The sequence below is a fragment of the Streptomyces sp. NPDC059003 genome (assembly GCF_042740445.1).
GTDB lineage: Bacteria > Actinomycetota > Actinomycetes > Streptomycetales > Streptomycetaceae > Streptomyces.
Window position 1 is genome coordinate 1 of sequence record NZ_JBHYJH010000034.1, and the last position, 55,498, is coordinate 55,498.

The 55,498-nt window shown below is 71.3% G+C and carries 51 protein-coding genes, 4 tRNA genes and 5 pseudogenes (1 of these 60 cut by a window edge); 32 read left to right on the top strand and 28 right to left on the bottom strand.

The window, feature by feature from the left end; translation table 11 throughout:
* Positions 1-120 precede the first annotated feature (120 nt).
* A complete protein-coding gene (locus tag ACFWZ5_RS15275; RefSeq protein ID WP_384790827.1) occupies positions 121-876 on the bottom strand; it encodes a dienelactone hydrolase family protein in 756 nt (251 codons plus the stop codon).
* A 119-nt stretch (positions 877-995) separates the two neighbouring features.
* On the bottom strand, positions 996-1,820 hold the full coding sequence (locus ACFWZ5_RS15280; protein ID WP_384790831.1) for an SDR family oxidoreductase: 825 nt from the start codon (positions 1,818-1,820) through the stop codon (positions 996-998).
* A gap of 344 nt (positions 1,821-2,164) precedes the next feature.
* On the opposite strand from ACFWZ5_RS15280, the gene ACFWZ5_RS15285 reads away from it, so the two are divergent.
* The 3 genes and pseudogenes from ACFWZ5_RS15285 to ACFWZ5_RS15295 form a co-directional block, all read left to right on the top strand.
* Positions 2,165-3,601, top strand: a complete 1,437-nt coding sequence (locus ACFWZ5_RS15285; protein WP_384790834.1) for a family 2B encapsulin nanocompartment shell protein — start codon at positions 2,165-2,167, stop codon at positions 3,599-3,601.
* A gap of 81 nt (positions 3,602-3,682) precedes the next feature.
* A complete protein-coding gene (locus ACFWZ5_RS15290; protein ID WP_384790837.1) occupies positions 3,683-4,561 on the top strand; it encodes a geranyl diphosphate 2-C-methyltransferase in 879 nt (292 codons plus the stop codon).
* 168 nt (positions 4,562-4,729) lie between these two features.
* Positions 4,730-5,362, top strand: a pseudogene (locus ACFWZ5_RS15295) (sensor domain-containing protein); the annotation flags it as partial.
* Here the strand turns inward: ACFWZ5_RS15295 and ACFWZ5_RS15300 are convergent.
* Positions 5,299-6,273: a DMT family transporter gene (locus ACFWZ5_RS15300; protein WP_384790840.1), complete on the bottom strand. Its 975-nt coding sequence runs from the start codon at positions 6,271-6,273 to the stop codon at positions 5,299-5,301. The pseudogene ACFWZ5_RS15295 and the gene ACFWZ5_RS15300 sit on opposite strands and share 64 nt — an antisense overlap.
* Before the next feature lie 140 nt (positions 6,274-6,413).
* On the opposite strand from ACFWZ5_RS15300, the gene ACFWZ5_RS15305 reads away from it, so the two are divergent.
* A complete protein-coding gene (locus ACFWZ5_RS15305; protein WP_384790842.1) occupies positions 6,414-7,313 on the top strand; it encodes a LysR family transcriptional regulator in 900 nt (299 codons plus the stop codon).
* Positions 7,314-7,444: 131 nt separating this feature from the next.
* Entirely contained in the window at positions 7,445-8,026 is a 582-nt protein-coding gene (locus ACFWZ5_RS15310) for an HhH-GPD-type base excision DNA repair protein (protein WP_384790845.1), read from the top strand.
* Between the two features lie 10 nt (positions 8,027-8,036).
* On the opposite strand, the gene ACFWZ5_RS15315 is transcribed toward ACFWZ5_RS15310, so the two are convergent.
* Positions 8,037-9,575 (bottom strand): helicase HerA-like domain-containing protein, encoded by a 1,539-nt coding sequence (locus ACFWZ5_RS15315; protein ID WP_384790981.1) that lies wholly within the window; start codon positions 9,573-9,575, stop codon positions 8,037-8,039.
* Between the two features lie 195 nt (positions 9,576-9,770).
* Here ACFWZ5_RS15315 and ACFWZ5_RS15320 point away from each other — a divergent pair, with 195 nt between their 5' ends.
* Both ACFWZ5_RS15320 and ACFWZ5_RS15325 read left to right on the top strand, forming a co-directional pair.
* Positions 9,771-10,067, top strand: a complete 297-nt coding sequence (locus tag ACFWZ5_RS15320; protein ID WP_003955420.1) for a type II toxin-antitoxin system VapB family antitoxin — start codon at positions 9,771-9,773, stop codon at positions 10,065-10,067.
* A 113-nt stretch (positions 10,068-10,180) separates the two neighbouring features.
* Entirely contained in the window at positions 10,181-10,828 is a 648-nt protein-coding gene (locus ACFWZ5_RS15325; protein ID WP_384790848.1) for a LytR C-terminal domain-containing protein, read from the top strand.
* 146 nt (positions 10,829-10,974) lie between these two features.
* Here the strand turns inward: ACFWZ5_RS15325 and upp are convergent, their stop codons facing one another.
* Positions 10,975-11,610 carry a uracil phosphoribosyltransferase gene (gene upp / locus ACFWZ5_RS15330; protein ID WP_384790851.1) on the bottom strand — a complete coding sequence of 212 codons (636 nt, stop codon included), beginning with the start codon at positions 11,608-11,610 and terminating at the stop codon, positions 10,975-10,977.
* 122 nt (positions 11,611-11,732) lie between these two features.
* Between upp and ACFWZ5_RS15335 the strand changes: the two genes are divergently transcribed.
* The 9 genes from ACFWZ5_RS15335 to ACFWZ5_RS15375 all read left to right on the top strand — a co-directional run bounded on the left by ACFWZ5_RS15335 (position 11,733) and on the right by ACFWZ5_RS15375 (position 17,244).
* A complete protein-coding gene (locus ACFWZ5_RS15335; protein WP_384790854.1) occupies positions 11,733-11,936 on the top strand; it encodes a hypothetical protein in 204 nt (67 codons plus the stop codon).
* Between the two features lie 195 nt (positions 11,937-12,131).
* Complete coding sequence (locus ACFWZ5_RS15340; RefSeq protein ID WP_384790984.1) at positions 12,132-12,683, top strand: hypothetical protein; 552 nt, start codon at positions 12,132-12,134, stop codon at positions 12,681-12,683.
* Between the two features lie 54 nt (positions 12,684-12,737).
* The gene (gene tadA / locus ACFWZ5_RS15345) at positions 12,738-13,169 is read left to right on the top strand and encodes a tRNA adenosine(34) deaminase TadA (RefSeq protein WP_384790987.1); all 432 of its coding nucleotides are present in this window, start codon (positions 12,738-12,740) and stop codon (positions 13,167-13,169) included.
* Positions 13,170-13,217: 48 nt separating this feature from the next.
* A tRNA-Ser gene (locus ACFWZ5_RS15350) sits at positions 13,218-13,302 on the top strand.
* Positions 13,303-13,793: 491 nt separating this feature from the next.
* A complete protein-coding gene (locus ACFWZ5_RS15355; RefSeq protein WP_384790857.1) occupies positions 13,794-13,973 on the top strand; it encodes a hypothetical protein in 180 nt (59 codons plus the stop codon).
* Between the two features lie 8 nt (positions 13,974-13,981).
* Positions 13,982-14,275 carry a Dabb family protein gene (locus ACFWZ5_RS15360; protein WP_384790859.1) on the top strand — a complete coding sequence of 98 codons (294 nt, stop codon included), beginning with the start codon at positions 13,982-13,984 and terminating at the stop codon, positions 14,273-14,275.
* Positions 14,276-14,486: 211 nt separating this feature from the next.
* Positions 14,487-15,314, top strand: coding sequence for an RNA polymerase sigma factor SigF (locus tag ACFWZ5_RS15365; RefSeq protein WP_384790862.1), 828 nt, complete (start codon positions 14,487-14,489; stop codon positions 15,312-15,314).
* A 244-nt stretch (positions 15,315-15,558) separates the two neighbouring features.
* A complete protein-coding gene (locus tag ACFWZ5_RS15370; protein WP_384790865.1) occupies positions 15,559-16,458 on the top strand; it encodes an RNA polymerase sigma factor SigF in 900 nt (299 codons plus the stop codon).
* Between the two features lie 543 nt (positions 16,459-17,001).
* The gene (locus tag ACFWZ5_RS15375) at positions 17,002-17,244 is read left to right on the top strand and encodes a hypothetical protein (protein WP_384790868.1); all 243 of its coding nucleotides are present in this window, start codon (positions 17,002-17,004) and stop codon (positions 17,242-17,244) included.
* Positions 17,245-17,247: 3 nt separating this feature from the next.
* Here the strand turns inward: ACFWZ5_RS15375 and ACFWZ5_RS15380 are convergent, their stop codons facing one another.
* Entirely contained in the window at positions 17,248-17,448 is a 201-nt protein-coding gene (locus ACFWZ5_RS15380) for a hypothetical protein (RefSeq protein ID WP_384790871.1), read from the bottom strand.
* A 172-nt stretch (positions 17,449-17,620) separates the two neighbouring features.
* On the opposite strand from ACFWZ5_RS15380, the gene ACFWZ5_RS15385 reads away from it, so the two are divergent.
* Both ACFWZ5_RS15385 and ACFWZ5_RS15390 read left to right on the top strand, forming a co-directional pair.
* Positions 17,621-18,082, top strand: a complete 462-nt coding sequence (locus ACFWZ5_RS15385) for a MarR family winged helix-turn-helix transcriptional regulator (RefSeq protein WP_384790874.1) — start codon at positions 17,621-17,623, stop codon at positions 18,080-18,082.
* A gap of 20 nt (positions 18,083-18,102) precedes the next feature.
* Positions 18,103-19,755, top strand: a pseudogene (locus tag ACFWZ5_RS15390) (MDR family MFS transporter); the annotation flags it as partial.
* Positions 19,756-19,833: 78 nt separating this feature from the next.
* Here ACFWZ5_RS15390 and ACFWZ5_RS15395 read toward each other — a convergent pair.
* The 6 genes from ACFWZ5_RS15395 to ACFWZ5_RS15420 all read right to left on the bottom strand — a co-directional run bounded on the left by ACFWZ5_RS15395 (position 19,834) and on the right by ACFWZ5_RS15420 (position 25,838).
* Complete coding sequence (locus ACFWZ5_RS15395; protein WP_384790877.1) at positions 19,834-20,607, bottom strand: TetR/AcrR family transcriptional regulator; 774 nt, start codon at positions 20,605-20,607, stop codon at positions 19,834-19,836.
* Positions 20,608-20,778: 171 nt separating this feature from the next.
* A complete protein-coding gene (locus ACFWZ5_RS15400; RefSeq protein WP_384790880.1) occupies positions 20,779-22,314 on the bottom strand; it encodes an MFS transporter in 1,536 nt (511 codons plus the stop codon).
* A 182-nt stretch (positions 22,315-22,496) separates the two neighbouring features.
* Complete coding sequence (locus tag ACFWZ5_RS15405) at positions 22,497-23,249, bottom strand: response regulator transcription factor (RefSeq protein ID WP_384790883.1); 753 nt, start codon at positions 23,247-23,249, stop codon at positions 22,497-22,499.
* Between the two features lie 119 nt (positions 23,250-23,368).
* Positions 23,369-24,259: an amidohydrolase family protein gene (locus ACFWZ5_RS15410; protein ID WP_384790990.1), complete on the bottom strand. Its 891-nt coding sequence runs from the start codon at positions 24,257-24,259 to the stop codon at positions 23,369-23,371.
* A gap of 85 nt (positions 24,260-24,344) precedes the next feature.
* Positions 24,345-24,626, bottom strand: coding sequence for an antibiotic biosynthesis monooxygenase family protein (locus ACFWZ5_RS15415; protein ID WP_384790886.1), 282 nt, complete (start codon positions 24,624-24,626; stop codon positions 24,345-24,347).
* A gap of 300 nt (positions 24,627-24,926) precedes the next feature.
* A complete protein-coding gene (locus tag ACFWZ5_RS15420; RefSeq protein ID WP_384790888.1) occupies positions 24,927-25,838 on the bottom strand; it encodes a DUF2797 domain-containing protein in 912 nt (303 codons plus the stop codon).
* A gap of 76 nt (positions 25,839-25,914) precedes the next feature.
* Between ACFWZ5_RS15420 and ACFWZ5_RS15425 the strand changes: the two genes are divergently transcribed.
* Both ACFWZ5_RS15425 and ACFWZ5_RS15430 read left to right on the top strand, forming a co-directional pair.
* A complete protein-coding gene (locus ACFWZ5_RS15425) occupies positions 25,915-26,493 on the top strand; it encodes a TetR/AcrR family transcriptional regulator (protein ID WP_384790891.1) in 579 nt (192 codons plus the stop codon).
* Between the two features lie 191 nt (positions 26,494-26,684).
* On the top strand, positions 26,685-27,467 hold the full coding sequence (locus ACFWZ5_RS15430; protein ID WP_384790894.1) for an oxidoreductase: 783 nt from the start codon (positions 26,685-26,687) through the stop codon (positions 27,465-27,467).
* 839 nt (positions 27,468-28,306) lie between these two features.
* On the opposite strand, the gene ACFWZ5_RS15435 is transcribed toward ACFWZ5_RS15430, so the two are convergent.
* A complete protein-coding gene (locus ACFWZ5_RS15435; protein WP_384790897.1) occupies positions 28,307-28,651 on the bottom strand; it encodes a peptidase inhibitor family I36 protein in 345 nt (114 codons plus the stop codon).
* 574 nt (positions 28,652-29,225) lie between these two features.
* Between ACFWZ5_RS15435 and ACFWZ5_RS15440 the strand changes: the two genes are divergently transcribed.
* On the top strand, positions 29,226-29,495 hold the full coding sequence (locus tag ACFWZ5_RS15440) for a hypothetical protein (protein WP_384790900.1): 270 nt from the start codon (positions 29,226-29,228) through the stop codon (positions 29,493-29,495).
* A 470-nt stretch (positions 29,496-29,965) separates the two neighbouring features.
* Positions 29,966-30,498 (top strand): annotated as a pseudogene (locus tag ACFWZ5_RS15445) (NUDIX hydrolase).
* On the opposite strand, the pseudogene ACFWZ5_RS15450 reads toward ACFWZ5_RS15445, so the two are convergent.
* Positions 30,476-31,423: pseudogene (locus ACFWZ5_RS15450) on the bottom strand (hypothetical protein); the annotation flags it as partial. The pseudogenes ACFWZ5_RS15445 and ACFWZ5_RS15450 sit on opposite strands and share 23 nt — an antisense overlap.
* Between ACFWZ5_RS15450 and ACFWZ5_RS15455 the strand changes: the two are divergent.
* The 4 genes and pseudogenes from ACFWZ5_RS15455 to ACFWZ5_RS15470 all read left to right on the top strand — a co-directional run.
* Positions 31,415-31,816 (top strand): annotated as a pseudogene (locus tag ACFWZ5_RS15455) (replication initiator); the annotation flags it as partial. The pseudogenes ACFWZ5_RS15450 and ACFWZ5_RS15455 sit on opposite strands and share 9 nt — an antisense overlap.
* Positions 31,813-31,995 (top strand): helix-turn-helix domain-containing protein, encoded by a 183-nt coding sequence (locus tag ACFWZ5_RS15460; protein WP_384790903.1) that lies wholly within the window; start codon positions 31,813-31,815, stop codon positions 31,993-31,995. The pseudogene ACFWZ5_RS15455 and the gene ACFWZ5_RS15460, both read left to right, overlap by 4 nt.
* The gene (locus ACFWZ5_RS15465; RefSeq protein ID WP_384790999.1) at positions 31,995-32,300 is read left to right on the top strand and encodes a hypothetical protein; all 306 of its coding nucleotides are present in this window, start codon (positions 31,995-31,997) and stop codon (positions 32,298-32,300) included. Before ACFWZ5_RS15460 ends, ACFWZ5_RS15465 begins: the two co-directional genes overlap by 1 nt.
* On the top strand, positions 32,213-32,773 hold the full coding sequence (locus ACFWZ5_RS15470; protein WP_384790993.1) for a site-specific integrase: 561 nt from the start codon (positions 32,213-32,215) through the stop codon (positions 32,771-32,773). Before ACFWZ5_RS15465 ends, ACFWZ5_RS15470 begins: the two co-directional genes overlap by 88 nt.
* Before the next feature lie 101 nt (positions 32,774-32,874).
* Here ACFWZ5_RS15470 and ACFWZ5_RS15475 read toward each other — a convergent pair.
* Together ACFWZ5_RS15475 and ACFWZ5_RS15480 are read right to left on the bottom strand one after the other, a co-directional pair.
* Positions 32,875-32,947 (bottom strand) — tRNA-Arg (locus ACFWZ5_RS15475).
* Positions 32,948-33,157: 210 nt separating this feature from the next.
* Positions 33,158-33,248 (bottom strand) — tRNA-Ser (locus tag ACFWZ5_RS15480).
* A 213-nt stretch (positions 33,249-33,461) separates the two neighbouring features.
* Between ACFWZ5_RS15480 and ACFWZ5_RS15485 the strand changes: the two genes are divergently transcribed.
* The 3 genes from ACFWZ5_RS15485 (at position 33,462) to ACFWZ5_RS15495 (ending at position 40,120) form a co-directional block, all read left to right on the top strand.
* Positions 33,462-33,902, top strand: a complete 441-nt coding sequence (locus ACFWZ5_RS15485) for an SSI family serine proteinase inhibitor (protein WP_384790906.1) — start codon at positions 33,462-33,464, stop codon at positions 33,900-33,902.
* A 260-nt stretch (positions 33,903-34,162) separates the two neighbouring features.
* The gene (locus tag ACFWZ5_RS15490) at positions 34,163-38,893 is read left to right on the top strand and encodes a PAS domain-containing protein (protein WP_384790909.1); all 4,731 of its coding nucleotides are present in this window, start codon (positions 34,163-34,165) and stop codon (positions 38,891-38,893) included.
* Between the two features lie 93 nt (positions 38,894-38,986).
* Positions 38,987-40,120, top strand: coding sequence for a serine hydrolase domain-containing protein (locus ACFWZ5_RS15495; protein ID WP_384790912.1), 1,134 nt, complete (start codon positions 38,987-38,989; stop codon positions 40,118-40,120).
* A gap of 60 nt (positions 40,121-40,180) precedes the next feature.
* On the opposite strand, the gene ACFWZ5_RS15500 is transcribed toward ACFWZ5_RS15495, so the two are convergent.
* A complete protein-coding gene (locus tag ACFWZ5_RS15500; RefSeq protein ID WP_384790915.1) occupies positions 40,181-40,765 on the bottom strand; it encodes a TetR family transcriptional regulator in 585 nt (194 codons plus the stop codon).
* Positions 40,766-40,924: 159 nt separating this feature from the next.
* Between ACFWZ5_RS15500 and ACFWZ5_RS15505 the strand changes: the two genes are divergently transcribed.
* Complete coding sequence (locus ACFWZ5_RS15505; protein WP_384790918.1) at positions 40,925-42,184, top strand: MFS transporter; 1,260 nt, start codon at positions 40,925-40,927, stop codon at positions 42,182-42,184.
* Positions 42,185-42,229: 45 nt separating this feature from the next.
* Here ACFWZ5_RS15505 and ACFWZ5_RS15510 read toward each other — a convergent pair whose 3' ends face one another.
* The 9 genes from ACFWZ5_RS15510 to ACFWZ5_RS15550 form a co-directional block, all read right to left on the bottom strand.
* Positions 42,230-43,888, bottom strand: coding sequence for a long-chain fatty acid--CoA ligase (locus ACFWZ5_RS15510; RefSeq protein ID WP_384790921.1), 1,659 nt, complete (start codon positions 43,886-43,888; stop codon positions 42,230-42,232).
* A gap of 200 nt (positions 43,889-44,088) precedes the next feature.
* Entirely contained in the window at positions 44,089-44,652 is a 564-nt protein-coding gene (locus ACFWZ5_RS15515) for a SigE family RNA polymerase sigma factor (RefSeq protein WP_384790924.1), read from the bottom strand.
* 182 nt (positions 44,653-44,834) lie between these two features.
* Entirely contained in the window at positions 44,835-45,689 is an 855-nt protein-coding gene (locus ACFWZ5_RS15520) for a DUF1906 domain-containing protein (RefSeq protein WP_384790927.1), read from the bottom strand.
* A 52-nt stretch (positions 45,690-45,741) separates the two neighbouring features.
* Complete coding sequence (locus ACFWZ5_RS15525; RefSeq protein WP_384790929.1) at positions 45,742-46,908, bottom strand: lipid-transfer protein; 1,167 nt, start codon at positions 46,906-46,908, stop codon at positions 45,742-45,744.
* Positions 46,905-47,420: an acyl dehydratase gene (locus tag ACFWZ5_RS15530; protein WP_384790932.1), complete on the bottom strand. Its 516-nt coding sequence runs from the start codon at positions 47,418-47,420 to the stop codon at positions 46,905-46,907. The genes ACFWZ5_RS15525 and ACFWZ5_RS15530 overlap by 4 nt, the downstream gene beginning before the upstream one ends.
* Entirely contained in the window at positions 47,417-48,511 is a 1,095-nt protein-coding gene (locus ACFWZ5_RS15535; protein WP_384790935.1) for an acyl-CoA dehydrogenase family protein, read from the bottom strand. Before ACFWZ5_RS15535 ends, ACFWZ5_RS15530 begins: the two co-directional genes overlap by 4 nt.
* Position 48,512: 1 nt before the next feature.
* Positions 48,513-49,523 (bottom strand): bifunctional MaoC family dehydratase N-terminal/OB-fold nucleic acid binding domain-containing protein, encoded by a 1,011-nt coding sequence (locus tag ACFWZ5_RS15540; RefSeq protein WP_384790938.1) that lies wholly within the window; start codon positions 49,521-49,523, stop codon positions 48,513-48,515.
* Positions 49,520-50,716, bottom strand: coding sequence for an acyl-CoA dehydrogenase family protein (locus ACFWZ5_RS15545; protein WP_384790942.1), 1,197 nt, complete (start codon positions 50,714-50,716; stop codon positions 49,520-49,522). The genes ACFWZ5_RS15540 and ACFWZ5_RS15545 overlap by 4 nt, the downstream gene beginning before the upstream one ends.
* Positions 50,717-50,909: 193 nt before the next feature.
* Positions 50,910-51,221: a hypothetical protein gene (locus tag ACFWZ5_RS15550; RefSeq protein WP_030677121.1), complete on the bottom strand. Its 312-nt coding sequence runs from the start codon at positions 51,219-51,221 to the stop codon at positions 50,910-50,912.
* Between the two features lie 370 nt (positions 51,222-51,591).
* On the opposite strand from ACFWZ5_RS15550, the gene ACFWZ5_RS15555 reads away from it, so the two are divergent.
* Entirely contained in the window at positions 51,592-52,566 is a 975-nt protein-coding gene (locus ACFWZ5_RS15555; protein ID WP_384790946.1) for a bifunctional DNA primase/polymerase, read from the top strand.
* Between the two features lie 118 nt (positions 52,567-52,684).
* Here the strand turns inward: ACFWZ5_RS15555 and ACFWZ5_RS15560 are convergent.
* Together ACFWZ5_RS15560 and ACFWZ5_RS15565 are read right to left on the bottom strand one after the other, a co-directional pair.
* A tRNA-Ser gene (locus ACFWZ5_RS15560) sits at positions 52,685-52,769 on the bottom strand.
* Between the two features lie 52 nt (positions 52,770-52,821).
* The gene (locus ACFWZ5_RS15565) at positions 52,822-54,489 is read right to left on the bottom strand and encodes a S1C family serine protease (RefSeq protein ID WP_384790949.1); all 1,668 of its coding nucleotides are present in this window, start codon (positions 54,487-54,489) and stop codon (positions 52,822-52,824) included.
* Positions 54,490-54,849: 360 nt separating this feature from the next.
* On the opposite strand from ACFWZ5_RS15565, the gene ACFWZ5_RS15570 reads away from it, so the two are divergent.
* Positions 54,850-55,498, top strand: partial view of a glycerophosphodiester phosphodiesterase gene (locus ACFWZ5_RS15570; RefSeq protein WP_384790952.1) — the 5' portion only. 185 nt of this gene lie beyond the right edge of the window; 649 of the gene's 834 nt are visible here — the first part of the coding sequence; its start codon is at positions 54,850-54,852; the stop codon falls past the right edge of the window.

The window sequence follows — 55,498 nt, forward strand, 5'->3', positions numbered from 1 at the left end:
ACACCCCCCCACACGTGTTCTAATCTCGTATCCCCCCCCAGGCCCACACCGGGCACGATGTCGAAGGGCCCCACCGTTCGCGGTGGGGCCCTTCGACGTTTCCCGGTGGTTCCTGGGTGCTCAAGCGGGCTTCAGGGTGCGGGCGAAGAGGGACAGGAGGCGGTCCCAGTGGCGGTCGCGGGCCGTGGGGCTGAAGGCGGCCGTGTCGGACATGGTGAAGCCGTGGACCGTGTCCGGGTAGATCTCGGACGTGTGGCGGACGCCCGCCGCGTCGAGCGCCCGGGTCAGCTCGGCGATCGCCTCCGGCGGCATGGAGTCGTCCTGCTCGGCCAGGCCCACGTGGAGTTCCGCGGCCAGGTGCGGGACCAGGCGGTGCGGGCTGTCGGGGGCGTCGGTGACCAGCGGGCCCGGGTGGAAGGCCGCGGCCGCCGCCACCCGCTCGGGGTGCGCCGCCGCCGCGCGTACGGCGAGGACGCCGCCCATGCAGTAGCCGGTCACCCCGATCGGGCCGGAACGGACCTCGGGCTGCTCCGCCAGGAACGCCAGGTAGGCCTCGGCGTCGACGGCCGCGCGCCGCGGGGTGTGCGCCTCCAGGAGCGGCATGAAGCGGGCGAAGAACGCCTCGCGCTCCTCCGGGACCGTCAGGTCGGGCAGTTCGATGACCGGCGCCTTGCCGTGGCGGTAGAGGACGTTCGGCGCCAGGACGTAGTAGCCGTTCGCGGCGAGGCGTTCGGCCATCTCCTCGATCACGGGGCGCAGCCCGAAGGCGTCCATGTAGAGGAGGACGGCCGGGTGGTCCCCGGCGCCCTCGGGGACGGCCACGAAGGCGTCGGCCGTGCCGTCGGGGGTGGGGATGGCGACGGTCCTGGTGGGCATGGTCAAGCCTCTTCCTGCGAGTCCGAGTACGGGTTATGGGTTATGGGTTACGGGGTCATGGGTTACGGGTGCGGGTTCCGGTTCGGGTGCGGATTGCGCGTACGTACACGCGGAGCGCGCTACGCCACCGGCACCGACCCCACAAGCCCCCCGTCCACCACCAGATCCTGCCCCGTGATGTACGACGCGTCGGCCGACGCCAGGAAGGCCACGGCCGCCGCCACCTCGTCGGAGCGGCCCAGGGTGCCGAGGGGGACCTCCGCGGCGTTGGCGGCCTCGGCCTCGGGGGTCGTGTTGGCGGCGCGGTACATCTCCGTGTCGATGTAGCCGGGGCTGACGGAGTTGACGCGGATGCCGCGCGGGGCGAGGTCGGCGCCCAGGGTGCGGGCGAGGTTGTGGACGGCGGCCTTCGTCGCGGAGTAGACGGAGGCGACGGACAGGCCGCGGTGCAGGGTCCAGGAGGCGTTGAGCACGACGGCGCCGCCGTCCCTGAGCAGCGGGAGCGCCTTGTGGACGGTGAAGAAGACGCCCTTGAAGTTGACGTCGACGACGTGGTCGAAGTCCTCCTCGGTGAACTCGGCGGCGGGCTTGAAGACGCCGACGCCCGCGTTGGCGAAGACCACGTCGAGGCCGCCGCGCCAGTCCTCGACGCGCCGCGTCAGGGCGTCCAGGTCAGCCAGGGAGCCCGCGTCCGCCCGCACGGCGAGGACCCGCCCGGCCCCCGCCTCGGCCCCGGCCCCTGCCTCGGAACCGGCCCCGGCCCCGGCCCCGGAGCCCGCGAGCGACGCCGCCGCGTCCAGCCTCGCCCGGTCCCGGCCCGTGATCACCACATCCGCCCCCTCGTCGAGGAACCGCCGCGCCGCCGCGTACCCCATCCCGCTCGTGCCGCCCGTGACCAGCACCGTCTTGTCCGTGAACCGCTTCGCCCCAGTGATGTCTGTCATGGGGACGATCCTGCGGCGGCGGCCGCGGCCGTGACAGTGCCGGCTGAACCTGGGTGTGACACCACCACCCTCCGCTGCCGGAAGCCGATGCGCCCGACTTACACGATCGAGTGAAGTGTCAAACAGCCATTCTTGCGCCACCGCGAGCGGCGCGCACCCCCGCGCCACGCGCTCGACATGCCATGACGCTCCGTGGGGCGGCGGTAACGCGCCACCCCCAACTCCCGCCCGATTTGCCGTCGTTGACCCCTTCCCCCCGCGAACTGTTGGCTCGACTGCGCCTCATCTCCTCACCTCTCCTCACCTCTCCTCACCCAACCCAGCCACCCTGGAAAGGGCATGCGATGTCGACAGCAGCGGAACGAGAGCCGGAGTCCGGGCCCGGTCAGGAAGCCGGGCGGGCGCAGCTGAGCCTGGGGATCGCCGCGGCGCGCAACCTGGCGACGACCACCAAGTCCGTACCGCAGATGCAGGGGATCACCTCGCGCTGGCTGCTGCGGACGCTGCCGTGGGTGCAGGCGGGCGCCGGCACCTACCGGGTGAACCGGCGCCTGACGTACGCCGTGGGCGACGGGCGCGTCACCTTCATCCAGACCGGGGCCGAGGTCCAGGTCGTGCCGGAGGAGCTGGCCGAGCTCGGCCTGCTGCGCGGCTTCGACGAGGCGGACGCGCTGCGCGCCCTCGCGGACCGCTTCACCCAGCGCGAGTACGAGCCGGGCCAGGTCATCGTCGAGGCGGGGCAGCCCGTCGACCAGGTCGTCCTGGTCGCGCACGGGCGGGTCGAGCGGATCGGGCAGGGCAAGTACGGCGAGGAGACACAGCTCGGCGTCGTCGCGGACGGCGGCTTCTTCGGCGGGCAGGCCCTCGCCCCGACCGCCGCGGACGCGGGCACCTGGGACTTCACCGCCCGCGCCACGACGGCCACCACCGCGCTCGTCCTGCCGCGCCAGGCGTACGAGGCGGTCGCGGGCCAGCACGACGTCCTCGCCTCCCACGTGGCCCAGCGGCTCACCGAGCGCGACCTGCCGCAGACCAAGCACGGCGAGGCGAACATCGACCTCGCGTCGGGCCACGCGGGCGAACCGACGCTCCCCGGCACCTTCGTCGACTACGAACTCCAGCCCCGCGAGTACGAGTTGAGCGTCGCGCAGACCATCCTGAAGGTGCACACGCGCGTCGCCGACCTCTACAACGACCCGATGAACCAGGTCGAGCAGCAGCTGCGGCTCACCATCGAGGCGCTGCGCGAGCGCCAGGAGTACGAGATCGTCAACAACCGCGACTTCGGGCTCCTGCACAACGCCGCGCACGCCCAGCGCATCCAGTCGCACTCCGGGGCGCCCACGCCCGACGACCTCGACGAGCTGCTCAGCATGCGGCGCCAGACCCGGTACTTCTTCGCGCACCCGCGCGCCATCGCCGCGTTCGGCCGCGAGTGCAACAGGCGCGGCCTCTACTTCGGCCACGCCGACGTCGAGGGGCACCAGGTGCCCGCCTGGCGCGGGGTGCCGATCCTGCCGTGCGGGAAGATCCCGATCTCCGAGGGGCAGACCTCGTCGATCATCGCGATGCGGACGGGCGAGGAGGCGCAGGGCGTCATCGGCCTGCGGCAGATCGGGATCCCCGACGAGTACGAGCCCGGGCTCAACGTGCGGTTCATGGGGATCAGCGACCAGGCGATCATCTCCTACCTGGTCAGCGCCTACTACTCGGCGGCGATCCTCGTCCCGGACGCGGTCGGCGTCCTGGAGGACGTCTCGGTCGCGGGCACGCGCGGCTGACGCGGCCGTCCCGCCCCCGGCGACATCCGCCCGCCGCGCGGCCGCTCCATCACCGTACGTACGAACACGAGGAGTCCAGGCATGACGACCACCACGCCGTCGACCCACTCGCACGGCACCGCCGACGTGCTGCGCACCGCCTACCAGCGCTCCGTCGCCGCGTACTGGAACACCAACCAGCACGACCCGGTCAACCTCAAGCTCGGCGACGTCGACGGGCTCTACCACCACCACTACGGCATCGGCGAGTACGACCCGGCCGTCCTCGAGGCCCCGGCGGCCACCCGCGACCAGCGCATCATCGAGGAGCTGCACCGCCTGGAGACCTCGCAGGCCGACGTCCTCCTCGACCACCTGGGCCCGGTGGGCGCCGACGACCGGCTGCTCGACGCGGGCTCGGGCCGCGGCGGCACCAGCTTCATGGCGCACGAGCGGTTCGGCTGCCGCGTGGACGGCGTGACGATCTCGGAGTACCAGGTCGGGTTCGCGAGCCGCCAGGCCAAGGAGCGGGGCGTGGACGACAAGGTGTCGTTCCACTTCAGGAACATGCTCGACACCGGCCTCGACACCGGCTCGCGGCGCGCGATCTGGACCAACGAGACCACGATGTACGTCGATCTGAACGAGGCGTTCGGCGAGTTCGCGCGGCTGCTGGAGTACGGCGGCCGGTACGTGTGCATCACCGGCTGCTCGAACGACGTGACGGGCGGCCGCTCCAAGGCGGTCAGCCGGATCGACGAGCACTACACGTGCAACATCCACCCGCGCAGCGCGTACTTCAAGGCGCTCGCCGCCCACGACCTCGTGCCGATCAACGTCGTCGACCTGACCGCCGCGACGATCCCGTACTGGGAGCTGCGGGCCAAGTGCTCGGTGGCCACCGGCATCGAGGACCCCTTCCTCACCGCGTACCGGGAGGGCAGCTTCCACTATCTGCTGATCGCGGCCGACAAAGTCTGACGGGCGGCGGAGGGGGCTCGGGCGGGGCGGTGCCATCGTGAACAGGGGGTTTAGGTACACCCCCAGGACGCCGCCCCGCCCCATGCCCCCGGGCCCGCGTCCGCTGGAGAGTTGAGGACGTCAGCACGGCACGTCCCCACTCCCCAGCAGCCGAACGCGAGGCCCGCCATGACCACGACCCTCCCCTACGCCGCTTCCGCCCCCGCCGCCGTCAAGCCCGTGCGGCGCCCCGGCTTCTTCCGGGCGCCCGTCTCCGCGGCCACCTTCCGGGAGTTCGGCTACACGCTCACGAACCTGCCCGTCGCGCTCGTCGGTTTCGTCTTCGCCGTCACGCTGTTCGCGCTCGGCGCGGGCCTCGCCGTGACGCTGCTCGGCCTTCCCGTGTACGCGGCGATGCTGGCCGGGGCGCGCGGCCTCGGCGCCGTCGAGCGCGGCAGGGCACGGGCCCGGCTCGGCCTGGCGGTCGAGGACCCGGCGCCCGCGCGGACCCCGGACGAAGGCGGCACCTGGGCCCGCCTGTTCGCGCGGCTCGGGGACGCGGCGGGCTGGAAGGCCCTGGTGTTCCAGGTCGTGATGTTCCCGTGGCGCGTCACGAGCTTCGTCGCCGCGGTGACGCTGTGGGTGACCGGCTGGGTCGTGGCGCTCTTCCCCGCGTACTCCTGGGTCTTCGAGCGCTACACGGACTGGCCGGGCTACCGCGTCTACGACTTCACGTCGGGCGGCGAGCACCACCAGTACTACATCGAGTCGCAGTGGCAGGTCGCAGGCGTCTCCCTGATCGGCACCCTCCTCGTGTACCTCACGCCGCTGGTCATCCGCGCCCTGAACAGCGTGGACCGGGCGGCGGTGCGCTCGCTGCTCGGCGCCGGCCGGTAGCGGGTCAGGCCGACCCCGGCGAGCACGACGGCCATGCCGAGCACGATCCGTACGTTCAGCTCCTCCCCGAGGACCACGGCGCCGAGCGCGACCGACACCACCGGCAGCAGATAGCCGACGGTGGCGGCCGCGGTCGGCCCTTCGTCCGCGATGAGCCGGGAGTTGAGGTGGAAGGTGAGCCCGGTGCCGAAGACGCCGAGGACGACGACGGCGACGAGCCCCGTGAGGGTGGGCCCGGACGTCGTACCGCCGGCGGGCAGGCCGAGCGAAGTGAGCCCCGTGGCCATGAGGAGCTGGGCCGCGGACAGGGCGAGCGGTGAGGTGCCGCGGCCGATCAGATACCGCGCCATGTACGCGAAGGCGACCGCGTAACTGACGGCGGCGAGCAGCAGCAGCCCGGCGCCCCAGCTGGCGAGGCCCGACTCGTGCCACGGCGCGAAGATCAGCAACGTACCGGCGAAGCCGAGCCCGAGCCCGCCGAGCCGCAGCGGACCGAGCCCCCGCTCGGTGCCGAGCAGCAGGCCGAGCGCGAGGGACCACAGCGGGGTCGTGGCGTTCATGACGCCCGCGACGCCCGAGTCGACGGTCCGCTCGCCGATGCTGAAGAACAGGAACGGCAGCGCGTTGCAGAACAGTGCCGCGACGACCAGACGGCCCCAGGTGCGCCGGTCGCGCGGCAGCCGCTGGCGGCCGGCGCGGGCGAGCACGAGCAGCACGGCGGCGCCGAGCGCGCAGCGGACCACGGTGAGGTGCAGCGGCGCGAGCCCGCCTTCGAGGGCCAGCTTGATCCACAGGAAGCTCGACCCCCACAGCAGGGCGAGAACGGCGATCCGCACGCATACTCCTCAGTCCTTCGGCCCTTCTCGGTCCATGAGCCGGTGTACGTCGACGGTGCCCCGCCCCCACCCATAAGACAAGCGAAAAGATATGCACCCAGAATTAAGCTGAGCTACATTCGCGGCGTACGCTGGCCCGCATGCTCGACACACGGCGCATGCAGATCCTGCGGTCGGTCGTCGCCAGCGGTTCGGTCACCGCGGCGGCCCGGAACCTGGGGTACACCCCGTCCGCGGTCAGCCAGCAGATGGCGGCCCTGGAGAAGGAGGCGGGCGTTCCGCTGCTGGAGCGGACCGGGCGCGGCGTACGCCCGACGGACGCCGGACGGATCGTCGCCGACTGCGCCACGGCCATCGGGCGGCACGTCGCGGAGGCGGAGACGGCGCTCGCCGATCTGCGGGCGGGGCGCACGGGGCGGCTCTCGGTGCGGTACTTCGCCACGGCGGGCGCCCGCCTCGTCGCCCCGGCCCTGGCCCGCCTCCGGGCCGAACACCCGGGGGTGCACGTGGAGTTGCGGCTCGCCGACGATCCGCTGCCCGACGTGAAGGCGGGCCGCGCGGACCTGGCGCTGGTGGTCCGCCGCCACGACGCGCCGCCCGTGGACGGCATCCGCTTCGTCCACGTCCTGGACGACCGCTACCGCGCGGTGCTCCCCCGTACGCACCGCCTGGCCGCCCGCGACTGTCTGCCCCTCGCCGACCTCGCCGATGAGCCCTGGATCGGCAGCGAGTTGCCGGGCCCCTGCCTGGACGCGGTGCTCGACGCGTGCGGCGCGGCGGGCTTCACGCCGGACTTCGTGGTGGACAGCGGCGACTACGCCACGGCCCGGGGCTTCGCCGCGGCGGACATGGGCGTCACCTTGATCCCCGACCTGGGCCTGGACCCCACGGCCCCCGCCGACGTGGCCGTACGCGAGGTCACCCACCCGGAACCGATCCGCTCGATCTGGGCGGCGGTACGCACCACGTCCCCGACGGGCCCGGCCTTGGGGACCCTGCTGAAGGCGCTGAAGGTCGTTTCCAGCCCGTCCGGCGTTTGAGGACGAGGCGCGAAGCGCCGATAAAGCGGGGGTCCAGGGGGCGCAGCCCCCTGGTTCGGGAAGGGGCGGGCCTGGGGCGCCCCCGCGAGGACCGACCTGCGCGCCACCGCCACCCGCGAGATGATCCCCCCATGGACAAGGACGTCACCTTGCACCTCGCCCAGCAGGAGGAGGCCGACGCACTCCTCAGCCGCAGCCCCCTGGCCGCCCTCGTCGGCATGCTCCTGGACCAGCAGGTCCCCATGGAGTGGGCGTTCACGGGCCCGTACACCATCGCAGGGCGCATGGGCGCCGACGACCTGGACGCGCACGACATCGCCGGCTACGACCCGGACGCGTTCGCGGCGCTGCTGTCCGCCAAACCGGCCGTGCACCGGTACCCGGGGTCCATGGCCGGGCGCGTCCAGAAGCTGTGCCAGTACCTCGTCGAGCACTACGACGGCGACGCGACCGCCGTCTGGCGGGACGCCACCACCGGCAAGGAACTCCTCGCCCGCCTCACCGACCTGCCCGGCTTCGGCAAACAGAAGTCCCAGATCTTCCTGGCCCTCCTCGGCAAGCAGATGGGCGTCCGCCCCACCGGCTGGCGCGAGGCCGCGGGCCCGTACGGCGCGCCCCACACGTACCGCTCCGCGGCCGACATCACGGGCCCGGACTCCCTCCACCGCGTACGGGCCTACAAGCAGGAGCAGAAACGAGCCGCGAAGGCGTAGCCGGAGGCCGTCAGCGGCGTCTGCGGGCCGTGCCGAAGATCGAGCGCGAGATCTCCCGCCCCAGCTGCGTCCCCACGGACCGCAGCAGTGACTTCACCATCCCGCTGCCCATGACCTGCTCCACCATGGAGCCCTGCTCCCGGGAGGGCGACGGCTTCGCCGGAGCGGGCGCCGCCGCCTCGGGGGCGGACGCGGCGGCCGCGGCCAGCTTCTCGTACGCCGACTCCCGGTCGACCGCCTCCCCGTACCGCCCGTACAAGGGCGAAGCCCGCACCACCCGCTCCAGCTCCCCGGCCTCGACCGGCCCCATGAGCGACTGCGGCGCCCGCAACCGCGTCGCCGCGACCGGCGTGGGCGCCCCCTTCTCGCTGAGCACGGTGACCACGGCCTCGCCGGTGCCGATGCCGGTGAGGGTCTCCTCCAGGTCGTACGCGGAGTTGGGGAAGGTCCGCACCGTCGCCTTGAGGGCCTTCTGGTCCTCGGGGGTGAAGGCGCGCAGCGCGTGCTGGATCCGGTTGCCGAGCTGCGCGAGGACGTCGGCGGGCACGTCCTTGGGGGTCTGCGTGACGAAGAAGACGCCGACGCCCTTGGAGCGGATGAGCCGCACGGTCTGGGTGATCGACTCCAGGAAGGCCTTGGACGCGCCGCTGAACAGCAGATGGGCCTCGTCGAAGAAGAAGACGAGTTTCGGTTTGTCGAGGTCACCGACTTCCGGAAGGTCGTGGTAGAGGTCGGCGAGCAGCCACATCAGGAACGTCGAGAAAAGCGCGGGCTTGTCCTGAACACGCGGAAGCTCAAGGACGGAGACAAGCCCCTGCGCGGCGTCCCCCGAACCCCCGGCACTCCCCTCCCGCAGCAATTCGCTCGTGTCGAATTCCGGCTCCCCGAAGAATTCGCTCATGCCCTGCGCCTCGAACGCGGTGAGGGTGCGCAGGATGACCCCGGCGGTGGCGGTGGAAAGGCCGCCGATGGTCTTGAGCTCCGCCTTGCCCTGGTCGGACGTGAGGAACGTGACGACGGCCCGCAGGTCCTTCAGGTCGACGAGTTCGAGGCCCTTCTGGTCGGCGTAGTGGAAGATCAGGCCGAGCGACTGCTCCTGGGTCTGGTTCAGCTGCAGGACCTTCGAGAGCAGGATCGGGCCAAAACTGGTCACCGTGGCGCGCACGGGCACGCCGGTGCCGATGCCGCCGAGCGCGTAGAACTCGCTGGGGAAGCCGCGGGCCTCCCACTCCTGCCCGACCTCCCGGGCCCGCCCGGTCACCTTGTCGTTCGCCTGCCCCGGCGCGGAGATCCCGGACACGTCGCCCTTGATGTCGGCGAGGAAGACGGGCACGCCCTGCGCGGCCAGCTGCTCGGCGATGAGCTGGAGCGTCTTGGTCTTGCCGGTGCCGGTGGCCCCGGCGACGAGCCCGTGCCGGTTGAGCATGGCCAGCGGAATCCGTACCTGCGCCTCCGGGTGGCACCGCCCGTCCCACAGCAGCGCCCCCAGGTCGAGCGCGGGCCCCTCGAAGGCGTACCCGGCGGCGATCTCCGCGGCCTCGGGCGGCAACGCGGCACCGCCGTCGGACTCGTTCGGGCGGTTTGTGCCGTCGGGTGTGGACGGCGTCGGCTGCCTTTCGCTCACTTCGGCTCCCGCTCCCGACTGGACACTTCCCGGTTTGCCCCTGTTTCTTGCGGCATTTCCCAGGGTCGCACTGTGGCTCCATGGCTGCGCCCGGAGAGCCTTGACCGGTAGGCTTTCCGTGTGATCTTCAAGCGCATCGGAAACGGCCGGCCGTACCCCGACCACGGCCGGGAAAGCACCCGGCAGTGGGCGGACGTCGCGCCGCGCCCGGTCCGCCTCGATCAGCTCGTGACGACCAAGGGTCAGCTCGACCTGGAGACGCTGCTCGCCGAGGACTCGACGTTCTACGGCGACCTCTTCGCGCACGTCGTGAAGTGGCAGGGCGACCTGTACCTGGAGGACGGCCTGCACCGGGCGGTCCGCGCCGCGCTCCAGCAGCGCCAGGTCCTGCACGCGCGCGTGCTCGAACTGGGCTGAGGCCGGCCGCCGGCGCCGGCCCCTGAGGCCGCGTTGGCCCTTTCGGGTTGGACTGCCCGTCCGATAATGATCATCTAGTAGGCATCGCAGCCGGGTCGCACTACGCTGCGCCCATGAGCATGCTCACTCCCCCTGGCATGGGCGGCAAGTACCGCATCACGGGGGACACATACCCCCGCATGCGCCGCCCGCGCGGCCGCCGCAGGATCGTGCTCGTGGCCGTCGCGTCACTCGCCGCGGCCGGTCTGCTCGGCTGGGGCGGCTATCAGCTCTACGACGTGTTCACGGGCGGGGACAAGGCCTCCGCCGCCGCGGGCGCCAAGGACTGCGCGACGAAGAAGCCGGACGCGCAGACCGCGCCCAGGGCCAAGGCGCTGCCCGAGCCCCGGCAGATCACCGTGAACGTCTACAACGCCACGTCGCGCGTCGACCTCGCGCAGGACACCGCCGACGAGCTCAAGAAGCGCGGGTTCACCATCGGCGAGGTGGACAACGCGACGAAGGAGTACGACGGGAAGGTCAAGGGCACCGGCATACTGCTCGGCCCCAGGGCGGCCATGGACACCGCGCTGCCGGTGCTCGGTACGCAGCTCGCGGGGGCGGAGCGGCGCGCTGACGCCCGCAAGGGCGGGGCGGTCGACCTGATCATCGGTGACCGCTTCAAGTCGCTGACGAAGGCCAAGCCGGCCAAGCAGGCCCTCGCGGCCCTCAGCAGCCCCCGCCCGGCCCCCAAGACCCCGGCCGACGCCAAACCCTGCTGACCTCGGGCCGGACGCGCCTCCGGCCCGCCGCTTCGCGGCGGGAGCTACCCCGCCCGCCCCATGCGCCGCCGACGGCGAGGAGGCCCCACGAGGGGCGGTCACCCCACGTGGGACTGGAAACGGGCGGGCGGGTGGGAAAGGCCCTGTTACTCGGCCGCGCCGTACATGCGGTCGCCCGCGTCGCCGAGCCCCGGCACGATGTACCCGCTCTCGTTCAGCCGCTCGTCGACCGCCGCCGTCACCACGGTCACCGGCGTCCCCGCCAGCTCCCGCTCCATGACCTCGACGCCCTCCGGCGCGGCGAGCAGCACCACGGCGGTCACATCGTCCGCGCCGCGCTTGATGAGCTCCTGGATCGCCGCGACCAGCGTGCCGCCGGTGGCGAGCATCGGGTCGAGCACGTACACCTGACGGCCCGAGAGGTCCTCCGGCATGCGGGTCGCGTACGTGGACGCTTCCAGCGTCTCCTCGTTGCGGATCATGCCGAGGAAGCCCACCTCGGCCGTCGGGAGCAGCCGCACCATGCCGTCGAGCATGCCGAGCCCGGCGCGCAGGATCGGCACGACCAGGGGACGCGGGTACGACAGCTTCACGCCGGTCGTCTGCGTGACCGGGGTCTGGATGTCGACCTGCTCCGTGCGCACGTCCCGGGTGGCCTCGTACGCGAGCAGGGTGACCAGCTCGTCGGCCAGGCGCCGGAAGGTCGGGGAGTCGGTGCGCTTGTCGCGCAGCGTGGTGAGTTTGTGCGCCACCAGCGGGTGGTCGACGACGTGGATCCGCATTGTTCAACAGTAACCGGGCGAAGCGGCCCCCCGTTCCCCCCGCGCGCCGCCTTCCGCTCCCGCTGGCATCAACCCGGCCGCGCGAGGGAAGGTGGAGGGACGGACTGGGGTGGTGTTGGCCGATGCCCGACAGGCAAGCGCGCGAACCCGGCACGGAAGCGCCCGGGACGGAAGCGCCCAGGACGGACGCCGAGCGCCGACGGCGCCGCGCCCAGTTCCTGCACGATCTCGCCGAGGCCCGCGAACTGCGGGCCCGGGTGACACCGCGCCGCGTACGGGCGGCAAGAATGCGACAGGCGATGCGTATGCGTACGTTCCGCTGGTGAGCCGCGAAGGGGGCCGGGACGCCGGCGCGGCATGTGATTCGAAACGCGACGCGGACACAGCGGCCGGAAGACCTCTCCTGAAGCCGTTGTTTCTGCCACGATTCCGAGTGGGCGGGCCTTGGCACACACATCCCGCCCCCGACGTCCGCCGGGGGGGATCCCCAACCGGCGCCTATGAACAGTGGGAGAGTCACGGTGTACTTCGCCGCACTGCTCGCGCGCACCGAAGACGGGTGGGAAGCGAGCGACACGGAGCTCGACGATGTGGAGACCCTGTCGGATCTGACCGACCTGGCCCGTGAGGCCGCCGCCGAAGCCGGCGGGGCCGACGACGAAACAGTGCTCGTCTTCATCGAGCAGGAAGACGCGTGGTTCGGTGTCGTCCGCGTGGACGGCGAGGACGACCCGCGCATCTACGTCTCGGACGCGGCCGCCGCGGCCCGCAGCGCCTACGGCGAGATCCTGCTCACCGACGAGATGCTGGGCCGCGACCCGGACGACGGGGCGGACGACCTGGACGCCCTCGACCTCGACGGCACGGAGGACGGCGAGGCCGACGACGACAGCGAGGGGGACGGCCCGGACTCCGCGACCGACGCCGTGCCCCCGGGCCCCCTCGGGGACACCCAGATCCTGAGCGATCTGGGGGTGTCCGAGAAGGACCTGCTCACCCTGGAGAGCGGCGACGCGCTCAACGAGATCGCCGACGTCCTCGGCGCCTCGGAGGTCCTCGAAGCCGTCCGTTAAGTTCGCTGTGTGACACATCTCCCAGATCCGGTACGAGACCGCTGGCGGGCGTCGATGCGGATCGCCCTGGACGAGGCCGAACAGGCCGTCCAGGGCGGCGACGTGCCCGTCGGCGCCGTCGTGCTGTCCGCGGACGGCGAGACGGTGCTCGCCACCGGGCACAACGAGCGCGAGGCGAACGGCGACCCGACCGCGCACGCCGAGGTCCTCGCGCTGCGCAGGGCCGCCGCCAAGCTCGGCTCGTGGCGGCTTCCCGGCTGTACCCTCGTCGTCACGCTCGAACCGTGCGTGATGTGCGCGGGCGCGCTGCAGCAGGCCCGCGTGGACCGCGTCGTCTACGGCGCCCGCGACGAGAAGGCGGGCGCCGCGGGCTCCCTGTGGGACCTCGTGCGCGACCGGCGGCTCAACCACCGGCCCGAAGTGATCGAGGGCGTCCTCGCCGACGACTGCGCGCGGCTCCTCACGGACTTCTTCCGCGGCAGGTGACCGAAACGGATTTCAGAGCACGGCCCACCTTGGGCTAGGATCTCTCTCGGTAGCGTGTCCGAGCGGCCGAAGGAGCTCGCCTCGAAAGCGAGTGTGGCGCAAGTCACCGAGGGTTCAAATCCCTCCGCTACCGCTCTTGATCGAAGGGCCCCGTCCATCAGGACGGGGCCCTTCGTGCGTACGGGCGCTGATGCGCGTACGCGTACGGCTCTTCTCCGCGTACGGGAAAGGCCCCGGCGCCGCCACAGCGCCGGGGCCTTCTCCCGATGGGCCGGGGGAAGCGGCAATCGGGGGGACAAGCCGCTTCCCCCGATGAGGACCGGCGCTCCCAAGTCGGCGCCGCCGTCAGGGGGAAGTCTGACGGCGCCGACCCCGCAGTGGAGTCCAGTCCCTGGCCCGCGGATTCCTGCCAGATCCTCGCGGGCTCACCGTCCATCCTGCTCCTCACCGAAGCGCGAACAGGCAGTCCAAGGGCCTGGGAGCATGGGTCATTGGTCCTTAAAAACCAGGTGAGTTAGCGCCGCGTTAGACTCGCCCGGCACAGGCGGCACAAGGAAAACGCGCGGAATCACGGGGTGCGGGGATGAGCGGGCAGGGGACGAGCGGGCAAGGGGAGGCCACATCGTGAAAGACCCGAAGAAGATCGTTCTTTTCGTCGTTGTGGTGTTCGTCCTCTACGTGATCATCACTGATCCGGCCAAGGCCGCCGACTACGTCCAGGTAGGGTTCGAGGGAATCTCGGACGCCGCCAAGGCCATCGGCGACTTCATGACCTGGGTCGCCAACGGCGGCAAGGACGACTAGGAGCGCCTGTGATCCGCCATCTGGTCCTCTTCAAGCTGAACGACGGCGTCGAGCGGGACGACCCGCGCGTCGTCGCCGGCGTGAAGGCCTTCGAGGAGCTCGGCGGGATCGTCCCCGAGCTCACGTTCTGGGAGTGCGCCTGGAACATCTCGGAGCGGCCCATCGCGTACGACTACGCCATCAACTCCGCCGTCGCCGACCCCGCCGCCCTCCAGCGCTATCTGGACCACCCCGCCCATCAGGCCGGCGTCGCCCTGTGGCGCGAGTTCGCCACGTGGGTGGTCGCCGACTACGAGTTCTGACCCGCGGGCCGCTTCGCGTAGATCCGCAGCGGAGATCCGCAGAGGTCCTGGCAGCCCCGCACCTTGGTGGTGCGGGGCTGCTTTGTGCTGTTCACCCCGAGTTGATGTTCAACACGTAGTTATCAGGTGCTTGCACACAGTGCACATGTCTTGTGATGCTATGACCGCTTTTGACGGATGAGTTGACCGAGTCGACCGAGTCGAACAAGGGGTGGCGTTGACCGTGCCGGCCAGTTCTGCGCCTGAAGCGCCGCCCGTGAAGGCGCCCGCGAGCACCCGTGGTGCCGATACGCGGGCGCTCACGCAGGTGCTGTTCGCCCAACTCAAGGGGCTCACGCCCGGTACGCCGGAGCACACGCGGGTGCGTGGCGCGCTCATCGAGGCCAACCTGCCCCTCGTGCGGTACGCGGCCGCGCGCTTCCGCGGCCGCAGCGAGCCGATGGAGGACGTCGTCCAGGTCGGGACCATCGGCCTGATCAACGCGATCGACCGGTTCGACCCGGACCGGGGCGTGCAGTTCCCCACCTTCGCCATGCCGACCGTCGTCGGCGAGATCAAGCGGTACTTCCGCGACAACGTGCGCACGGTCCACGTACCGCGGCGCCTGCACGAACTGTGGGTGCAGGTCACCGGGGCGACGGAGGATCTGACCACGTCCTTCGGCCGGTCCCCCACCACCGCCGAGATCGCCGAGCGGCTGCGGATCACCGAGGACGAGGTCCTCGCGTGCATCGAGGCCGGGCGCTCGTACCACGCGACCTCCCTGGAGGCCGCCCAGGAGGGCGACGGGCTCCCCGGCCTCCTGGACCGGCTCGGGTACGAGGACCCCGCCCTGGACGGCGTGGAGCACCGCGATCTGGTGCGGCACCTGCTCGTGCAGCTGCCCGAGCGCGAGCAGCGGATTCTGCTCCTTCGGTACTACAGCAACCTGACCCAGTCTCAGATCAGTGCGGAATTGGGTGTTTCCCAGATGCATGTGTCGCGGTTGCTGGCCAGAAGCTTCGCGCGGCTGCGATCCGCAAACCGGATCGAGGCGTAACCGTATCGAGCGAACTGGCGTTCCGGGCGTTCCCGACGAACTCCGGTACGAAGAAGGCTCAGACCCCCTCTTTCCTGCGCGGACGTCACTCTCACTTGTCGACAAGTCACTACAGCGTGTTGCCGACATGTGACATTCTGCTGGAACCGCGTTTGCCGCAGCTCCGCCTCCGGTATTCAGGTGGAGGCTGCGTTCCTCCGACGGGAGCGGCAGCCGCGACCGTCCGCGACCTCAAGGGGGTGGCATGTCCGCAGACCAGGGCAGCTCAAAGGTGCTCACGCTCACGCTCGACGACAGCGAGGGCGGGACCGCGCCCGACGCGCTTCACGCCTCCGACAGCGGGGCCGATGTCGGTGCCGACGCCGTCGCCACGGCTCCGGAGGCCATCGACACCCGCACCCTGTCCCGCTCCCTCTTCCTGCGGCTCGCCGCGCTCGACCAGGACAGCCCCGAGCGCGTCTACGTCAGAGACACGCTGATCGAGCTGAACCTGCCGCTGGTGCGGTACGCGGCGGCGCGCTTCCGCAGCCGGAACGAGCCGATGGAGGACATCGTCCAGGTCGGGACCATCGGGCTCATCAAGGCCATTGACCGGTTCGACTGCGAACGGGGCGTGGAGTTCCCCACGTTCGCGATGCCGACCGTGGTCGGGGAGATCAAGCGGTTCTTCCGGGACACGAGTTGGTCGGTGCGGGTGCCCCGGCGGCTGCAGGAGCTGCGGCTCGCGCTCACCAAGGCGAGCGATGACCTCGCGCAGCGGTTGGACCGGTCGCCGACCGTTCCGGAGCTGGCCGCCGTCCTCGGGGTGTCCGAGGAGGACGTGGTCGACGGTCTCGCCGTGGGCAACGCGTACACGGCGTCCTCGCTGGACTCGCCCGCCCCGGAGGACGACGGGGGCGAGGGGTCGCTCGCGGACCGGCTCGGGTACGAGGACTCCGCCCTGGAGGGCGTGGAGTACCGGGAGTCCCTGAAGCCGCTGCTCGCGAAGCTGCCGCCCCGCGAGCGGCGGATCATCATGCTGCGGTTCTTCGCGAACATGACGCAGTCGCAGATCGGGGAGGAGGTCGGGATCTCCCAGATGCATGTGTCCCGGCTGCTGACCCGGACTCTGGCTCAGCTTCGGGAAGGGCTCATCGCCGACTGAGGCTCGGCCGAGCGCCTCCGGTTCGTACGCGTCCGCGGCCCGGCGGGGGTTCCTAATTGACAGGGTGTCAGCCACACTTGCGCGATGCGTCGTCGGGTGTGGTTGGCTGCGTCGGTCGTTGTTCTGGGTGCCGGTGGGTTCGCCGTCGCCTGTGGTGGTGGTACGGGCTCTGAGGGGTACGTCGCCGTCGGTGCCGCCGGCGGTGACGGGGGGCGTAAGGCCGTTGCGCCCAGCGGGGACGTGAAGTTCGTTCCGCTGGAGCGGGAAGGGCGGCGAAAGCCTGGGGGTGCCCCCGTTCCCCGTCACAGTGCCAGTAAGTCGCCTGGCGGAGAGGCCAGTTCGCGGGCACCGGAGGGTGGGACCGGCTCGCGTCCGGTCGGCGGGACGCCGTCCGCGCGGGAGAGCGTGGCGCCCTCAAGGCCCCCGGCCAGGACCACGCCCCCGGCCGCCAGCCCCAGTACGCCGGAGCGGCCCCGCCGTCCCGCTCGCCTCCGGGTGGGGGAACCCCTGCGGGAGGCGGGGGAACGGCGGTGGTGTGAGGTCGTGACCCTGGTCTTCCGCAACACCGGGGAGTTGCCCGTGCGTTCGGGGACCGTGCGGTTCGGGTCGCACGTCATCGGGGCGCTCGGGGTCGACTGGGGGACCGTGAAGTCCGCCGTCGACCTGCCCGTGCCCCTTGAGGGTGGGCGGACGGTCAAGAAGACTTGGCCGGTTTGCGTTGAATCCTGGCGTGTTCCCTGGGGGATGCACGTCGAGACGCGCGACGTGGACGTGGAGTGGAAGTAGGGGTTACTTCAGCGCGAGCCAGGCCACGGCCGCGACGATCACCACTGCCGCGACCACGCCCAGGATGAGGCCGATGCGCGGGCCCGCGGGCGCCGCCTGCTGCCGGGCCCGGCCCTGCGGGGCCTCGTCCACGAACGCACGGAACATCTGCGTGGAGCCTGCGGGGTCGTGCTGGCCCTGGGGGTTCTGGGGGTTGTGTGCCATGGAGCAGGACCCTAGCGAATCCGGGGTGCTCCCCCCAACCCCCCTCTGACCGGCAGTTTTACGGAAGTGGGCAGAGGGCTTTGCCAGGGTTTTAGCTCGTCTCGCCAGTTTTCGTTTGCCTGTGGCAACCAACGACTTTTATCGTTGCCCTAAGCAACGAAAGTGAGGTGCCGTGGCCGCGCATCGACAGTACGAGGAGCTGGCCCGTCAGCTCAGTGCCATCGGCGCCGTCAAGCGCGGACTCGCACGCAGCCTCCCCTACGACTGCCCCGCGGGCTCGGCGGCCGTGCTCACGCTGCTCGGCCGGTACGGCGAGATGCGCATGGGCCGGCTCGCGGAGCTCCTCGCCGTCGACATGTCGGTGACCAGTCGGCACGTGGCCCACGTGGCCGATCGGGGCTGGATCGAGCGCTCCCCCGACCCCGCCGACCGACGCTCGCGCATCCTGCGCCTCACCGCTGCCGGCGAACGGCAGCTGGAGGTGCTGTCCGACACCACCACGCGACTGCTCGCCGAGCGGCTGAGCCACTGGTCCGACGACGAGGTCGGACAGCTGAACGCGCTCATGGCGAAGCTCCGCGACAGCTTCGGCGACTGCCGGTCCACGGCCCCCACCACCCGTACACCCGCGTAAGAACCAGGAAAAGGAACCCCATGGCAACATCCACACCGTCCGGTGTGCGGGGCAGCCATGCCAAGCACGGAGACCACCACGACAGTGGTGGCCCCATGACGCACCGTCAGATCATGGAGGCCCTCTCCGGTCTGCTGCTCGGCATGTTCGTCGCGATCCTGTCGTCGACGATCGTCTCCAACGCCCTGCCCGAAATCATCGGCGACCTCGGCGGCGGACAGTCCGCGTACACGTGGGTCGTCACTGCCGCGCTGTTGTCGATGACGGCCAGTACGCCCCTGTGGGGCAAGCTGTCCGACCTGTTCAGCAAGAAGGCGCTCGTTCAGATCGCCCTGGTCATCTATGTCCTCGGCTCTGTCGTCGCCGGGTTCTCGCAGAGCGCCGGGATGCTCATCGCCTGCCGTGTGGTGCAGGGCGTGGGTGTCGGCGGGCTCTCCGCGCTCGCGCAGATCGTCATGGCCGCGATGATCTCGCCGCGCGAGCGCGGGCGTTACTCCGGCTACCTCGGCGCCACCTTCGCCGTCGCCACCGTCGGCGGGCCGCTGCTCGGCGGCGTCATCACCGACACCTCGTGGCTCGGCTGGCGCTGGTGCTTCTACGTGGGCGTGCCGTTCGCGGTCATCGCCCTGATCGTGCTGCAGAAGACCCTGCGCCTGCCCGTCGTGAAGCGCGAGGTGAAGGTCGACTGGGGCGGTGCCTTCTTCATCACCGCCGCCGTGTCCCTGCTGCTCATCTGGATCACCTTCGCGGGCAGCGGCAGCGGCAAGAAGTACGAGTGGCTGTCCTGGCAGACGTACACCATGGTCGGCGGGGCGGTCCTGCTCGGGCTGCTGTTCCTGTTCGTGGAGTCGCGGGCCAGCGAGCCGATCATTCCGCTGCGGCTCTTCCGGAACCCGACCATCACGCTCGCCTCGATCGCCTCGCTGTTCGTGGGCGTCGCGATGTTCACCGGCACCGTCTTCTTCAGCCAGTACTTCCAGCTGGCGCGCGGCAAGTCGCCGACGATGTCCGGCGTCATGACCATCCCGATGATCGCCGGGCTCTTCGTCTCGTCCACCGTCTCCGGGCAGCTGATCACCAAGACCGGGAAGTGGAAGGGGTGGTTGGTGAGCGGCGGTGTGCTGCTCACGGCCGGTCTCGGGCTCCTCGGGACCATGCGGTACGACACCGCCTACTGGCACATCGCGCTCTACATGGCCCTGATGGGGCTCGGCATCGGCATGATGATGCAGAACCTCGTGCTGTGCACGCAGAACCAGGTCGCCCCCGAGGACATCGGCGCCGCCAGCTCCGTGGTGACCTTCTTCCGGTCGCTGGGTGGTGCCATGGGCGTGTCCGCCCTCGGCGCCGTGATGTCCACGCGCATCACCGACTACGTCAAGGACGGGCTCGTCGACCTCGGGCCCAAGGGCGCCGCCTTCGGGCACGGCGGCACCGGGGGCGGCGGCATCCCGGACCTGGACAAGCTGCCCGCGCCGTTCCGGACCGTCATGGAGAGCGCGTACGGGCACGGGATCGCCGACGTCTTCCTCATCGCGGCGCCCATCGCCTTCCTCGCCTTCGTCATCACGCTGTTCATCAAGGAGGTGCCGCTGCGGACCTCGGGGGCGCTTGCTCAGGCGGCCGAGTCGTCCGCGGCCTCGGACAGCTCCGGCACGGCCACCACACCGAAGGCGTAGCGCAGTCGCCCGGCCCGGTGATGATCCGGGCCGGGAGCGGCGGGAGTGGTGTCAGGAGGCGGCGGGAGTGGTTCAGGAGCGGGGCAGCAGGCCCTCGATGCCCGCGGTCAGGAGGTCGAGGGCCGTCGTGAAGTCCCGCTCCCACATCTCGACGACCGTCTCCTCCTCGCGGGACTCCATCAGGTCCTTCGCGCCGCGGATCGTCTCGTTGCCGGCCAGCTCCTCCTGGACCGTGCCGAGCGCATGCTTGAAGTACTCCTCCATCGTCAGGCCCGCCGCCGCGCACCGCGCGATGAAGTGGCCCTCCATGGTCCCGTAGCCGTACACGAACTGGAACACCGCGGCGATCGCGCCGTTGCGCTGGTGCGCGGGGAGCCCGGTGTTCCGCACGGCCTGCTGGACCGCGAGGGAGTACGCGAGCCAGTTCGGGCCGATGTTCAGGAACTGGCCGATCAGCGGGGACACCCAGGGGTGGCGGACCAGGACCCCGCGGTACTCGGTGGCCAGCGCGCGCAGCTGCTCGCGCCACGCGGACGGGTCGGTCTCGGTGTCGGGGAGGCGCACCTCGGCGCACACCGCGTCCAGGGCGAGCTCCAGGAGGTCGTCCTTGGTGTCCACGTACCAGTACACGGACATCGCCGTGACCTTCAGCTCCGCGGCGAGGCGGCGCATCGAGAACTTGGCGAGGCCCTCCGCGTCCAGGAGCCGGACCGTCGCCCGGGTGATGCTCTCCCGGTCCAGGCCCGACGGCTGGTCCCCCTTGCGACCCGAGCCGCGCGGTGCCCGGCCTTCCAGCCAGACACTCGCCCGCGCCGGTTCCTTCGCGCGGTCGGCTGCCTTCACCATGGCGCACCTTCCTGGTACTGGTCCTGGTTCTGGTCCTGTCCCGGCGGGTCCGGTCGGGGCCGGGGTTCCGGTCGGGCCTGGGCGGGTCCGGTCGGGCCTGGGCGGGTCCTGTCGGGTCCCGTCGGGTCCGGGGGCGGGTGACCGGAATGGTCCGGTCACCCACCTTCGATGCTATGCGGACACCTTCTCCGCGGAGCCCGCCGCGTGCTGGTCAGAGTCTGCCCTCTCCGCTCGCCACAGCAACGCCGCCGCCAGCGCGCCGCCCGCGAACACCGCCGCGGCGCCCACCAGCTGACTGGTCTCCAGGCCCGACGAGAACGCGTCGGCGATGCGGTCCCGCTCGCCGTCGGAGCCCGCCGCCGCCATCGCCGCGGGGAAGGACGCCGCGGACACCGAGACCAGCGCCGCGAAGCGGGAGTTGAGGACCGCGCCGAGCACGGCCACGCCGAGGCCGTTGCCGAACTCCGCGAGCGTGCCGTTGACGCCCGCGCCGACGCCCGCCTTCTCCGGCGGGATCGCGCCCATGATGGCGTTCGCCATCGCGGGCATCGCGAACGAGATGCCCGCGCCCATGGCGATCAGGCCGACGAGCATGCCCGTGTAGTCGTGGCCGCCGAACACCGCGATCACGGCGAGGCCCGCCGCCATCATGCTCATGCCCGTCATGATCGTCCCGGGCGTGCCCAGCTTGGCGTACACGCGCGCGCCGACGCCCGCGAGGTTCAGGACGACCACGCTGACCGCGAGCGGCGCCGTGCGCAGACCCGCCTCGAGGGGCTCGTACCCGAGCACGAACTGCAGGTGCTGGGTGAGCAGGAACAGCGAGCCGCCCATGCCGAACGCGACCAGGATCGCGCCCGTCACCGCGCCCACGAACCGCTTGTTCCGGAAGAAGTGCATGTCCAGCATCGGGTACGGGACCCGCAGCTCCCACAGCGCGAACGCCGCGAGCACGACCACGCCGACGGTCGCGGAGACCAGGACGTGCGACGACGTCCAGCCGTGCTCGGGGCCCGAGATGATCGCGTACACGACCGAGCTCATGCCGATGGTCGAGAGCACCGCGCCGAGCAGGTCCGGGCGGTCGCCCTGGGGGTTCTTGGACTCGGGGACCATCCTGACCACGGCGACGATACCGAGCAGCGCCACCGGGATGTTGATCAGGAAGATCGAGCCCCACCAGAAGTGGTTCAGCATGAAGCCGCCGAGCAGCGGACCCGCGGCGAAGCCGAGGGAGTTGACGGTGGCCCACAGGCCGATCGCCTTGACCCGCTCGGTGTCGTCGAAGATCTGCACGACGACGGCAAGGGTGGTGGTCATCAGGAGCGCGCCGCCGACGCCCATGCCCGCGCGGGCGGCGATGAGCTGCGTCGAGCTCTGCGCGAGACCCGCGCAGAGCGAGCCGATGCCGAACAGGGCGAGGCCCGCGGTCAGCATCTTCTTGCGGCCGTAGCGGTCCGCCGAGCTGCCCGCGGTGAGCAGCAGGCCCGACTGCACGAGCGAGTACGCGTTGATCATCCACTGGATGTCCGCGGACGACGCGTCGAGTTCACGGGTGAGCGAGGGGATCGCGACGCTCAGGACGGTGTTGTCGAGCAGCACGGTGAGCTGGGCGAGGCAGATGACGCCCAGGATCAGCCAGCGCTGCGGATGGCGGTCGCCGGGTCCGGCGACCGCCTCGGGGTTCTCGGCGGTGGTCGCCGTCATAGGGGCTCCTTCTCTGGTACGTCGCTACTCGCGAGTCGCTTCTACGGTGTACGTCAGTGAGGCGACGTACACCGTAGAGGAATCGCCTTACGGCGTACAAGAGAATTCGGAGCCGTAGTTCAACGGGCTACTTCTTCGGCTGGGTCAGGCCGAGGAGGGCGGGCCGGCGGCGCCCCTCCCGCTCACGCCGCCCGCGGCGCCAGCGCCGGTTTGATCAGGTAGCCGGCGCCGCGCCGCGTGTGGATCATCGGCTCCCTCCCGGCGTCGATCTTCCTGCGCAGATACGAGATGTAGAGCTCGACGACGTTGGCCTGCCCCCCGAAGTCGTAGCTCCACACGCGGTCGAGGATCTGCGCCTTGCTGAGCACGCGCTTCGGATTGCGCATGAGATAGCGGAGCAGCTCGAACTCGGTGGCGGTGAGATGGATCGAATCCCCGCCGCGCGTCACCTCGTGGCTGTCCTCGTCGAGCGTCAGGTCCCCGACGGCGAGCACCGACTCGCTGCGCCGGCCCGCGGCCCCCGCCCGCCGGATGAGCCCGCGCAGCCGCGCGACGACCTCCTCCAGGCTGAACGGCTTCGTCACGTAGTCGTCGCCGCCCGCCGTGAGCCCCGCGATGCGGTCCTCGACGGCGTCCTTCGCCGTCAGGAAGAGCACCGGCACCTCCGGCAGCTCCCGCCGAAGCCGCCCCAGCAGGGAGAGGCCGTCCATGTCGGGCAGCTTCATGTCGAGCACGACGGCGTCGGGCCTGAAGCTCCGCACGGCCTGCACGGCCCCCGCGCCGTCACCGGCGCTGCGGATCTCCCAGCCCTCGTACCGCAGCGCCATCGAGAGCAGCTCGGTGAGCGACACCTCGTCGTCCACCACGAGCACACGGACGGGGCTCCCGTCCGCCCTGAGCAGTTCGGTACGCCCCTGGGGCGAGGTCGTGGTCATGCCCTCAGCGTGGGCGGCGGCGGTGAGAAGGGGCTTGCGGCCACCTGTGAATTCCCTGAGAAAACCCGCCGCCCCACCTGTATCTCCCCCGTGCCCTCCGTGCCCCCCGTTCCCGCTGGTCAGGCCACGCCGAACAGCCGCGCCCCGTTCCCGTGGCACACCGCCCGCAGCCACTCGTCCCCGAGGCCGAGCCGCTCCAGGGCCTGCAGCTGGTGCAGATAGCCGTAGGGGATGTTCGGGAAGTCCGTGCCGAGCAGGATGCGGTCGCCGAGGTCCGCGAGCCGCCCGAGCTCGTCCCGCGGGAACGGCGCGATGCGCTCGGTGAAGTCCGTGAACGCCATCGTCGTGTCGAGCCGCACCTCCTCGTACCGGTCCGCCAGGTCCAGGAAGTCCGCGTACTCGAACATCCCCATGTGCGCCACGACGAGCCGCAGCCGCGGGTGCCGCGCGAGCAGCCGCCTCACCGGCTCGGGCCCGGTGTGCTTCCCGGGCGCCGGGCCGGACCCGCAGTGCATGACCACCGGAATCCCCGCCTCGGCGAGCAGCCCCCACGCCGGGTCGAGCAGCACGTCGGCCGGGTCGTACGCCCCCACCTGCACATGCGCCTTGAACACCCGCGCCCCGCACTCGACCGCGTCCCGCACATAGCGCTCGACGCCCGGCTCCGGGAACAGCGTCGACGTGTGCAGACAGTCCGGTGTCCGCGCCGCGAAGTCCGCCGCCCAGCCGTTGAGCCACTCCGCCATGCCCGCCTTGTGCGGGTACAGCATCGACGTGAAGGCCCGCACCCCGAACCCCCGCAGCACGGCGATCCTTCGCTCCTCGTCGTGCCGGTACGTGATGGGCCACTCCACGCCCGTCATCGGACCGACCGCGTCGAAGTACTCCCACACCTTCACCAGGACGCGCTCCGGCATGAAGTGCGTGTGGACGTCGACGAGCCCCGGAAGCCCGAGCCGCCCCCAGAACGCGACGACCTCCGCGGTCTCCTCCTCCCCGCCGTCGCCCATGCCATCGCCGATGCCATCGCCGATGTCATCTCTTACGCCGTCCCTCGCGCCGTCCCCCATGTCATCCCGTATCCCGTCCCGCCCCTCACTCATGTCCGTAGCTCCGCTCGACCTTGCCCACGTGCACGACGTACCGCTCGAACCACTCCTCGCGCCCCCGCTTCCGCGCCTCCCGGTGCTCCGGGTCGTCCCGCCACGCCTTGATCGCCTCCAGGTCGCGGAAGTACGCGACGGTGATGCCGAGCCCGCCGGGCGTCGCCGCCGAGTCCGCCCCCAGGAACCCGGGCACGTCCGCGACCAGCTCCTCCATGCGCTCGGCCGTCTCGCCGTATCCCTGGTCCCCCTCCGTACGGAGTGCGCTGAACACGACGGAGTAGTACGGGGGTTGGAAGGGACCCACGGGCCCGACGGGTCCTGCGGATTCCACGGGCCCTGCGGGTCGGGACGCCTCGGCTGTCCGATCAGCTGTCCGATTTCTCATGGCCCCCACACTCACCGCCCCGCTGATCCCGTGTCCACAACGAGAGGGCCTCCTTGTCCAACGGGCAGACACTTTTGACCTTCCGGTCAGCTACCGGTCGCCACCGGCCCGCCGCCGGACCATCACCGGACCGCCGCCCCACCGCCGCCCCAAGACTCACCAGCCCAGGACTCACCCCCCTCCTCCTCAGAACAATCCGCCCTGCACCGCGGGTATCTCCCGCACCGGAACCGTCACCCCCGCCGCCCCCTCCCTCAGGACCTGGCCGCCCGACGTCTCCTCCCCCAACGCCTCGAGCCGCCACCCGCCGAGCAACCTGCCGTCCACCACAAGCCCCCCGCCCACATGCAGATCCGGTCCCGCGGCCCCCGCCAGCGTCCCCGCGACGACCCCGCCGTCCGTCAGCTCGCCCACCACGCCCGTCACACCTCCGGCCGCCGCTATCCCGTCGAGCCCGAACCACCCCGCGTGGTCCACGACTTCGCACGGCAGCCGCTCCAGCGACTCGGGCCACCCGGCGAGCCCGACCGCCTTCCGGTGCACGTCCGCCACCTCCCTCGCCCGCGCCTCCGCTCCGGGCAGCCGCGCCCGCAGGGCCCGCTTCTCCGCGTACGGAACGCGGTCGGGCACGCCGAGCGCGGTGCGCAGCAGCTCCTCGGTCCTGCGCGCCGCCATCAGCGGCCCGCGCCCGAGCCAGCTGAACGCCATCGCCCCCTGCTCCAGGAGCCGGGCGCCACCCCGCGCGACGCCCGTGATGCCGACCTTCACCCGGCCGGGGCCGAACCACGCCACGTACACGTGATACGGCCGTGGGTCGTCGGCGAAGGTGTCGGCCGCGACCGAGTGCGCCCGGTCCATCCGCGCGCACTCCTCGCACTGCGCGCGCGTGGCCCGCCCCGCCACGCCCGCGCCTCTCGGACACGGCGTCCACCGGCCGCCGCGCCACACCCCGAGACAGCGCCGCCCGCCCCGCGCCCGGAAGGCGAGCGCGGTGCCGTAGACCAGCGGGCTCTCCCGCGGCCCCCGCTCCGGCGCGTACCAGCAAAGGACAGGCCTGCCCTCCGCGTGCCACCGCACCCCCGTGCACCACCACGTCATGGAAAAAAGCATGGCGCACGCCACTGACAATCCAGTTCTTGACCTACAAGTCCAGAATGCTGTTAGGCTGCTCCGCATGGGAAGGCCCAAGCAGTTCGATCCGGAGACCGCCGTGGCACAGGCGATGGAGGTCTTCTGGCGCAAGGGGTACGCGAGCACGACGCCGCAGGACCTCGTCGACGCGCTCGGCATCGGAAAGGGCAGCTTGTACAACGCCTTCGGCAGCAAGAACGCCCTGTTCCAGCGGGCGCTGTGCCGCTACCGCGACGGCCAGGCCCAGTACCTCATCGACCTCCTCGACCGCGAGGGCCCGGCCAAGGAGCGACTGCGCTCCGCGCTCGAACTCCTCGTGGACATGGACCTCGCGGACCCGGACCGGCGCGGCTGCATGGCCGTGAACACGGCGGCCGAGCTCGCGCACGCGGACAAGGCCGCGGGCGACGTGGTGCGCGCGATGTTCACGCGCACCGAAGGCGCCTTCCGCGAACTGATCGAGCAGGGCAAGCGCGCGGGCGAGATCGCGCGGGACCGCGACGCCGCGGACATCGGCAGCCTGCTCCTCAGTACGGTCATCGGCCTGCGCCTGACCGCGCGGGTCGCGGACGACCGGGACCGCATGCACCGCACGATCAGAGCGGTCATCGACCTGCTCTGACCCCACGCCACCCGTCACCCACGAACCCCCCGCACCACCGCCACCCCCTTCCCTGACCCACCCGTACCCACATTCTGTACCTCCAGGTCAAATACCACCCGCCCCAACGCCCCACCGGCCCCACCGACCCCAGCAACCCGCCACACCCCACGAACCAGAACCAGAACCAGAACCAGAGGAGCGAACGCCCCATGAACCTCAACCTCACCGGCAAGACCGCCGTCGTCACGGGCGCCAGCCGCGGCATAGGCCTCGCGACCGTCCGCGCGCTCGTCGCCGAGGGCGTCCGCGTCGTCGGCGCCGCCCGCACGATCACCCCGGAGCTGAAGGAGTCCGGCGCGCTGCCGTACGCCGTGGACCTCGGCACCCCGGAGGGCCCCGCCGAGCTCATCGCGTACGCGGTCGCCGAACTCGGCGGCGTCGACCTCCTCGTCAACAACGTCGGCGCGGGCGACGACACCCGCATCGGCGGCTTCCTCACCGTCGACGACGCGGACTGGCAGGCCGTCCTCGAGCTCAACCTCTTCAGCGCGGTCCGCGCGAGCCGTGCCGCGCTGCCGAGCCTGACCGAGCGGCGGGGCTCGATCGTGAACGTGTCCTCGGTCAACTCCCGCCTGCCCGGCGCGGGCCCCATCGCCTACAGCACCGCCAAGGCCGCGCTCACGGCCTTCGGCAAGGCCCTCTCGGAGGAGTTCGGCCCCCAGGGCGTACGGGTCAACACCGTCTCACCGGGCGTCGTGCGGACCGCGATCTGGGAGGACCCCGACGGCTTCGGCGGCACGGTGGCCGCGGCCCACGGCACCGAACACGCCGCGTTCCTGGAACAGCTCCCGCAGTCCTTCGGCATCACATCGGGCCGCATCACGGAGCCCGACGAGGTCGCGGCCCTGATCACGTTCCTGCTCTCGGACGTCGCGGGCAACATCACGGGCGCGGACCACGTGATCGACGGCGGCACCCTGAAGACCGTGTAACCCACAGCAAGAAGCCCCGGGCGCAATGCCCGGGGCTTCTCTTCATGTGCACTCGGCAGGATTCGAACCTGCAACCTTCTGATCCGTAGGATCGGGCAGCTTGTTGAGCCGGAACTCCGGACTCTTCATAGCTGATCGCTAACAGCAGTGATCAATGGTCTAGGTGTGCCGTGCTTGCCGTCAGCGTTGCCGCAACCTCCACCGGGCCGATTACCATCTCAGCCTTGGGGCTTCATACATCCCAACAGATTTGTCAGTGCCGCAGTGGCTGACACGCCTGTCGCAGAAGAGTCTTCTTCCCAAGAGCCCGTTCAGCCCTCCAACGCCAGCCACGCCTGGACGGCGCTGCCGCTGGTCATAGATTGGAACAGCATACGGAGACCAAGGCTAGCGCCACCCTCGCCATCACCGATGTAGCGCTTTACAACGTCGTGAAGGATGTGGCTGCCCCTTCCACGTGGTTAATCTTGAGTTAAATACTCCGTGCGGCCGTCGCAGCGGGGGGAGTGGGCCGTGCGCCAGCATAGTGATATGCCCCCTTGAAGACGAAGGAAGAACCAACTGTAGGCGATACCCACGCCGCGCCCCTGATCACGCTCACTCAGGACACTGAAGCCCTCGTTGCAGAAATCTCCAGATAAGGGCGGGCCAACGCCAGGGTCGCCCAAAGTGAGCACGCATGACCCAGTTGCACTCTTCACCATCGCGCCTACAAACTCAGCAAACGCTAAGCTTTTGATGAATTCCCTACAGCCAGCTAAAGGAACATGTCGCCCCAAAGCCCAGCATCCTTCCACCCAGAGGGGTGGAAGGAGGGTACTCCGCTCCAGAACCTTTGACTATCGATAGCTCCTGACCCAGAATTCGGTATGCGCCTTGCTCTTGCCCGGCGATATACCCTTGTTCAACCCTACACAGTTGTACCCCTCAAAGTAATACACCCGTGCGGACGTCCTATTCTTGATCGAACCGGCCTTGAAGGGAAGAGTAACGCAGCGGCCTATTTTCCCGGATCCGGACCTCCCCTTGTAATCGGTTTTTGCCCAGAAGCAGAAATGCTTTCTAGCGCACCTGGAACTCACCTCCCCCTCGGCCCCTGCGGGCGCAGCCACGAGGAGCGCCCCCATGCATGAAGCAGCAAGGATCGCACCTATGGATCGTACCGTTCGCGTTGTTGGACTCATAGGGAATGGATACCACGGCAAATGAGATCCGGGCGCTCACACCATGCGAGAATGGCTGGAAATAGCCGCTCACGCAAGTCAAATTAGGAGTTCCCGGTCGGAAACACCAAGAGGTTTCCATCAGCTCCAGTATGCACCCTTCAGCGGCATAGCAAGCATGGCGGCCTTACTGAGCTTGAAAAGGTTCTGGATGGTGCGTCATGGATGGCGAGAACGGAAGAGAATCCAGTCTTCCGAGAGGGGAGAGCGGCTACGATTCAGGCATGACAGAGAGCAGGCGGCGCAGACCGACGAAGGACAAGAAGAGTTGAAGTACAGCAGGGGAACGAAACCCGCAGACGCGACAGGCACGTTCCCCTAAGTCCTCATTGAAGCCTCTACTCAAGCTGATCTCCGATGTCGCCAAGGGGGACAGTCGATCATGTCAACAGACCACCCCTAGGACCCTACGGTTCGCTTCGACGCAGAGATCCTCGTTCGCGGCGCCAACAGCGTGAAGGTCGTCCGGGTACTCCTAGAGTATGAATACCGGGAGCGCGCCGTTGGCGTAGTTCGCCAAGCGTTCGAACTTCTGGTGAACATGAAGTACTTGGCCAAACAGGACCACCATAAGGATGCAGCGTTGCTCTTCGCACGGTTCGGCCTGCTCCAGATGACCTTGGCCCAGATCCGACGACTGTCGCACGAGAAAGAGAAGGGCCGATCGGCCCGACGAAAACCTGTTGCCGAAGCTTTAGCAGCACTTGGCACAGGACTTCACATAATTCTGCGCGAACACGAAGGACGACTCGGTGAAGTGGGTGTCGAGCTGGTGCCGCAAGACGACAGCCCAGCTAGCAGATGAATCCAACGATCCAATTCGCCCTCACCACTACAATATCCTGTATGGGGTGTGGTCTCAGGAAGCTCACGCCGCTCCTGACGCCCTTATCTCGAACATGTTTCGAGATCTTGAGTACGGGTGGTTTGAACGGACTGCTACCGAGAACGAGGGCCGGAGTCGTGACGCCGACATGTTTACCCTCATATTCTTCCTGGTGCTGTGGACACAGCCCCCAAATGTGAACAAGTCTCCTAATTAGATGCATGGTCGACTTCAGGAGCTGAGCACCATGAGTGGAGGGCCGGATCTGCCTCCCCGCCCGTCGCAATGATCCAGTCAGTTCCGTCGTTCATCACACCCTAGTTAGGCCCAAACATCCACAGCGGGTCAGCGTACAAACATCTCATCAAGTCGACACGAATAGGGCCATCTTTGTTATCGCTTCCGGAGCGGTCTGAGATCCTGGAGACCGGCCAAGAGGGGCCGCAAGTATGGAGTGGAAGACCCATGGCGAGCGACAGGTCTATACCAACAAGTGGGTGAATCTGTGTCTGGTCGACGTCCAGCAGCCTGACGGGCGCAGGTGGGAGTACCACGTCGTTCGCCTCCGGCACCTGGCCGTGGCTGCCGTAGTCAATGATCGACAAGAGGTCCTGATGATGTGGCGGCACCGCTTCATCACTGACTCGTGGGCCTGGGAGCTCCCGATGGGCCTGTTGGAGGAAGACGAGACGCCCGAACAGGCGGCGGCTCGTGAGGTGTTGGAGGAGACGGGTTCCGCCCTGGCTCTATCAAGCCTCTGATCTACGCTGAGCCCGCGAACGGGATCACCGACTCGCAGCACCACGTCTTCCGTGTAGAGGGCGCAACCTACGCCGGACCGCCCACGGAGAAGAACGAGTCCGACCGCTTCGAGTGGATTTCCCTCTCGGAGGTGCGGGGCATGATCGACCGCCGGGAGATCCTGAGCAGCGGATCGCTCGTCGGTCTGCTCTACCTGCTCATGGATGAAGCGATCCGCTGACTGGCGGCAGGAGCGCCCGTAGTCTCACCTCGAAGGCCAGGGCTACGGGCTCATCCCTGTGCGGCGGGGCCAACTCGTCGTAGAACTCCCTGAGGTGGCCTGAAACTCGCTCGGACGCCACCGCCGATGCAGGCTCCAATACCTGCGTGGCGGTCTGGCATGCCTGATCCAGCTTGCCCTGGTCCAACGTGCGCGCCAACCAGAATGAGTGGAACGCGCGACCGCGGTGGTTGGCGCGGTCCTCTCGCCTCAGAGCTTCCGTGATCAAGGATTCAGCCATCGCGGCCTCGCCCAAGCAGCCGTGAGCGATGCCCGTGTCCACTATGTGCTTCGGCTCATCGAAGTAGGTCACCCACGAGGGGTCGGGGTCGGCTGCCTGGATCTGCTCGAAGTGGCGGTGCACGCCGCCGATCGCCCAGTGGGTCGAGTCCCTGTTGCCGAGGGTGGTGTGCGCGAAGGCTTCCCGCATGGACAGCATCGCCAGGACACGGGGCGTCGTTCCGAGTGCCGATCGAGCCTGGTCCTGGGCCGCGCTCACGAACGCCAAGGAGTCCGCAGGCTTGTCCTTGTAGGTCGCCTGCAGGCTCATGCAAGCCAGGACGTTGGCCATGAACTGACGGTCGTCGATCTCCTTGGCCAAGTTGCAGGGCCTCGGTGAAGTACGCGCGTGCCTGGCTGTACTGGCGGGCGTCGGAGTAGGTCCAGCCGGTGAGGCGCGCCAGCTCGGCCGCGACTCCGTACAGGCCGTACTGGACGGCGGTCGGCTCTCTTTCAGAAGCCCGACCACGTATCGGAGCTGGCCGGCGATGGCTGGCCTCAGGGCCTCACCGCCGTGTTGGTCGTCACGGCGCCAGTAGTCCTCGATGGATGACTGGAACGCTTCAAGGGTGGCCGCGCCGAGGCTCGTGCGGGTAGCCAACGCCAACCGATCAAGGCCCTGCCGGTACAGCAGCACGTCCGCCAGATGATCCGTACTGCCTGGGCCCTGGGCCACCTGCCGGAGCTCGCCCACCTCAAGCTCTGGAAGTGGGCGCACATGCTCGGCTTCCGCGGCCACTTCTCGACCAAGTCCCGCGCCTACTCCACCACCCTCGGCGCGCTCCGGGACGTACGCCGTGCCTGGCGCCTCGCCCAGGCACAAGCCGCCCGTGCCCGCGCTGGTCTCCCCATCGCTGAGGAGAGCGCCCTCGTGACCGCCTCCTCTTGGACGTACCTCAGCAGCGGCTACCGCCCCGGTGAAGAACTGCTCGCCGCCCAAGTCCGCCACGACATCGCCCACACCCAACGGATCAAGCAGGAAGGGCTGGTGCCCGCATGACGTCGGCCGTGCTCACCGTGGACCAAGTCGCCGAGCACCTCGGCATCAGCCGCTGGAAGGTTCACGACCTGATCCGCTCCCGCGAACTGGCCTCTTTCAAGATCGGCCGCTGCCGACGCATCAGTGAGGCGGCCGTGCACGACTACATATCCCTCCGCACCGAACAGGACGCTGCCTGATGGCCAAGCCGAAGAAGAACGCCAACAACGAGGGCACCATCTACCAGCGCAAGGACGGCCGCTGGGAGGGCAGCGCATACGTGCTGACGACGGATGGCACGTACAAGCGGCGCAGCGTCTACGGCAAGACCTGGGACTCCTGGCGGCGGCCCGGGACAACCGGCTGTGGGCCGCGTACGAACTGGCGGTCCGCATCGGCCTCCGGCGGGGTGAGCTGCTGGGGCTGCGCTGGTCGGACGTGGATCTTCACGAAGGCGTCCTCACCGTCCGGCAGGCTCTTCAGCGGGTCGGCGGGGAGCTGCTGATCGTCGCGCCCAAGACGCAGCGCTCGGCCCGGCGTGTGGCGCTGCCGCCCGAGTGCGTGACGGCGCTCCGCGCTCAGCGGGCCCAGCAGATCGCCGACCGGAAGGCCGCGGGCACGAGCTGGAAGGGGACGGGGCACGGCCTCGTCTTCACCACCAAGAACGGCACCCCCATCGAGCCGCGCAACCTGAATCGGTCCTTCGAGGCCCTGTGCACCCGCGCCGGAGTCCGTCGAGTCCGCTTCCATGACCTGCGCCACACCTGCGCCTCGCTCCTCCACGAGCAGGGCGCCGACGCTCGAATGATCATGGAGGTACTCGGCCACAGCTCCATCCGCGTGACCATGGACATCTACACGTTCGTCCGGCTGGACTCCCAGCGGTCCGCCTTCGACCGCGTCGGGGAGGCCCTGAGAGGCGACGGCAACGACCCGGATGGCGACGACGGCGCGGCGGGCGCCCCCGTGACCGTCTGATCGGACCCCGTCCGTCCGGAAAGGCCGTTGCCGTCAATCACTGCCGTCACGGCAAAAGCCAGAGGCCCTATGGATCTCTCCACAGGGCCTCTGGTCTGCTGTGCACTCGGCAGGATTCGAACCTGCAACCTTCTGATCCGTAGTCAGATGCTCTATCCGTTAAGCTACGAGTGCTTGTTGTGTTTTCCGTCTCGCTCCCGGTCCTTTCGGCCCGCTCGCGGCGACAGGAAGAACATTACATGACTGCCGCCGCCATGTGAAATCCATTGGCCACACCCCTTGTGACCTGCGAAAACTCCGATGAGGGGCGCCCTCGGGGACGTCAGGTGGCTCAGGAACCACTGAAGCCCCGGTCCAATGGACCGGGGCTTCAGCGATCAAGTGCGGAGGCGGAGGGATTTGAACCCTCGATGGGCTTTAAGGCCCAAACCGCATTAGCAGTGCGGCGCCATAGACCGGACTAGGCGACGCCTCCAACCTGACACCCACGCGAGCGCGGGTGTGCGTGCCGATGATGACACAGCCAGGGGGCACGTCACCAATCGCTTTCCACGGTACTAGTCCGGCGGCCTCCAGGGCAAAGCGCGGTGCGGGGCCGCAACGTCGCGCGTACGGCCGCGTTAGAGGCGGTAGGCGCCGGTGCTGCCCGTCGGCGCGAGCCGGAATCACGCACCCCAGGGGAGACCCCATGAAATCCACCGCCCAGCGCCGCCTCTTCCTCACCGCCGCCGTCGCCGCGCTGACCGCGCTGCCCGCCGCCGCGCACGCCTGCCCCCTGGAGCGGGTCGACCACCGCGCCACGGGGGACCGTCTGACGATCACCGTCGCCCACACGGACTCGGGCGCCGACGGCACGTACGAACTGCGCTGCGGCTCGGAGGGCAGCACGCACCCTTCGCCCCGTGACGCCTGCGAACGTCTGGACCAGCTCGCGGCGAACGGCGAGGACCCGTTCGCCCCGGTGCCGGCCGGCACCATGTGCACACAGGTCCACGGCGGCGACGCCACCGCCCACGTCACCGGCACCTGGCAGGGGCGGCACGTCGACGGCTCCTTCAAACGCACCGACGGGTGCGAGATTTCGCGCTGGAACGCCATGGGGAAGGTGCTCTCCTTCGGCGGCGCGTGACCGCGGGAGCGCGACGCGACCCGCGCGCGGGGGGCCTGTTGTGGGGCGCGCGCCTCATGTGTGTCCTATGCCCCTGGACTGACCAGGCACGACGGCGTGCACTACGGAAGGCTCACAGCTTCTGCGTGCGACCTCCCTCGCATCCGGCGTCGCGCCCGCAACCACTCCCCGTAGACTCCCTCCCGTGACACGCCGCGAGCCGAGGGGCAAGATGGCTCAGGCGGTCGGCAAGGTGCGGTAATCAGGGAGGAAGCGTCGTCGTGAGCAGCAGGCCATCCCGAGGCGCTGCTCGCCTCGCAGCCATACTCGACGCGCTCCCCGACGCGCTGGTGCTCGTCAACGCCAACGGGACCGTCGTGAACGCGAACGCCATCGCGCTCGAGGCCTTCGAGGCGCCCGGCACCGCGCTGGTGGGGCGCGGACTGCTCGATCTGCTGCCGGAGTTCGACTCGCGGCTGATCCCCGGCTCCATGCGCCGACCGGACAGCACGGACGAACGCGGACGTACCAAGCCGAAGCGGATGATCGCGCGCCGCACGGACGGCACCGAGTTCCCGGTCGAGGTCACCAGCTCCAGCCTGGAGGACAGCCGGCACGCCTACGACGAGCGGTACGGGCACAGCGGCTACGGCGGCTACAGCGGCGACGAGATGCTGATGATCGTCGTCCGTGACCTGTCGGGGGCGCTCAACACCGAGGCCGAGCTGGCGCGTTCGCAGCGGCAGACCGAGATGATCCTGCGGGCCGCCGCGGAGGGCGTCGTCGGCACGGACACCGACGGCCGCGTCGTCCTCGTCAACCCGGCCGCGGCCCAGATACTCGGCTTCCGCGCGAGCGACCTGGGCGGCCAGGAACTGCACCCCCTGGTGCTGCACTCGCGCGCCGACGGCGAGCCCTTCCCCTACGAGGAGTCGCCGCTGTCGGACACGCTGCGCTCCGGGCGCAAGCACCGCGTCCGCGGGCAGGTCCTGTGGGCCAAGAGCGGCGAGAAGGTCGCGGTCGACCTGACGACCGCCCCTGTGCGCGACGGCGACCAGCTCGTCGGCGCCGTCATGACCTTCACCGACCGGCGGCCCTACGACACGCTCGCCGCGAAGTACGAGGCGGCGCTCGCGGAGCACGCCGAGGAGCTGCGGACCGCCGCCGAGCGCCGCGAGGAGGAACTCGCCGCCGAGCAGGAGCGCTACGCGGCGCTCGCCGAGCGCGAGAAGGACCGCCACGAAGCCCTCGCCGAGCGCGAGCAGGAGCGCTACGACACGCTGGCCGCGCGGCACGAGCAGCTCGTCGCGGTCCTCGACCAGTCGCTGCGCGGGCCGCTCGACGAGCTGCGCCGCGAGCTTGCCGCCCTCGCCGCCGACGACGCGGGCCAGCTGTGGCCCGAGGCGAACCAGGTCCTGCACCACCTGTCGGCCGGGTACGCGCGCATGACGACGCTCGTCGACAACGTGCTCGGCTTCCAGCGCCTCGAAGCGGGCGCCGAACAGCTCTCCCGTACGCGGGCGCCGCTCGACGCCGTCGTCGCCGCCGGTGTCGACGGAGCCGTCGAGCTGATCGGTCCCGGCCGGGCGCAGTTCGCCGTGCACGCGCCGCCGATCGAGGTCGAGGTGGACGCCCGGCGGCTCGCCACGGCCCTCGCGCACCTGATCGCCGACGTCGCCGGAATCGACGCCACCGGCAACACGCGCGCGGGAGTGGTGGTTTCGGACGGTTCCGGCGGTTCCGGTACCGCGGGCGGGTACGTCGACTCGACCATCGTGGTCGCCGCGGCCCAGCGCGGCGACGTCGTCCGCATCGAGGTGCGCGGCCCGTACGCCGGGGGAGACCCGGTGCACGAGCCGGTCGTCCGGGGCATCGTGCACGCGCACGGCGGCGTACTGCAGACGCACGAGGTGCCGGGGATGAGCGGCAGTGCGTACGTGCTTGAGGTGCCCGTCGGTGAGGGGGGCGGCGCGGGTTCCGGTACTGGTGCTGGCACTGGTGCGGGGGCGGCGGTCTCTGCGGTCTCTGCGGTCTCTGCGGTCTCTTCTGAGAGCACGGGTACGGCGGGTACCGGTACCGGTACCGGTGTTCAGGTGCCCGAGCAGGCTTCGGGAGCTGCGGGGGGCGGGCGTCGGCGGGCGCGGCGTTCCTCGGTGGACTCCTTCCTGGAGAGCGGTGTTCCCGGCGACGCGTCTTCCGGTGACACCGGGGGTGCGGGTTCCGCTGACGCCACGGCGGGCGGCACCACGGGCGGTACCGGGCGACGCAGGCGCCGCGCCGTGGGCGAGGGCGTGGGCGTGCCGGACGCCCTGGGTGCGGGTGCTCCGGGTGCGAGTGCTCCGGGTACGGGCGCTCCGGGTGCGAGTGCTCCGGGTACGGGCGCTCCGGGCGCCGGAGGGCCTGGGGTCGAGGTCCCCGGGGGCGGGGCTTCTTCCGGGGGTACGTCCGGTGGCGCGTCGACGGGTACGGGCCGCCGTCGTGGGCGGCCGAGCCCCGCTGAGGGTGCCGTGGTGACCGCGGCCGAGCACGCGGCCGGGTCGGCTGCTCTCGGCGAGACAGTGCCGCCTCAGGGAGTGCCGCCGCAGGGGGCCGGGGGTCCGTCAGGGGCCGCTGTGCCGTCGGGGCGGCGCGCGCGGCGTACGGGCGAGCAGCAGGCGCTGGCGTTGCCTTCGGGGACGGGCGGTTCGGGTGCCGCGGACGGTGCCCCCGTGCCGGGTCAGGCCGGGCCGGGTGACGGTGCGGAAGCGCCGCGTCCCGGTGGTCGTCGTGCGCGGCGGGCGCTGGCCGCCGCCCGGGAGCGGGCCGCGGCGGAAGAGGCTTCCAACGGGCGGGTGTTCGCGCTGCCTCCGGCCGAGGCCGACCGTGATGGGGGCAGCGGTACGCAGGACGGTGCCGAGCAGGTGGGCGCGCCCCAGGGAGGGGCCGCGCAGCCGGGCACGGTGCAGGCGGATGCAGCGGGTGCAGCGGGTGCGGTGCACGTGGGTGCAGCCGGTGCCTCGGGTGCAGCCGGTGCCGCGCAGGCGGGCGTGGTGCCTGTGGGTGCGGCGCAGGGCGGCCGGCCCCCGCAGCCGGGTGCCGCACCTGGGGGTGCCCCGCACGGCGGTGCCGTGCCGGTGGAGCCCGCGCAGGTCGGTGGCTCCGTGAACGTTCCCGCAGGGGTGCAGGCGGGGCTTCAGGGCCCGGTCCGTGGGGACCTCCGTGGGGGCGTCCCCACGCAGGGCTCTGGGCCCGCCCGTGCCCAGAGCGTCCCCGCCGGTGCCCGCAGCGGCATGCCCGCGGCCGCCCAGGGCGGCGCACCGGCCGTGCCCCCGATGCCCGCGACGGCCCCCGGCGGGCTGCCCGTCGGGCAGGACGACACCGGGCAGCACGCCGTCGCACCGCAGGACCCGGCCGACGACCACACCCCGCCCCAGCCGCACCCGGCCCAGGCCCCGATGCCGTCCCCGGGGCTGCCCGCCCAGGCGCCCCCGATGCCCGAGCCGTCGCAGGCGCCCCCGGCCGCACAGCCGCAGGCGCCGACCGGGCGTCGCCGTGCGCGCCAAGCACCCGCACCGGCGCCCGCGGCAAGCGACCCGCGCGGCCCACGCGACCCGATGGCGGGAACAACCCCTCCCCAGGGGACACCGGTTCAGAACACGCCTCCCGGCGGCACCCCCGCCACCGGCGTACCCCCGCAGGGCGCCCCGCACGCCGGACCCACGCCCGCCCAGGGTGTCCCGTCACCCGCGCGCGGCACGGCGCTGCCGCCGGAACGTGATCCACGCGTGCGTGCCGCCCAGCCACTGCCCGCCGAGGCCGCGCCCGTCGACCCGAACTCGACGCAGGGGCGCGCGATCAGCGTACGGACGCTGGGACAGGGCGTGCCGTTCGGACGCCAGGCACAGGAGCAGGCGCAGGCCGCCTCGCCGCAGCAGGCGCAGTCCGCGTCGCCCCAGCAGGCGCACCCGTTGCCGCAGGCGCAGCAGCCGGACGCCGGGGCGCAGGCCGCGCCCGGGGGCTCCGGCCGCCGCCGCAGGCTGGCCACGCCGCCCGAGCCCGGCACCGAGGAGCGCCCGGACAACGCGGCCCGCCCGCACCCCCAGGCGCAGGCGCAGGCACTGCCCCAGGCCAAGCCGCAGGCTCCGGCACCGGCGCAGTCGCGTCTTTCGCCGACCACCGAGGGCACCGGCCGCGCGTACGCGATCGGCGCCCCGGACGAGAACGCCGCCGAGGGCCCGGAGCCGCTGGACGGCCCCGGCGGCGCCGTCGAGGTCTCGAACCAGCCGCAGCCCCAGCCCATGGACGACGAGCTGCCCCCTGAGCCGCTCGACAACCCACGGCGGCTGCTCGTCTGGCCCGCGCCCGACGTCACCACGCAGCAGGCCCTGAGCGACCGCGGCTACCGGCCCGTCATCGTGCACTCGCGCGAGGAGGTCGACGCGCAGATCGCCGCGTTCCCCGCGGCGCTGTTCGTGGACCCGCTGACCGGTCCGATCACGCGTACGGCGCTGCAGTCGCTGCGCCAGGCCGCCGTCGCCGCCGAGGTGCCCGTGCTCGTCACGGCGGGGCTCGGACAGGCGTCACGCGAGGCCGCGTACGGCGCCGATCCGGCCGTGCTCCTGAAGGCCCTCGCGCCGCGCGACAGCGAGCAGCACCCGCCGCGCGTCCTGCTCATCGAGGAGCACGAGGAGATCGCGCTCGCCCTGACCGCGACCCTGGAGCGGCGCGGCATGCAGGTCGCCCGGGCCGAGAGCGACGCGGACGCGGTGAGCCTCGCCGCGCAGATGCGGCCGAACCTGGTGGTGATGGACCTGCTCCAGGTACGTCGCCGACGCGCCGGAATCATCGACTGGCTGCGCGCCAACGGGCAGCTCAACCGCACGCCGCTCGTCGTCTACACCGCGGCCGTCGACGAGACCGACCTGCCGAAGCTCGCCGCGGGCGAGACCGTGCTCTTCCTCGCGGAGCGGTCCACGAGCGCCGAGGTGCAGGGCCGGATCGTGGACCTGCTGGCGAAGATCGGCACGAACTGACCGGGGATCGGCACGGACCAGCCGGGGGATCGGCACGAAGCAGCCGGGGCGAATCCAGGTGTTCCGGGGCCAGCCCGGTGCCATGATGCACGCGTGAGTCGCGACAGTCGCCACGCGCGCGTGGAGGTGCAGGAACGGGTCGACGCGCTCGTCCACGAGCTGGTGGAGTCGGGCGCGGAGAGCGGTCTCCAGGTCGCCGCCTCGGTGCACGGCGAGCAGGTCGTCGACGCCTGCGCGGGTGTGGTCGAGGCGTCCGGCGGGCGGCCCCTGGAGCCCCGCACGCTGATCCACAGCTTCTCCACCGGCAAGGGCTTCACCGCCACCCTGGTGCATGTGCTCGCCGATCGCGGGCTCATCGACTACGACACCCCGATCGCCCACTACTGGCCCGAGTTCGCCGCCCGGGGCAAGGAACGCGCCACGGTCCGCCACGCCCTGACCCACACCCTCGGCGTCCCGCAGCTGCCCGCCTCCCTCACGCCGGCCGAGCTGTGCGACTGGGACACCATGTGTGCCTTGGTCGCCGAACAAGAACCCCTGTGGGAGCCCGGTAGCGACAGCGGGTACCACGGCTGGACGTTCGGCTGGATCCTCGGTGAGACCGTGCGCCGGATCACCGGTCTCACGCCCGGTGCGGCACTTCGGGTGTACGTCACCGAGCCGCTCGGCATCGCCGACGAGCTGTACTTCGGCCTCCCCGAGGAGGCGTTGCCGCGTACCGCGCCGCTGGTGGAGGGCGGCTGGGAGGCGTGGCTGGCGTCCCTGTCGCCCACCGTCCCCTTCCGGCGTCTCGTCGTGCCGAACCGCGGTGTGTGGACCACGGCCGACCTTGCGAACCGCCGGGAGTACCTGCTCGCCGACGTGCCCGCGGGCGGGACCACCACCGCGCGGGCGGCCGCCCGCATGTACGCCGCGCTCCTCGGCGAGGTGGACGGCGTACGGCTCGTCTCCGCCGAACGCGTCCGGGCCGCCACCGAAGTGGCCGTCACGGGGAAGGACCGGATGCTCCTCGGCCGGTACGCCAAGGGGCTCGGCTATTTCCTCGGGCTGCCCGAAATGGCCGGTGAGCCGAGGGCGTTCGGGCACCACGGCAGCGGCGGCAGCATCGCCTTCGCCGACCCCTCCCGCGGCCTGGCGTTCGCGCTCACGCGGACCCGGCTCGTCGCGGACGGCCACGACGGGGTGGCGCGGCGGCTCGCGGACGAGATCCGCGCCTGCCTGTCCTAGACGGGCGTTCCGGGTGGCCTCCCGGGGGCCCGGGCGGCTTCCCGGTGGGGTACGTCGCCGTCAGTCGACGGCCGTCAGGCGGCACGCGGCGGCGCGGATCGAGGCGCGCAGCCTGGCGCGGTCCTCGTCCTCGCCCCCGACGAGAACCCGCCGCATCTGCGGCACGGCCGTGGCCCACCCGGCGAGCGCGATCAGCATGAACAGCAGGTCGGCCGCCGGGATCTCATCGGTGATGACGCCCCTGGCCTGGGCGTCCTTGAACGCGGCGACCTTGTGGTCGTAGTGCGCCCGGCGCTCGTACTCGTCGGGGAGCTCCTTGCTGTCGCCGTACTCGATTCCCTCCCAGAAGAGCAGGCGCAGCAGCTCGGGATGGGTCGCGTGGTACTCCATCAGGCGGTCCATCCAGCCGTCGATGTCGTCCGTGTCGACCGGGTTGCTGATGGCCATGTCCAGCATCCGCTTCTCGAGGACCTGGGCGAAGAGCTCCGCCTTGTTGCCGAAATAGGCGTAGATGAGCTGCTTGTTGGCCTTCGCCTCGCTCGCGATGCGGTCGACACGGGCGCCCGCGATGCCGAATCGCGCGAACTCCGCGACCGCCGCGTCGAAGATCCGGGCCTTGGTGGCCTCGGGGTCTCTCACTGCCATGGGGACAGCGTAAGGGAATTTCCCCGGCAACCAACCGTTTAGTTGCTTGACAGATCTTGCACCGCAGGCGCAGACTCGATCCAACCAACCAGTTAGTTACAAGCTGGTCGGTTACGAGGATGACTGTCAGGACGACCGCGCAGAGGAGCCTTGTCCCTCATGTCTTCAGCACCGCCCTCGCCACCGTCGACGGATGTCCGCGCGGATTCCGGCACGGCTTCCCGGACCGCGTCCCTGCCGGTGACGGCCGCGCGCACGGACCGCGTGCCGCCCGGCGTCTTCCTCGTGCTCATAGCCGTCTGTACGGCCGTGACGGCGGCGAACATCTATGTCGCCGCCCCGCTGCTCCCCCTCATGGCCCGGGACTTCGGCTCCACGCCGTCGGCCATCGCCTGGATCGCCTCGGTCGCCCAGTTCGGGTACGCGGCCGGGCTGCTGTTCTTCGCCCCGCTCGGCGACCGGGTCAACCGCCGTGCGCTCGTCGCGGGCCTGTCCGTCGTGACCACGGCCGCCCTGGCCGTCGGCGCCGCGGCGACCGGGACCACCGCGCTCGCCGCCGCCGTCTTCATCGCCTCCGCGGCGACCGTCGTGCCGCAGCTGCTCGTCCCGCTCGTCGCCGAGCGGGCGCCCGCCCACCGGCGGGCCAGCCATGTCGCGGCCGTCATAGCCGGGCTGTTCGCGGGCGTCGTCGCGGCCCGGGTCCTCGGTGGCCTCGCGGGGCAGGCCTTCGGCTGGCGCGCGGTCTTCCTCGGCGCCGCCGCGCTCACCGCGCTGCTCGGCCTGGCCTCCGCGGCCGTGCTGCCCGAGGAGCGCCGCCGCGGCTCGGGCCCTCTGTTCGCGGGCCTCGCCCAACTCCCGGGCGTGGTGCGGAAGTCAGCGGACCTGCGGCGCGCCTGCCTACGCCAGGCCGGGATGTACGGCGCGTGGAGCGCGCTGTGGACCTCGCTCGCGCTCCTGCTGACGGGCCACGGGGACGACGGCTACGGCATGACGACGGGTGCGGCCGGCCTCTTCGGTCTCTTCGGCCTCGCGGCCAGCGTGGTCGCACCGGTCGCGGGCAGCCTCGTGGACCGCTTCGGCGCCGCCAAGGTGGCATCCGCGGCCTACGTGCTGGCGGCGGTGTCGATACCCCTCTTCTGGCTGGGCGGCGCCCGCCTCTGGGCGCTGTGCGCGGCCGCGGTCGCCGTCCACGCCGCCCTGGTGGCGAGCCACGTGGCCAACCAGACGCTCGCCCTGACCACGACGTCCACCCCCGCCGTCGCCAACACCGCCTACGTAGTGGCCGGTTTCGCGGGCGGCGCCACCGCCTCGGCCCTCGCCGCCTCGGCGTTCACGCACTGGGGCTGGGCGGGCGTGTGCGCGGTGTCCGGGGGATGGCTGGCGCTGGGATGGGGGGCTGCGTCCCTGCGGAAGAGGTGAGCCCCCTGCCCCGGCCCGCGCCCCGGGCCCGCGCCCGAGCCCCCTTCAGCCGCGCGTCACGTCCGTGACGTCCAGCTCCCCCTCCGCGTACTGCCTGCGCAGCACCTTCTTGTCGAACTTGCCGACGCTGGTCTTGGGGACGGAGGCGACGCGGGTCCAGCGTTCGGGGAGCTGCCACTTGGCGACGCGGGTGGCGAGGAAGTCGCGGAGGGCCGTGTAGTCGGCGGTGGCGTCCTCCTTGAGGACGACCGTGGCGAGCGGGCGTTCGCCCCACTTCTCGTCGGGGACGGCGACGACGGCGGCTTCGGCGACATCCGGGTGCGACATCAGGGCGTTCTCCAGCTCGACCGACGAGATCCACTCGCCGCCGGACTTGATGACGTCCTTGGCGCGGTCGGTGAGGGTGAGGAAGCCGTCGGCGGAGATGACACCGACGTCACCGGTCTTCAGCCAGCCGTCGGCGCTGAACTTGTCCTCGGGCTTGAGGACATCGCCCGCCGCGCCGCCGTAGTAGGCCCCGGCGATCCAGGGCCCGCGCACCTCGAGCTCGCCCGCGGACTCGCCGTCCCACGGCAGGTGCGCGCCGCCGGGGCCGACCAGGCGGGCCTCGACGCCGGCCGGGAAGCGGCCCTGGGTGAGGCGGTAGGCGAACTCCTCGTCGGTGCCGACGGCATGGGCCGGAGGGTGCGCGACGGTGCCGAGCGGGGACGTCTCCGTCATGCCCCAGGCGTGGCAGACCCGGACGCCGTGCCGGTCGAAGGCCTCCATGAGGGACGGCGGACAGGCCGCGCCGCCGATGGTGACGTGGCCGAGGGAGCTGACGTCGCGGGGCTTGGCGTTGAGCTCGGCGAGCAGGCCCTGCCAGATGGTGGGGACGGCCGCCGCGTGCGTGGGGCGCTCGGCCTCGATCATCTCGGCGAGCGGCGCGGGCTGCAGGAAGCGGTCCGGCATCAGCATGCCGACGCCGGTCATGAAGGTGGCGTGCGGCAGGCCCCAGGCGTTGACGTGGAACTGCGGTACGACGACGAGGCTGATGTCGGCGTCCGTCAGGCCCATGGACTGCGCCATGTTGACCTGCATCGAGTGCAGATAGATGGAGCGGTGGGAGTAGACGACGCCCTTGGGGTCGCCGGTGGTGCCGGAGGTGTAGCACATGGCGGCGGCGCGGCGCTCGTCGAGCTCGGGCCAGTCGTAGCCGGTGGGCCTGTCCGCGATCAGGTCCTCGTACTCGTGCACCTGGGCGCGCACGCCGTCGAGGAGGGAACGGTCGCCGGGGCCGGAGACGACGACGTGCTCGACGGTCGGCATGCGGTCGAGGAGCGGCGCGAGCAGGCCGAGCAGGGAGCCGTTCACGAGGATGACGCGGTCGGCGGCGTGGCCCACGATCCAGACCAACTGGTCGGCGGGGAGCCGCAGATTGAGGGTGTGCAGGACGGCGCCCATGCAGGGAATGGCGAAGTACGCCTCGACGTGCTCGGCGTTGTTCCACATGAAGGTCGCCACGCGCTCGTCCTCGGCGACGCCGAGGTCCTCGCGCAGGGCGTGGGCGAGCTGGGCGGCGCGGGCACCGATCTCCCGGAAGCTGCGGCGCTGCGGGGCGCCGTCGCCGGTCCAGGTGATGACCTGCGCGCTCCCGTGCACGGTTGTCCCGTGGTTCAGGATGCGGGTCACGGTCAGCGGTACGTCCTGCATGGTGCTCAGCACGGCGTCCTCCCGGTGGGCGCGCGGCAGGCCCCGGGTGTTCCCGGCGCTCTACCTGGCAGTAGGCCCAGATTCTCGCCGCATACCGCACGGTATGTCACTAGGGCATGGGCACAAGGACGCAACAAGAAGGCAAATTGAGGCGCGGCGGCCGCCATCCTGGCGTGGCCCTGTCAGCCCATGGCCCGGCGCCCCGTACGGGCTCAGCGGACCGGCGTGAGCTCCGGGTCCTCACGGAGCTTGCCGAGCGCGCGCGACACCGCGCTCTTGACGGTGCCGATGGAGACCCCGAGCACCTCGGCGGTCTGCGCCTCGCTCAGGTCCTCGTAGTACCGCAGGACGACCATCGCCCGCTGCCGCGCGGGCAGCTTCATGATCGCGCGCCACATCGCGTCGTGGAGCGCCTGGTGTTCGGCCGGGTCACCGGCCGGAACGGTCTCGGGCTCGGGCAGCTCGTCGCAGGCGAACTCGTCGACCTTGCGCTTGCGCCACTGCGACGTGCGCGTGTTCAGCAGGGCCCGGCGCACATAGCCGTCGAGCGCCCGGTGGTCCTCGATCCGGTCCCAGGCCACATACGTCTTGGTCAGGGCCGTCTGCAGCAGGTCCTCGGCATCGCTCGGGTTCGCCGTCAGGGAGCGGGCGGTGCGCAGCAGCACGGGCTGGCGGGCCCGGACGTAGGAGGCGAACGACGGATAGGCGGAAGGACCCGCGCTCCGCGTCGCGGCCTTCGATGCGCTGGTGCACACGGACACCATGGATGCGGTCATGGCTCCACGCTAGAAGCGACCCCTACATCAGCGGATCGGCCGCAGGTCCCGAAGCGGTGTCCGCCTCAGGTTGTACGAGGGGAGCCAGCCCCACCTCCTGAAGGTGGAGGAGGGGGAGCGTACCCCTGAGGGTTCGACCCTGAGCCGGACGAAACCGCTTGCCACCGGAGCACGGGGGGTGCTCAGCCCAGGACGGCCACCGGCGCGTTCACAAGGTTGCGGTCGATCACCAGGGTCCGCCCGCCGTGCCGCTCCGTCACGTTGCCCGCGTACTGATGGATCCGGCCGCCCTCCGGCCAGGCGTCCCAGGGCAGCGCGGGCTCGCCGTACAGGTCGGGGCGGGTCCGCCAGCGCGCGAACCACAGCACGGACGGCAGGTCCGCCACCTCCGCACGCCGGGCGAGCTCCAGGTGCCGTACGCCGGATTCGGCACTGCTGTAGAAGCCCGGCACGTAGCCATGACTGCGCACTTCGCGAGCCCAGGCCCGTACGAATCTGAGCGTTGTCCGAGCGCATTTCTCGTTCCGATAGGTGTACGCCTCCATGTCCAGGTAGAGCGGGCTGTTCTGTCGCATGCCGTGCGCCTCGGCCCTGCGCACCGCGTCGTGCCCTTCCCGGGTCCCCTGGCGCCAGGGTTGCCGGCCGATGCGTACGTGCCGTTTGCGCTGGGCGACGACGCACGGGGACTGCGAGCCGACGTACAGCGGGAGCACCCGCCAGCCCATCCCGTCGACCCTGCGCAGCCAGTCGCGGGACAGGTGCGGCTGGTCCTTGCAGGCCCGGCCCCGCCCGCCGTAATAGACGCCGACGGCACCGTAGGGGGATGACCGCCAGCGGCGCATGATGTCGGCCGACGGCGCCCAGCAGGTGTCGAAGGCCCGGCCGCTGAAGACCTCGGGCCCGGGGGCCGCACGGGACGCGGGCCCGGCGTGGGACGTGGGAAGCATGTGGGGCGGTGTCGGGGTCGGCGTGTCCAGGCCCAGCGTCGCCAGGGCCAGGGCGAGGACGAGTCCACTGATCGTCTTGCGGTGGCGCATGGGGCGAGTGAACGGGTCCGGCCGGGCGCACGGCAGGAAACACGCTCCGCGTTCAGCCGTCCGCCGCCAGGATCAGCCCCGATGTGGGGACACCCGTGCCTGCCGTGACAAGGGTGCGGGCGGCGCCCGGTATCTGGTTCACGGCGGTGCCGCGCAGTTGTCGTACGGCCTCGGCTATGCCGTTCATCCCGTGCAGATAGGCCTCGCCGAGCTGTCCCCCGTGCGTGTTCAGCGGCAGTCGCTCCTCGGCGACGAACTCCGCCGCCTCCCCCGGCGCGCAGAACCCGAACTCCTCCAGCTGCATCAGCACGAACGGCGTGAAGTGGTCGTAGAGGATGGCGACGTCGATGTCCCCGGGCGTGAGCCCCGAGCCCCGCCACAGCTGCCGGGCCACGACGTTCATTTCGGGCAGGCCGCTGAGGTCGTCGCGGTAGAAGCTGGTCATCTGCTCCTGGGCGCGGCCCGCGCCCTGGGCGGCGGCGGCGATCACGGCGGGTGGGCGCGGCAGGTCGCGGGCCCGCTCGACGCTCGTCACGACGACCGCCTGCCCGCCGTCGGTCTCCTGGCAGCAGTCGAGCAGCCGCAGCGGTTCGACGATCCACCGGGACGCGGCGTGGTCCTGGAGCGTGATGGGTCGTCCGTGGAAGTACGCCGCCGGGTTCGTCGCCGCGTACTTCCGGTCGGTGACCGCGACGTGGCCGAAGGCCTCGGGGGTCAGGCCGTGGGTGTGCAGATAGCGCCGCGCCGCCATCGCCACCCACGAGGCGGGCGTGAGCAGCCCGAACGGCAGCGCCCAGCCGAGCGCGACGCCCTCCGCCGTCGGCTCCCGATGCCGCACGCCCGAGCCGAAGCGGCGCCCCGACCGCTCGTTGAACGCCCGGTAGCAGACGACGACTTCGGCCACCCCGCTCGCCACCGCGAGCGCCGCCTGCTGCACGGTGGCGCAGGCCGCGCCGCCGCCGTAGTGCACGCGGGAGAAGAAGGAGAGCTCGCCCATGCCCGCCGCCTGGGCGACCGTGATCTCCGGGCTGGTGTCCATCGTGAAGGTGACCAGGCCGTCGACGTCGCCGGGGTCGAGGCCGGCGTCGGCGAGCGCGGCCCGCACCGCCTCCACGGCCAGCGTGAGCTCGCTGCGCCCGGAGTCCTTGGAGAACTCCGTGGCCCCGATGCCGACGATCGCCGCCTGCCCGCCGAGGCGGTCCTTCGTCCGTACGCTCATGTGCCGCCCCCCGCCGCCGTGGCGCCCGGCGCGCCCGTCCTCGGCGCATCCGCCTCCGGCCCGCCCGCCCCCGTCGGCACGGTGACGGTCACCCTGCCCGTGACGTGCGTGCCGATGCCGTTGGCCCCGGTGACCTTGACGGTGACCGTCAGCCCGCCCTTGCCCCCGCCCTCACCCTCGCTCCCGCCCGGGTCGACGCGCTCCGTCTCGCCCGTCAACACCATCGTGTCCCCCGGATAGTTGGGCGCACCCAGCCTGATCGCCACCTTGCGCAGGACGGCGTCCGGGCCGAAGTGGTCGGTGATGTACCGCCCGACCAGGCCGTTCGTGGTGAGGATGTTCATGAAGATGTCCGGGGAGCCCTTGCCCCGGGCGAGCTCCGGGTCGTGGTGCACGTCCTGGTAGTCCCGCGAGGCGATGGCTCCGGCGACGATCAGGGTGCGGGTGATCTGGATCTCCAGCGGCGGCAGCCGGTCACCGACCCTCGTCCCGGCCCCTCCCCGGCCCGTCATACCGGCCCCTCCCTCGCGATCAGGTCCCCGAGGTCGGCGAGCACCTCACCGCCGCACCCCAGGTACGCGTCCAGCTGGCGCCCCCACAGGAAGTGCCGGTGCACCGGATGGTCGACGTCGGCGCCCACGCCGCCGTGCAGATGCTGGCCCGCGTGCACGACGCGGCGGCCCGCCTCCGACGCCCACCACGCGGCGGTCAGCGCGTGCGTCGCGTACGGCAGTCCTTCGTCGCGGCGCCAGGCCGCCTCGTACGCCGTGACGCGGATGGCCTCGGTGTCCATGTGCGCGTCGGCGGCGCGGAGTTGGACCGCCTGCAGGGCGGCCAGCGGCTTGCCGAACTGCTCGCGCCCGTTCGTGTACGCCACGGCACGGGCCAGCGAGCCCGCGCAGACCCCGGCCTGCAGCCCTGCGAAGGCCGTCCGCGCGCCGGCCAGCACGTCGTCGTAGGCGCTGACCTCACCCTCGTACGCGAGGTCGCCACCGCCCCCGTACGCGGTGCCGCCACCCTCGTACGCGAGGTCGCCGCCGAGGCGCTCCGCGCGCACCCCGTCCAGTCTCAGGCGCCCCGCCCGCCACGGCGCGGTCAGCTCGACCGGTGACCAGGACGCGTCGGCCGTCCGCACCCACCACAGGCTCCGGTCGGCGGCGGCCACCAGGACCGCGGTCGCGTCCCGCAGCCACGGCACCCACGGCACGACGCCGGTCAACCTGCCGTCCTCGACCCGCACTTGGCCACCGCGCGCGGGGAAGGCCCCGGTCGCCACCTCCGTGCCGTCCCGCAGCCCCGGGAGGAGCCGGGCCCGCTGCTCGTCCGAGCCGTGCGCCGCCACCGCGAGCAGGCCGTACACACAGCTCGCCGCGAACGGCACCTGGGCCGTCGTCCGCCCCTGCTCCTCAAGCAGCAGCACGAGCCCGAGCAGCCCGACGTCCGCCACGGCACCCGGCAGGCCCGCCGCGCACAGGGCCTTCCACAGCTCGGCGTCCGCGCCGGTGCCCGCCGCCGTCAGCCGCTCCGGTGTGGACAGGTCCCCGAAGATCCGGGCCGCGAGGTCCCGGGCCGCCGTCTGCTCGTCCGTGGGCGTGAAGTCCATGTCAGCGCGCACCCCCGTCCACGGCGACCGGCCGGAACACCGGCAGCTCCAGGTCCTCCTCGACCCGCTGGAACTCCAGGCGCACCGGCATCCCGATCCGCACCCGGTCGTGCGGCACCCCCACGACCTGGCTGATCATCCGGACGCCCTCCGCCAGCTCGACGAGGACCACCGCGTACGGCGGGTCGAGGGCGGGGAACGGGGGGTGGTGCATCACCACGTACGAATAGACCGTGCCCTCGCCGACCGCCTCGACCGTGTCCCACTCCGGCGATCCGCAGGCGTTGCACCCCGGGAGCCAGGGGAAGCGGAGGCGGGCGCAGGCGCCGCAGCGCTGGATGAGCAGCCGGTGCCGGGCCACGCCGTCCCAGAACCCCGCGTTGTCCCTGTTGATCACCGGCCGCGGGCGGCTGCCCGCCTCCGTCGGCTTCTTCGGCTTCTTCGGCTTCTTCGGTTCGCGGCGCGCGGGCGCGTACTTGAGGATCCGGAAGCGGTGCCTGCCCGCGAGCTCGCCGTCCGCGTGGACGTCCGTCCGCGTCGTCACGAAGTACCCCGTGCCCAGCTTCGTGGTCTTGCGCTCCGAGACCGCCTCGATCACCGCGTCGAACGTGATGCCGTCCCCGGGGCGCAGCGGACGCAGATACTCCTGCTCGCAGTCCGTGGCGACCACCGAGGTGTAACCGGCGCCGTCCAGGAGGGCGAGGAGGTCGTCGTACGCCGCTGTGCGGCCCGCGTGGCCGGAGAGGCCGCCCAGCGTCCAGGCCTGGAGCATCGTGGGCGGGGCTGTCGCGTCCGGGCCCTCGTACGCAGGGCTGGTGTCGCCCATCGCCTCGCACCAGTGCCTGATCATCGGGGCGTTGACGAGGTCCTTGCCGTGGCCCCGCTCGGCCGCGGGCCGTCCCTCGTACGCCTTCAGGCGCTCGTACAGCGCGTCCGCGGATCCGAGCGCGTCCGCGGGCTCGCCCCGCGCCGTCCCCGCGACCGCTGACTCCCGCGCCCGGGCCCCCGTCATCGCCGCCCCCTGCGCATCCCGAGCCGCATCGTCGCCACGATCTCGCGCTGCACCTCGCTGACGCCGCCCCCGAAGGTGTTGATCTGCGCCGCCCTGTTCATCCGCTCCAGCTCCCCGTCCCTGGCCGTCGCTGTCCCCACTGCCAGGGATCCCGGCGAGCCGGCCCGCACGAGCCCCGCGTCCCCCACGATCTCCTGACATATTCGGTACACCGCGACCGCCGATTCGGTTCCCGCGAATTTCACGCCGCTCGCGTCGCCGGGGGCCGGCCCCCCGGCCCCGACGTCGGCCACCAAACGCCAGTTGAGCAGGCGCGTCGCCGCGAGCAGAGCGTGTGCCTCAGCCAGTTTCGACCGCACCCACGGCCTGTCGATCCGACGTTCGCCTGTCACCGGATCGGGTGAACGCGCGGCGGTGAGAGCCGCCTCGTAGAAGTCCTCGGCCTGCATGCCGATCGCGGCGAGCGCGACCCGCTCGTGGTTCAGCTGGTCGGTGATGAGGCCCCAGCCGCCGTTCTCCGCGCCGACGAGGTTCCCCGCGGGTACGCGTACGCCGTCGTAGTACGTGGCCGTCGTGGTCAGGCCGCCCACGGTCTCGATCGGCGTCCAGGAGAACCCGGGGGCGTCGGTCGGCACGAGGAGGATCGAGATGCCGTGGTGCCTGGGCGCGTCGGGGTCGGTGCGGCAGGCGAGCCAGATCCAGTCGGCGTTCTGGGCGTTGGAGGTGAAGACCTTCTGCCCGTCGATCAGCCAGCCGCCGCCATCCCCGGTGACGTCCTTGGTGGCGCGTGTCCTGAGCGCCGCCAGGTCCGTGCCCGCCGACGGCTCGCTGTAGCCGATCGCGAAGACGCACTCGCCGCGGAGGACGCGCGGCAGGAACGCGGCCTTCTGCTCCTCGGTGCCGTGCTTCATGAGCGTCGGCCCGACGGTGTTCAGGGTGACCATCGACACGGGCGCGCCCGCGCGGTAGGCCTCGTCGAAGAACACGAACTGCTCGTCGGCGCCGCGCCCCTGGCCGCCGTACTCGACCGGCCAGCCGATGCCGAGCAGGCCGTCGGCGCCGATGCGCCGCAGGATCCGGCGCTGCCCCGGCGTGTCGTCGCCCGCGGGCGGTCCGTCGGGCATCAGGTCCCGGAAGTAGGCGCGCAGGTGGGCGCGCAGGTCCCGCTGGCGTTCGGTGGGGGCGAGGTGCACGGGGGCGGCCTCTCCGTCTCGTAACGGCTCGTACGCTCGTACCGGCAATAGTTTCTGACTGTCCGTCAGATCTCCTGCTGGTGTCAAGACGTCCGCAAACAGCTGCGCGGCGGGCCCCAGGCACCGCCGCGCAAACCGTCACATCACCCCACGGAGCCGGCCCCCGGGGATCACTCCCCGGCAGGGCCCCGGCTCACCACAGTTCGCTGAAGTTGACGGCGACGTTCGCGTTGGACTGGTCGATCTCCGTGAACGCGGAGCCGTTCACCTGAGCCGTGTTGCTCTGGTTGGAGGCGCCGTTGCCGACCGCCTGCTGCTGCGTGGTGGACGAGTTGCCGTTGTTGTCGTCACCGACGCCGCTGCCGTCGACGACCGCCACACCCGCGTTCGATCCGTTGTCCGCGAACGAGCCGTTGTCGGCCATCGCGACACCCGAGAACAGGGCGGCGGCGAGGGGCAGGGCGGCGACAGCGGCGAGGGCGCGGGCGGTACGGATGCTTGCCATGTCTATTCCTCCAGAACGGGAGATACGCACCGGCTATGCACCGGAAGCACCTCAAGTAGGGCTTTATCCAAGGCGGTTGGCCGACCACCTCGGTATCTGCGCGACGTCGCGAGTCCAGAGTTGCCCACCGAATCCCCGTCGAACCACCCCGGAAGACTCGATTCCCCCGCAAGCGTGAGGACAAGTCGATAAACCCGCTATGCGCCTCCGACACTCCAGCTCAGGGGGCATCAGGGGCCTCACGCCCAAGCGCCGCACGGGCTGAAGCGTTCCGCCAAAACCCCGGCAAAAGGGGGCGCTTCTCCCTTTGAGCCATCCCCGGGCCCCACCCCCTCTTCCCTTCCTCGAACGCCAGTACGAAAATGAGGGCATGGCCCCCGCCGACCGGCACACCGCCACCCTCGCGCTCGCCCACGCCCTGTCCGCCGCCGAGCGGGGCCTCGCCGTCATCCCGCTGTCCCGCACCAAGCTCCCGGCGCTGCGCTCCCCGCACCACGACGACCGGCACCACGAAGGCTGGCGCCACGACGACCGGCACCACGACGACCCGCACCACGACGACTGGCACCCCCACGACCCACCGCCGCACGGCGCCCCGCACGGCGCCCCGCAGCCGTCGCCGTGCCGGGGCGAGTGCGGGCGCATGGGGCACGGTGTGTACGACGCCTCGTCCGACCCGCTGCGCATCCGCGAACTGTTCGCCGCCGCCCCCTGGGCCTCCGGCTACGGCATCGCGTGCGGGCTGCCGCCGTACCACCTGATCGGCATCGACCTGGACACCAAGTCGGGCACCGACGCCCCGGCCGCCCTGCGCGAACTCGCGCTGCGGCACCTGTTCACCATCCCGGAGACCGTCGTCGTGACCACGCCCAGCGGCGGCCGTCACATCTGGCTCTCCGGGCCGCCCGACGTCGTCGTGCCCAACTCGGCGGGCCGGCTCGCCCCCGGCATCGACATCCGCGGCGCGGGCGGCTATCTCGTCGGCCCGGGCTCCCGCACCGAGCGCGGCGTCTACAGCACGGTGCCGGGCACCGCCCACCTCCCCCCGGCGCCGTGCCCTCCGGCCCTGCTGCGCCTCCTGACACCCCCGCGCCGGACCCCCCTCCCACGCGCGGGCGGCCCGCCGGACCCCCAACAGGGCCAGGGCCTGGTCCAGTTCGTCCTGGCCGCGCACGAGGGCCAGCGCAACACCCGGCTCTTCTGGGCGGCTTGCCGCGCCTACGAGAACGGCCTCGGCGACGTCCTGGTGGGCCCCCTCACCGAAGCGGCCCTCCACGTCGGCCTCACCCTGCGCGAGGCCCGCTCCACGATCGCGTCGGCGGCCCGCCTGACGGGACACGCGTGAGCTCCCGGAACCGACGGCTCGTGAGCTCCCGGATCCGACGGCTGCGGAACATGGCTGAAGGGGGTGTCCGGATCGCTCCGGACACCCCCTTCAGCGGCTGGCCCATGGCCAGTTCACGCGGTGGGTGTGGGATTTGAACCCACGGTGGCTCGCACCACGACGGTTTTCAAGACCGTTCCCTTAGGCCGCTCGGGCAACCCACCCCGCGCCCTGTGACCGGCTTGCCGGTGGTGGCGCGGGGTCAAGAGTAGCGGGTCAGCTGTCGCCCTTGCGTTCGCCCAGGACTACGTCGACCGTGTGCTCCTTGCCGTCGCGCTCGTAGGTGATCTTGACCTTGTCGCCCGGCTTGTACGTCCAGATCTGGCCGATCAGGGTCGGGCCGCTGTCGATCACCGTGTCGTCCAGCTGGGTGATGACGTCGCCGGGCTTGAGGCCCGCCTTGGCCGCCGGGCCGTTCGGCTCGATCGCGGGGCCCGAGCGGCCCGCGCCGTCGGAGATCCTGGCGCCGTCCGAGCTGTCGCCGGCCGTGGCGACCGAGGCGCCGATCTTCGGGTACGTGGCCTGGCCCGTCTTGATCAGCTGCCGGGCGACGTTCTTCGCCTGGTTGACCGGGATCGCGAAGCCCAGGCCGATGGAACCGGACTGGCCGCCGCCCATGCCGCCGCTGTCGGCGGGCTTGATCGCGGAGTTGATGCCGATGACCGCGCCCCGCGCGTCCAGGAGCGGGCCGCCGGAGTTGCCCGGGTTGATGGACGCGTCGGTCTGCAGGGCGCTCATGTACGAGCTCTTGCTGCTGTCGCCGTCGCTGGAGGTCACCGGGCGGTTCTTGGCGCTGACGATGCCCGTCGTCACCGTGTTCGACAGGCCGAAGGGGGCGCCGATCGCGATCGTCTCGTCGCCCACGGCGACCTTGTCGGAGTCGGCGAGCGGCAGGGCGCGCAGGTTCGCCGGCTTGTGCTTCAGCTTGATGACCGCGACGTCGTACCCCTGCGCGCGGCCGACGACCTCGGCCTCGTACTTCTTGCCGTTCGAGAACGTGGCCGACAGCTTGCCGCCGTCGGCGGCGGACGCCACCACGTGGTTGTTGGTCAGTATGTGGCCCTGTGTGTCGTAGACGAAGCCGGTGCCCGTGCCGCCTTCGCCGCTGCCGTTCTGGGCCTCCAGGGTGACGACGCTCGGCAGCGACTTGTTCGCGATGGCCGCGACCGAGCCCGGATCCCGCTTGAGCTGGGCCGGCGTGTCCGACGCGGAGACCGTCGTGGAGTCCGTGCTCCCGTCGTCGTTGCGGTCCGCCGCCCAGTAGCCGATGCCGCCGCCGACGCCGCCCGCGACGAGCGCCGCCGCGAGCACGGCCGCGACCAGGCCGCCGCGCCGGGGGCCGCCCGGCTTCGGCGCCGACGGCTGCTCGGACGTCCAGGAGGAGCCCCAGCCGGATCCGGCACCGCCGCTCTGCGCGTACGACGGCACGGCGGGCGGCGGGGGCGGCGGCCAGGCGCCGGACGCGGGGGCGGCGGCGGCCGGGGCGGGGTGCGGGGTGTGGCCGGGGGCCGGGTGCGGGGTGTGGTGCCCCGGGGCGGGGTGCGGGGTGGAGGTCTGCGCCTTCGTGTGTGCGTACGGATCCGGGACCTGGGGGGTCGGGGGCTGCGGCGCGGGGGGCGTGGGCTCGGCGTGCGCGGGCTCGGCGTGCGCGGCCGGAGCGGGCGGGGCCGCCGGAGTCTCCGAAGTCACCGGGGTCGCAGGGGTCGCAGGGGTCGCCGGAGCCGCGTCCGACGGTGGGGCGGTCGGCTCGGGGCGGTCGGACGCCTCCGGAGCGGAGGGCGGCGCCGCCGACGGGGTGGGGGCGGGAGCAGCGGGAGCGTCCACCGGCGCGGGAGGTGCGGACGGGGCCGGGGGGACCGCGGTGCCCTCGTTCTCGGTGCTCACAGCTTTCCTCTCCTCGGTCCACGCTGTCGTGCTCGGTCACGACCAAAGATCAAGTCGGCGGCCGGTCGGTTCCCGTCGGCCGTCGGTCGGTGGCGCACGACTCCAGTCGACCGTTGTCAACCGTTCAGTTGTCTGCAGTCAGCTTTTCCCATGGGCTGTCAGGGCACCATAAGCCGACACTGTGCGTTCACGGCGGGCGAAACCGCCCCATTCGGAAGGCCCACGAAGAGGCCCACGAAGAGCCTCACAGAGAAGTCACAGAACCGGCTGAGAGGCATGTGAGAGGAGTCTGAGAAAGACGGCGCCGGGCGGCGGCGCAGGGCGGCGTCCCCGAGCCCCGGACGGTGGCACCATGACGCGGTGACCCACGCACGACAGCACCTCATCCAGGTCGTCGCCCACCGCGGAGCCTCCGAGGACGCTCCCGAGCACACGCTGGCCGCGTACAAGAAGGCGGTCGAGGACGGCGCCGACGCCCTCGAATGCGATGTGCGGCTCACCGCGGACGGCCATCTCGTCTGCGTCCACGACCGCCGCGTCAACCGCACCTCCAACGGCCGCGGCGCCGTCTCCGCCCTGGAGCTCGCCGACCTCGCCACGCTCGACTTCGGCTCCTGGAAGAACCGTGAGGAGGGCCCGTACGGCGAAGGGCCCGACTGGGAGGAGGGCCCGGACCCGGCGGACACCTCGGTCCTCACCCTGGAGCGGCTCCTGGAGCTCGTGGCCGAAAACAACTCCTCCGGACGGCGGGTCCAGCTCGCCATCGAGACCAAGCACCCCACCCGCTGGGCGGGCCAGGTCGAGGAGCGGCTGCTTCTGCTGCTCAAGCGCTTCGGCCTGGACGCGCCGCCCGCGGGCGGTCCCTCCCCGGTGCGGGTGATGAGTTTCTCGGCCCGTTCGCTGCACCGGGTGCGGGCCGCGTCGCCGACCCTGCCGACGGTCTTCCTGATGCAGTTCGTCTCGCCGCGCCACCGCGACGGCCGGCTCCCGCGCGGGGTGCGCGTCGCCG

Bases quoted from the DNA above. Each gene is read 5' to 3' on its own strand.
- ACFWZ5_RS15275 (WP_384790827.1), bottom strand. From the start codon at position 876: ATGCCCACCAGGACCGTCGCCATCCCCACCCCCGACGGCACGGCCGAC.
- ACFWZ5_RS15280 (WP_384790831.1), bottom strand. From the start codon at position 1,820: ATGACAGACATCACTGGGGCGAAGCGGTTCACGGACAAGACGGTGCTG.
- ACFWZ5_RS15285 (WP_384790834.1), top strand. From the start codon at position 2,165: ATGTCGACAGCAGCGGAACGAGAGCCGGAGTCCGGGCCCGGTCAGGAA.
- ACFWZ5_RS15290 (WP_384790837.1), top strand. From the start codon at position 3,683: ATGACGACCACCACGCCGTCGACCCACTCGCACGGCACCGCCGACGTG.
- ACFWZ5_RS15305 (WP_384790842.1), top strand. From the start codon at position 6,414: ATGCTCGACACACGGCGCATGCAGATCCTGCGGTCGGTCGTCGCCAGC.
- ACFWZ5_RS15310 (WP_384790845.1), top strand. From the start codon at position 7,445: ATGGACAAGGACGTCACCTTGCACCTCGCCCAGCAGGAGGAGGCCGAC.
- ACFWZ5_RS15325 (WP_384790848.1), top strand. From the start codon at position 10,181: ATGAGCATGCTCACTCCCCCTGGCATGGGCGGCAAGTACCGCATCACG.
- upp (WP_384790851.1), bottom strand. From the start codon at position 11,610: ATGCGGATCCACGTCGTCGACCACCCGCTGGTGGCGCACAAACTCACC.
- ACFWZ5_RS15335 (WP_384790854.1), top strand. From the start codon at position 11,733: ATGCCCGACAGGCAAGCGCGCGAACCCGGCACGGAAGCGCCCGGGACG.
- tadA (WP_384790987.1), top strand. From the start codon at position 12,738: ATGCGGATCGCCCTGGACGAGGCCGAACAGGCCGTCCAGGGCGGCGAC.
- ACFWZ5_RS15370 (WP_384790865.1), top strand. From the start codon at position 15,559: ATGTCCGCAGACCAGGGCAGCTCAAAGGTGCTCACGCTCACGCTCGAC.
- ACFWZ5_RS15380 (WP_384790871.1), bottom strand. From the start codon at position 17,448: ATGGCACACAACCCCCAGAACCCCCAGGGCCAGCACGACCCCGCAGGC.
- ACFWZ5_RS15395 (WP_384790877.1), bottom strand. From the start codon at position 20,607: ATGGTGAAGGCAGCCGACCGCGCGAAGGAACCGGCGCGGGCGAGTGTC.
- ACFWZ5_RS15400 (WP_384790880.1), bottom strand. From the start codon at position 22,314: ATGACGGCGACCACCGCCGAGAACCCCGAGGCGGTCGCCGGACCCGGC.
- ACFWZ5_RS15405 (WP_384790883.1), bottom strand. From the start codon at position 23,249: ATGACCACGACCTCGCCCCAGGGGCGTACCGAACTGCTCAGGGCGGAC.
- ACFWZ5_RS15410 (WP_384790990.1), bottom strand. From the start codon at position 24,259: ATGGGCGACGGCGGGGAGGAGGAGACCGCGGAGGTCGTCGCGTTCTGG.
- ACFWZ5_RS15420 (WP_384790888.1), bottom strand. From the start codon at position 25,838: ATGACGTGGTGGTGCACGGGGGTGCGGTGGCACGCGGAGGGCAGGCCT.
- ACFWZ5_RS15425 (WP_384790891.1), top strand. From the start codon at position 25,915: ATGGGAAGGCCCAAGCAGTTCGATCCGGAGACCGCCGTGGCACAGGCG.
- ACFWZ5_RS15430 (WP_384790894.1), top strand. From the start codon at position 26,685: ATGAACCTCAACCTCACCGGCAAGACCGCCGTCGTCACGGGCGCCAGC.
- ACFWZ5_RS15435 (WP_384790897.1), bottom strand. From the start codon at position 28,651: ATGAGTCCAACAACGCGAACGGTACGATCCATAGGTGCGATCCTTGCT.
- ACFWZ5_RS15460 (WP_384790903.1), top strand. From the start codon at position 31,813: ATGACGTCGGCCGTGCTCACCGTGGACCAAGTCGCCGAGCACCTCGGC.
- ACFWZ5_RS15465 (WP_384790999.1), top strand. From the start codon at position 31,995: ATGGCCAAGCCGAAGAAGAACGCCAACAACGAGGGCACCATCTACCAG.
- ACFWZ5_RS15485 (WP_384790906.1), top strand. From the start codon at position 33,462: ATGAAATCCACCGCCCAGCGCCGCCTCTTCCTCACCGCCGCCGTCGCC.
- ACFWZ5_RS15500 (WP_384790915.1), bottom strand. From the start codon at position 40,765: ATGGCAGTGAGAGACCCCGAGGCCACCAAGGCCCGGATCTTCGACGCG.
- ACFWZ5_RS15505 (WP_384790918.1), top strand. From the start codon at position 40,925: ATGTCTTCAGCACCGCCCTCGCCACCGTCGACGGATGTCCGCGCGGAT.
- ACFWZ5_RS15515 (WP_384790924.1), bottom strand. From the start codon at position 44,652: ATGACCGCATCCATGGTGTCCGTGTGCACCAGCGCATCGAAGGCCGCG.
- ACFWZ5_RS15520 (WP_384790927.1), bottom strand. From the start codon at position 45,689: ATGCGCCACCGCAAGACGATCAGTGGACTCGTCCTCGCCCTGGCCCTG.
- ACFWZ5_RS15525 (WP_384790929.1), bottom strand. From the start codon at position 46,908: ATGAGCGTACGGACGAAGGACCGCCTCGGCGGGCAGGCGGCGATCGTC.
- ACFWZ5_RS15530 (WP_384790932.1), bottom strand. From the start codon at position 47,420: ATGACGGGCCGGGGAGGGGCCGGGACGAGGGTCGGTGACCGGCTGCCG.
- ACFWZ5_RS15535 (WP_384790935.1), bottom strand. From the start codon at position 48,511: ATGGACTTCACGCCCACGGACGAGCAGACGGCGGCCCGGGACCTCGCG.
- ACFWZ5_RS15540 (WP_384790938.1), bottom strand. From the start codon at position 49,523: ATGACGGGGGCCCGGGCGCGGGAGTCAGCGGTCGCGGGGACGGCGCGG.
- ACFWZ5_RS15550 (WP_030677121.1), bottom strand. From the start codon at position 51,221: ATGGCAAGCATCCGTACCGCCCGCGCCCTCGCCGCTGTCGCCGCCCTG.
- ACFWZ5_RS15555 (WP_384790946.1), top strand. From the start codon at position 51,592: ATGGCCCCCGCCGACCGGCACACCGCCACCCTCGCGCTCGCCCACGCC.